The sequence below is a fragment of the Kitasatospora misakiensis genome, from assembly GCF_042656005.1.
GTDB lineage: Bacteria > Actinomycetota > Actinomycetes > Streptomycetales > Streptomycetaceae > Kitasatospora > Kitasatospora misakiensis.
In genome coordinates this window covers 1-54,676 of record NZ_JBHSOF010000046.1, presented here as the reverse complement: position 1 = coordinate 54,676, position 54,676 = coordinate 1, and the positions used below count along the sequence as shown (strand labels likewise).

General features: G+C 74.8%; 53 protein-coding genes and 1 riboswitch (1 of these 54 cut by a window edge). Of the genes, 29 read left to right on the top strand and 24 right to left on the bottom strand.

Annotated elements, in window-relative coordinates; translation table 11 throughout:
• Together ACFP3U_RS28255 and ACFP3U_RS28250 are read left to right on the top strand one after the other, a co-directional pair.
• On the top strand, positions 1-481 hold the 3' portion of the coding sequence (locus ACFP3U_RS28255; RefSeq protein WP_380228539.1) for an ABC transporter ATP-binding protein. 233 nt of this gene lie to the left of the window's left edge; only the last 481 of its 714 coding nucleotides appear in the window; the start codon falls outside the window, past its left edge; it ends in the stop codon at positions 479-481.
• A complete protein-coding gene (locus ACFP3U_RS28250) occupies positions 478-2,706 on the top strand; it encodes an FtsX-like permease family protein (RefSeq protein WP_380228538.1) in 2,229 nt (742 codons plus the stop codon). The genes ACFP3U_RS28255 and ACFP3U_RS28250 overlap by 4 nt, the downstream gene beginning before the upstream one ends.
• 30 nt (positions 2,707-2,736) lie before the next feature.
• Here the strand turns inward: ACFP3U_RS28250 and ACFP3U_RS28245 are convergent, their stop codons facing one another.
• Both ACFP3U_RS28245 and ACFP3U_RS28240 read right to left on the bottom strand, forming a co-directional pair.
• The gene (locus ACFP3U_RS28245) at positions 2,737-3,192 is read right to left on the bottom strand and encodes a nucleotide triphosphate diphosphatase NUDT15 (RefSeq protein ID WP_380228537.1); all 456 of its coding nucleotides are present in this window, start codon (positions 3,190-3,192) and stop codon (positions 2,737-2,739) included.
• Between the two features lie 63 nt (positions 3,193-3,255).
• On the bottom strand, positions 3,256-4,800 hold the full coding sequence (locus ACFP3U_RS28240; protein WP_380228536.1) for an SDR family NAD(P)-dependent oxidoreductase: 1,545 nt from the start codon (positions 4,798-4,800) through the stop codon (positions 3,256-3,258).
• Between the two features lie 297 nt (positions 4,801-5,097).
• Between ACFP3U_RS28240 and ACFP3U_RS28235 the strand changes: the two genes are divergently transcribed.
• Positions 5,098-6,537: a GuaB1 family IMP dehydrogenase-related protein gene (locus ACFP3U_RS28235; protein WP_380228535.1), complete on the top strand. Its 1,440-nt coding sequence runs from the start codon at positions 5,098-5,100 to the stop codon at positions 6,535-6,537.
• Here the strand turns inward: ACFP3U_RS28235 and ACFP3U_RS28230 are convergent.
• Together ACFP3U_RS28230 and ACFP3U_RS28225 are read right to left on the bottom strand one after the other, a co-directional pair.
• Complete coding sequence (locus tag ACFP3U_RS28230; RefSeq protein WP_380228534.1) at positions 6,498-7,328, bottom strand: DUF5995 family protein; 831 nt, start codon at positions 7,326-7,328, stop codon at positions 6,498-6,500. The genes ACFP3U_RS28235 and ACFP3U_RS28230 overlap by 40 nt on opposite strands.
• Positions 7,329-7,440: 112 nt before the next feature.
• Positions 7,441-8,553, bottom strand: a complete 1,113-nt coding sequence (locus tag ACFP3U_RS28225) for a PP2C family protein-serine/threonine phosphatase (protein WP_380228533.1) — start codon at positions 8,551-8,553, stop codon at positions 7,441-7,443.
• A 234-nt stretch (positions 8,554-8,787) separates the two neighbouring features.
• Here ACFP3U_RS28225 and ACFP3U_RS28220 point away from each other — a divergent pair, with 234 nt between their 5' ends.
• The gene (locus ACFP3U_RS28220) at positions 8,788-9,729 is read left to right on the top strand and encodes a pseudouridine synthase (RefSeq protein ID WP_380228532.1); all 942 of its coding nucleotides are present in this window, start codon (positions 8,788-8,790) and stop codon (positions 9,727-9,729) included.
• A gap of 84 nt (positions 9,730-9,813) precedes the next feature.
• Here the strand turns inward: ACFP3U_RS28220 and ACFP3U_RS28215 are convergent, their stop codons facing one another.
• The 5 genes from ACFP3U_RS28215 to ACFP3U_RS28195 all read right to left on the bottom strand — a co-directional run bounded on the left by ACFP3U_RS28215 (position 9,814) and on the right by ACFP3U_RS28195 (position 15,833).
• Positions 9,814-13,599, bottom strand: coding sequence for a SpoIIE family protein phosphatase (locus ACFP3U_RS28215; protein ID WP_380228531.1), 3,786 nt, complete (start codon positions 13,597-13,599; stop codon positions 9,814-9,816).
• 119 nt (positions 13,600-13,718) lie between these two features.
• Positions 13,719-14,819 carry a serine hydrolase domain-containing protein gene (locus ACFP3U_RS28210; RefSeq protein ID WP_380228530.1) on the bottom strand — a complete coding sequence of 367 codons (1,101 nt, stop codon included), beginning with the start codon at positions 14,817-14,819 and terminating at the stop codon, positions 13,719-13,721.
• Positions 14,820-15,022: 203 nt separating this feature from the next.
• On the bottom strand, positions 15,023-15,334 hold the full coding sequence (locus ACFP3U_RS28205) for a hypothetical protein (protein ID WP_380228529.1): 312 nt from the start codon (positions 15,332-15,334) through the stop codon (positions 15,023-15,025).
• A complete protein-coding gene (locus ACFP3U_RS28200; RefSeq protein WP_380228528.1) occupies positions 15,331-15,585 on the bottom strand; it encodes an MvdC/MvdD family ATP grasp protein in 255 nt (84 codons plus the stop codon). Before ACFP3U_RS28200 ends, ACFP3U_RS28205 begins: the two co-directional genes overlap by 4 nt.
• A 110-nt stretch (positions 15,586-15,695) precedes the next feature.
• Positions 15,696-15,833, bottom strand: a complete 138-nt coding sequence (locus tag ACFP3U_RS28195) for a hypothetical protein (RefSeq protein ID WP_380228527.1) — start codon at positions 15,831-15,833, stop codon at positions 15,696-15,698.
• A gap of 26 nt (positions 15,834-15,859) precedes the next feature.
• Between ACFP3U_RS28195 and ACFP3U_RS28190 the strand changes: the two genes are divergently transcribed.
• Positions 15,860-16,111 carry a hypothetical protein gene (locus tag ACFP3U_RS28190; RefSeq protein WP_380228526.1) on the top strand — a complete coding sequence of 84 codons (252 nt, stop codon included), beginning with the start codon at positions 15,860-15,862 and terminating at the stop codon, positions 16,109-16,111.
• A gap of 13 nt (positions 16,112-16,124) precedes the next feature.
• On the opposite strand, the gene ACFP3U_RS28185 is transcribed toward ACFP3U_RS28190, so the two are convergent.
• Complete coding sequence (locus ACFP3U_RS28185; protein ID WP_380228525.1) at positions 16,125-16,547, bottom strand: HIT family protein; 423 nt, start codon at positions 16,545-16,547, stop codon at positions 16,125-16,127.
• 95 nt (positions 16,548-16,642) lie between these two features.
• On the bottom strand, positions 16,643-17,338 hold the full coding sequence (locus ACFP3U_RS28180) for an MSMEG_1061 family FMN-dependent PPOX-type flavoprotein (RefSeq protein ID WP_380228524.1): 696 nt from the start codon (positions 17,336-17,338) through the stop codon (positions 16,643-16,645).
• A 128-nt stretch (positions 17,339-17,466) separates the two neighbouring features.
• Between ACFP3U_RS28180 and ACFP3U_RS28175 the strand changes: the two genes are divergently transcribed.
• Positions 17,467-17,772: an antibiotic biosynthesis monooxygenase family protein gene (locus ACFP3U_RS28175; protein WP_380228523.1), complete on the top strand. Its 306-nt coding sequence runs from the start codon at positions 17,467-17,469 to the stop codon at positions 17,770-17,772.
• Between the two features lie 24 nt (positions 17,773-17,796).
• On the opposite strand, the gene ACFP3U_RS28170 is transcribed toward ACFP3U_RS28175, so the two are convergent.
• A complete protein-coding gene (locus ACFP3U_RS28170; RefSeq protein WP_380228522.1) occupies positions 17,797-18,045 on the bottom strand; it encodes an SCO4226 family nickel-binding protein in 249 nt (82 codons plus the stop codon).
• A 222-nt stretch (positions 18,046-18,267) separates the two neighbouring features.
• Positions 18,268-18,395: riboswitch (FMN riboswitch) on the top strand.
• Between the two features lie 226 nt (positions 18,396-18,621).
• Here ACFP3U_RS28170 and ACFP3U_RS28165 point away from each other — a divergent pair.
• From ACFP3U_RS28165 to ACFP3U_RS28120, 10 genes are all read left to right on the top strand, one after another.
• Positions 18,622-19,308: a riboflavin synthase gene (locus tag ACFP3U_RS28165; protein WP_380228521.1), complete on the top strand. Its 687-nt coding sequence runs from the start codon at positions 18,622-18,624 to the stop codon at positions 19,306-19,308.
• Positions 19,305-19,949: a nicotinamide mononucleotide transporter family protein gene (locus ACFP3U_RS28160; RefSeq protein ID WP_380228520.1), complete on the top strand. Its 645-nt coding sequence runs from the start codon at positions 19,305-19,307 to the stop codon at positions 19,947-19,949. The genes ACFP3U_RS28165 and ACFP3U_RS28160 overlap by 4 nt, the downstream gene beginning before the upstream one ends.
• On the top strand, positions 19,946-21,223 hold the full coding sequence (locus ACFP3U_RS28155; RefSeq protein ID WP_380228519.1) for a bifunctional 3,4-dihydroxy-2-butanone-4-phosphate synthase/GTP cyclohydrolase II: 1,278 nt from the start codon (positions 19,946-19,948) through the stop codon (positions 21,221-21,223). The genes ACFP3U_RS28160 and ACFP3U_RS28155 overlap by 4 nt, the downstream gene beginning before the upstream one ends.
• A 60-nt stretch (positions 21,224-21,283) precedes the next feature.
• Complete coding sequence (gene ribH, locus ACFP3U_RS28150) at positions 21,284-21,754, top strand: 6,7-dimethyl-8-ribityllumazine synthase (protein ID WP_380228518.1); 471 nt, start codon at positions 21,284-21,286, stop codon at positions 21,752-21,754.
• 129 nt (positions 21,755-21,883) lie between these two features.
• A complete protein-coding gene (locus ACFP3U_RS28145; RefSeq protein WP_030306151.1) occupies positions 21,884-22,156 on the top strand; it encodes a phosphoribosyl-ATP diphosphatase in 273 nt (90 codons plus the stop codon).
• Positions 22,157-22,237: 81 nt separating this feature from the next.
• Positions 22,238-23,086: an ATP phosphoribosyltransferase gene (gene hisG / locus ACFP3U_RS28140; RefSeq protein ID WP_380228517.1), complete on the top strand. Its 849-nt coding sequence runs from the start codon at positions 22,238-22,240 to the stop codon at positions 23,084-23,086.
• Between the two features lie 116 nt (positions 23,087-23,202).
• Entirely contained in the window at positions 23,203-23,637 is a 435-nt protein-coding gene (locus tag ACFP3U_RS28135) for a PH domain-containing protein (RefSeq protein WP_380228516.1), read from the top strand.
• A 217-nt stretch (positions 23,638-23,854) separates the two neighbouring features.
• Complete coding sequence (locus tag ACFP3U_RS28130) at positions 23,855-25,207, top strand: hemolysin family protein (protein ID WP_380228515.1); 1,353 nt, start codon at positions 23,855-23,857, stop codon at positions 25,205-25,207.
• Positions 25,204-26,250: a hemolysin family protein gene (locus ACFP3U_RS28125; protein ID WP_380228514.1), complete on the top strand. Its 1,047-nt coding sequence runs from the start codon at positions 25,204-25,206 to the stop codon at positions 26,248-26,250. The genes ACFP3U_RS28130 and ACFP3U_RS28125 overlap by 4 nt, the downstream gene beginning before the upstream one ends.
• Positions 26,251-26,353: 103 nt before the next feature.
• Positions 26,354-27,337 carry an NAD-dependent epimerase/dehydratase family protein gene (locus ACFP3U_RS28120; protein WP_380228513.1) on the top strand — a complete coding sequence of 328 codons (984 nt, stop codon included), beginning with the start codon at positions 26,354-26,356 and terminating at the stop codon, positions 27,335-27,337.
• A 56-nt stretch (positions 27,338-27,393) separates the two neighbouring features.
• Here the strand turns inward: ACFP3U_RS28120 and ACFP3U_RS28115 are convergent, their stop codons facing one another.
• Positions 27,394-29,544 (bottom strand): AAA family ATPase, encoded by a 2,151-nt coding sequence (locus tag ACFP3U_RS28115; RefSeq protein WP_380228552.1) that lies wholly within the window; start codon positions 29,542-29,544, stop codon positions 27,394-27,396.
• 363 nt (positions 29,545-29,907) lie between these two features.
• Positions 29,908-30,561, bottom strand: coding sequence for a uridine kinase family protein (locus ACFP3U_RS28110; protein WP_380228551.1), 654 nt, complete (start codon positions 30,559-30,561; stop codon positions 29,908-29,910).
• Positions 30,562-30,809: 248 nt separating this feature from the next.
• Here ACFP3U_RS28110 and ACFP3U_RS28105 point away from each other — a divergent pair, with 248 nt between their 5' ends.
• Positions 30,810-31,973, top strand: a complete 1,164-nt coding sequence (locus tag ACFP3U_RS28105) for an acyl-CoA dehydrogenase family protein (RefSeq protein ID WP_380228512.1) — start codon at positions 30,810-30,812, stop codon at positions 31,971-31,973.
• A gap of 141 nt (positions 31,974-32,114) precedes the next feature.
• Here ACFP3U_RS28105 and ACFP3U_RS28100 read toward each other — a convergent pair whose 3' ends face one another.
• Positions 32,115-32,567, bottom strand: coding sequence for a hypothetical protein (locus tag ACFP3U_RS28100; RefSeq protein ID WP_380228511.1), 453 nt, complete (start codon positions 32,565-32,567; stop codon positions 32,115-32,117).
• A gap of 289 nt (positions 32,568-32,856) precedes the next feature.
• Here ACFP3U_RS28100 and ACFP3U_RS28095 point away from each other — a divergent pair, with 289 nt between their 5' ends.
• The 4 genes from ACFP3U_RS28095 to fxsA all read left to right on the top strand — a co-directional run bounded on the left by ACFP3U_RS28095 (position 32,857) and on the right by fxsA (position 37,465).
• Positions 32,857-33,297 (top strand): Lrp/AsnC family transcriptional regulator, encoded by a 441-nt coding sequence (locus tag ACFP3U_RS28095; RefSeq protein WP_380228510.1) that lies wholly within the window; start codon positions 32,857-32,859, stop codon positions 33,295-33,297.
• A gap of 31 nt (positions 33,298-33,328) precedes the next feature.
• Positions 33,329-34,954, top strand: a complete 1,626-nt coding sequence (locus ACFP3U_RS28090) for an amidohydrolase (RefSeq protein WP_380228509.1) — start codon at positions 33,329-33,331, stop codon at positions 34,952-34,954.
• A gap of 183 nt (positions 34,955-35,137) precedes the next feature.
• Positions 35,138-36,760, top strand: coding sequence for an apolipoprotein N-acyltransferase (lnt, locus tag ACFP3U_RS28085; protein ID WP_380228508.1), 1,623 nt, complete (start codon positions 35,138-35,140; stop codon positions 36,758-36,760).
• 123 nt (positions 36,761-36,883) lie between these two features.
• Positions 36,884-37,465, top strand: coding sequence for an FxsA family membrane protein (gene fxsA / locus ACFP3U_RS28080; RefSeq protein WP_380228507.1), 582 nt, complete (start codon positions 36,884-36,886; stop codon positions 37,463-37,465).
• Positions 37,466-37,567: 102 nt separating this feature from the next.
• On the opposite strand, the gene ACFP3U_RS28075 is transcribed toward fxsA, so the two are convergent.
• The 3 genes from ACFP3U_RS28075 to ACFP3U_RS28065 form a co-directional block, all read right to left on the bottom strand.
• Positions 37,568-37,942, bottom strand: coding sequence for an RNA polymerase-binding protein RbpA (locus ACFP3U_RS28075; RefSeq protein WP_380228506.1), 375 nt, complete (start codon positions 37,940-37,942; stop codon positions 37,568-37,570).
• A gap of 289 nt (positions 37,943-38,231) precedes the next feature.
• Positions 38,232-39,878, bottom strand: a complete 1,647-nt coding sequence (locus tag ACFP3U_RS28070; protein WP_380228505.1) for a hypothetical protein — start codon at positions 39,876-39,878, stop codon at positions 38,232-38,234.
• A gap of 169 nt (positions 39,879-40,047) precedes the next feature.
• Positions 40,048-40,242, bottom strand: a complete 195-nt coding sequence (locus ACFP3U_RS28065; RefSeq protein WP_030306123.1) for a hypothetical protein — start codon at positions 40,240-40,242, stop codon at positions 40,048-40,050.
• Between the two features lie 381 nt (positions 40,243-40,623).
• Between ACFP3U_RS28065 and ACFP3U_RS28060 the strand changes: the two genes are divergently transcribed.
• The 3 genes from ACFP3U_RS28060 (at position 40,624) to ACFP3U_RS28050 (ending at position 42,838) form a co-directional block, all read left to right on the top strand.
• A complete protein-coding gene (locus tag ACFP3U_RS28060) occupies positions 40,624-41,028 on the top strand; it encodes an ankyrin repeat domain-containing protein (RefSeq protein WP_380228504.1) in 405 nt (134 codons plus the stop codon).
• 24 nt (positions 41,029-41,052) lie between these two features.
• Positions 41,053-41,601: a GNAT family N-acetyltransferase gene (locus ACFP3U_RS28055; protein WP_380228503.1), complete on the top strand. Its 549-nt coding sequence runs from the start codon at positions 41,053-41,055 to the stop codon at positions 41,599-41,601.
• A gap of 97 nt (positions 41,602-41,698) precedes the next feature.
• Positions 41,699-42,838: a serine hydrolase domain-containing protein gene (locus tag ACFP3U_RS28050; protein WP_380228502.1), complete on the top strand. Its 1,140-nt coding sequence runs from the start codon at positions 41,699-41,701 to the stop codon at positions 42,836-42,838.
• 60 nt (positions 42,839-42,898) lie between these two features.
• Here the strand turns inward: ACFP3U_RS28050 and ACFP3U_RS28045 are convergent, their stop codons facing one another.
• From ACFP3U_RS28045 to ACFP3U_RS28035, 3 genes are all read right to left on the bottom strand, one after another.
• On the bottom strand, positions 42,899-43,561 hold the full coding sequence (locus ACFP3U_RS28045; RefSeq protein ID WP_380228501.1) for a vitamin K epoxide reductase family protein: 663 nt from the start codon (positions 43,559-43,561) through the stop codon (positions 42,899-42,901).
• 65 nt (positions 43,562-43,626) lie between these two features.
• Positions 43,627-44,448: a DsbA family protein gene (locus ACFP3U_RS28040; RefSeq protein WP_380228500.1), complete on the bottom strand. Its 822-nt coding sequence runs from the start codon at positions 44,446-44,448 to the stop codon at positions 43,627-43,629.
• 202 nt (positions 44,449-44,650) lie between these two features.
• Complete coding sequence (locus tag ACFP3U_RS28035; RefSeq protein ID WP_380228499.1) at positions 44,651-45,328, bottom strand: hypothetical protein; 678 nt, start codon at positions 45,326-45,328, stop codon at positions 44,651-44,653.
• A gap of 845 nt (positions 45,329-46,173) precedes the next feature.
• Between ACFP3U_RS28035 and ACFP3U_RS28030 the strand changes: the two genes are divergently transcribed.
• Positions 46,174-46,560: a hypothetical protein gene (locus ACFP3U_RS28030; protein WP_380228498.1), complete on the top strand. Its 387-nt coding sequence runs from the start codon at positions 46,174-46,176 to the stop codon at positions 46,558-46,560.
• Positions 46,561-46,683: 123 nt separating this feature from the next.
• Entirely contained in the window at positions 46,684-47,559 is an 876-nt protein-coding gene (locus ACFP3U_RS28025) for a CHAD domain-containing protein (RefSeq protein ID WP_380228497.1), read from the top strand.
• A gap of 42 nt (positions 47,560-47,601) precedes the next feature.
• On the opposite strand, the gene ACFP3U_RS28020 is transcribed toward ACFP3U_RS28025, so the two are convergent.
• On the bottom strand, positions 47,602-48,381 hold the full coding sequence (locus tag ACFP3U_RS28020; RefSeq protein WP_380228496.1) for a uracil-DNA glycosylase: 780 nt from the start codon (positions 48,379-48,381) through the stop codon (positions 47,602-47,604).
• A 184-nt stretch (positions 48,382-48,565) separates the two neighbouring features.
• Between ACFP3U_RS28020 and ACFP3U_RS28015 the strand changes: the two genes are divergently transcribed.
• From ACFP3U_RS28015 to ACFP3U_RS28005, 3 genes are all read left to right on the top strand, one after another.
• The gene (locus tag ACFP3U_RS28015) at positions 48,566-49,555 is read left to right on the top strand and encodes a slipin family protein (protein WP_380228495.1); all 990 of its coding nucleotides are present in this window, start codon (positions 48,566-48,568) and stop codon (positions 49,553-49,555) included.
• Between the two features lie 76 nt (positions 49,556-49,631).
• A complete protein-coding gene (locus ACFP3U_RS28010) occupies positions 49,632-50,099 on the top strand; it encodes a CBS domain-containing protein (protein ID WP_380228494.1) in 468 nt (155 codons plus the stop codon).
• 113 nt (positions 50,100-50,212) lie between these two features.
• Positions 50,213-50,767: an MBL fold metallo-hydrolase gene (locus tag ACFP3U_RS28005; protein WP_380228493.1), complete on the top strand. Its 555-nt coding sequence runs from the start codon at positions 50,213-50,215 to the stop codon at positions 50,765-50,767.
• 181 nt (positions 50,768-50,948) lie between these two features.
• Here the strand turns inward: ACFP3U_RS28005 and ACFP3U_RS28000 are convergent, their stop codons facing one another.
• Together ACFP3U_RS28000 and ACFP3U_RS27995 are read right to left on the bottom strand one after the other, a co-directional pair.
• On the bottom strand, positions 50,949-51,359 hold the full coding sequence (locus tag ACFP3U_RS28000) for a PaaI family thioesterase (protein ID WP_380228492.1): 411 nt from the start codon (positions 51,357-51,359) through the stop codon (positions 50,949-50,951).
• A 79-nt stretch (positions 51,360-51,438) separates the two neighbouring features.
• Positions 51,439-54,399, bottom strand: coding sequence for an FAD-binding and (Fe-S)-binding domain-containing protein (locus ACFP3U_RS27995; protein WP_380228491.1), 2,961 nt, complete (start codon positions 54,397-54,399; stop codon positions 51,439-51,441).
• Positions 54,400-54,676: the final 277 nt, after the last annotated feature.

Genomic DNA, 54,676 nt, shown 5'->3' with positions numbered 1-54,676 from the left:
CGCCTTGAGGCGGGACCGCTTCGGCTTCGTCTTCCAGTTCGGCCAGCTGGTCCCCGAACTGACCGCCGAGGAGAACGTCGCCCTGCCGCTGCTGCTCAACGGCGTCCGCCGGTCCGCCGCGCTCGCCGAGGCCCGCCCGTGGTTCGCCCGGCTCGGCCTGGACGGCCTGGGGGGCCGCCGCTCCGGCGAGCTGTCCGGCGGTCAGGCCCAGCGGGTCGCGCTGGCCCGCGGCCTGGTCGCCCGGCCGCGGGTGCTGTTCGCCGACGAGCCGACCGGCGCGCTGGACTCGCTCACCGGCGAGCAGGTCATGGAGCTGATGGTCGGCGCCGCCCGCGAGCAGGGCACCACCGTCGTGCTGGTCACCCACGAGCCCCGGGTCGCCGCCTACGCCGACCGCGAGGCCGTGGTCCGCGACGGCAAGGCCAAGATCCTCTCGATGGGCTACGCGCCGGGCGGCGCGGCGGAGCGGGTCGCCTCGTGATCGCCTTCGCCCTGCGCCTCGCCGTGAGCGGGGGCCGCGAGGCCCTCGCCCGGCTGGCCGTCATCACCGCCGCCGTCGCGATCGGCGTCGGCCTGCTGCTCTCCACCCTGGCCAGCATCAACGCCGTCGGCAAGGCCAACGACCGGGTGCTGTGGACCAACACCGGCGCGGCGAGCCGGACCGACACGGCGCCGGTGGACCCGCTCTGGTGGTGGGCCCACGGCGACTTCCACGACGGCAAGGAGATCTTCCGGGTCGACGTCGCCGCCACCGGGCCGACCTCGCCCGTCCCGCCCGGCCTCGCCGAGCTGCCCGCGCCCGGCGAGTACTACGCCTCGCCCGCGCTGACCGCGCTGCTGCGCGAGACCCCGGCCGTCGAGCTGGGCGACCGCTTCCCCGGCCGGCAGGCCGGTGTCCTCGGCGAGGAGGCGCTGCCCTCCCCGGACTCGCTGTACGTGATCGTGGGCCGCACCCCGGCGGAGATCGAGCACCTGCCAGGGGCGAGCAAGGTCACCACCATCGCGACCGCCCTGCCGTCCAGTTGTGACCACAGCTGCCCCGGGCTGGGCGTGCGCGGTGACGCCATGACCCTGATCCTCTCCGTCGTGGCCGGCGCGCTGATCTTCCCCGTGGTCGTCTTCATCGGCACCGCGACCAGGCTCTCCGCCGCCACCCGCGAGCAGCGCTACGCCGCGATGCGGCTGGTCGGCGCCACCCCGCGACAGGTCTCGGTGATCTCGACCGTGGAGTCCACCGTGGCCGCGGTGGCCGGCGCGGTGCTCGGCTTCGCGCTCCACCTGCTGCTGCGCCCGCTGGTGGCGACCGTCCCGTTCACCGGCGACCGGTTCTTCCTGGAGGACCTGACGCTCACTCCGCTCCAGCTGGTGGGCACCGCGCTCGGCGTCCCGGTGGCGGCGGCGGTCGCGGCCCGGCTGGCGCTGCGACGGGTCACCATCTCGCCGCTGGGCGTCAGCCGCCGGGTCACCCCGAAGCCGCCGACCTTCTGGCGGGCGCTCCCGCTGCTGGCCGGCCTGGTCGAGCTCGGGTACTTCGTCAACCGGCGCCCGCAGACCACCGACGGGCAGACGGCGGCCTATCTGACCGGCTTCCTGGTGATCATGTTCGGCCTGGTGATCGCCGGCCCCTGGCTGACCATGGTGGCCGCCCGGGCGGTGGCCCTGCGCACCAGCCGGCCGGCCACGCTGATCGCCGTCCGCAGGCTCGCGGACGACCCGAAGGCGGGCTTCCGCTCGGTCGCCGGCCTCGTCCTCGCCCTGTTCGTCACCACGGCGACGGTCTGCGTCATCGGCACCATCAACGAGAACCGGGGCGCGCTGGCCGGCGACCCCGAGACCCGGGTCGCGGTGGAGCAGAGCGCCGACTTCGACGGGCCGCCGATGACGGACGCGGTGCCGGAGCAGGTCCTCGCGGGCCTCCGCGCGGTGCCCGGGGTCCGGGGCACGGCGGTGGTCCACACCAACCCGGACGGGATCGCGCGGGACCCGAACGAGCGGCCCGGCTTCTACCCCAGCCTGGTGCGCTGCTCCGAGCTCGCCCAGGTCCCGGTGGCCGGCCACTGCCCGGCGGGGGCCGAGGTCGCGGCCGTCCCGGGGTGGATCTTCAACGACCTGCACTCGAACGCGGCCCACGAGTGGCCGGCCGCGCCGATCTCCGCGGCGGAGGCCGCCAAACTGCCGGTGCAGACCGTCTACGTGACCACCGACGGGTCGACGGCGGCCATGGAGCAGACCCGGACGCTGCTCACCCAGGCCTACCCGCAGTACCAGGCCCGGACGGTCGACGACCGGGGCACCGCCCAGCAGCGGCAGTGGGTCGGCTGGCAGCAGCTGGCCAACGTGGTGCTGCTGACCACCCTGCCGATCGCCGGCTGCAGCCTCGCGGTGAGCGTGGTAGCGGGCCTGTCCGACCGCAGGCGGCCGTTCGCCATGCTGCGGCTCACCGGTGCGCCGCTGCGCCTGCTGCGGCGGGTGATCGGCCTGGAGAGCGCGCTGCCGCTGCTGGTGGTGGCGGCGATCGCGACCGGGACCGGCTTCGCGGCGTCGGCGATGTTCCTCAAGTCGCAGATGCACTACGACCTGGTGTCGCCGGGGGCGGTGTTCTTCGGGCTGGTGCTGCTCGGGCTGGCGGCCTCGCTCGGGATCATCGCCTCGACGCTGCCGCTGCTGAAGCGGCTCACCGGCCCGGAGGCGGCCCGCAACGGCTGACGGCGTCCGCGCCGCGTACCCCGTCCCCGGCTACCGGTGGGTGACGGGGTACCGGTGCGTCCCGGTCCGGGGCGCGAAGCCCAGCTCGGCCCGCCAGGCGCCCAGCACCAGTCCGGACGGGTAGAACATCGGCTCCGGCAGCGCGTCCAGCGGCACCCGCTCCCAGCCGCCGCAGGTGTGCGGCTCGGTGACCACGGCCGGTGCCAGGCTCGGCGGGGCGAGTACGGCGGCGGTGAGCCGGGGGCGGCCCAGCTCGTGGTCGAGCAGCACGGCGAGCACCCGCATCTCCTCGGCGGGCAGCGTGATCCCGGTCTCCTCGGCGAGTTCGCGCGCGGCGGTGCGCTCGAAGGACTCGCCGGGGTCGACCTTGCCGCCCGGCAGGCTCCAGGTCGGCGGTTCGCCGGCGGTGGTGCGGCGGCCGACCAGCACCCGGCCGTCCCCGGTGGGCACGATCACGCCGGCGCCGAGCAGCGGGGCGGTGGTCACGTCGGTTCCTCCGAAGGGGTGGCGGGGCGGTACCGGGCGGGGGCGGACTACCAGGGGAGCGGCTTACCAGGCGGAGCGCTCGAAGTCCTTGAGGAAGCAGCCGTAGAGGTCCTCGCCGTGCTCGCCGCGGACGATCGGGTCGTAGACCCGGGCCGCGCCGTCGACCAGGTCGAGCGGGGCGTGGAAGCCCTCGTCGGCGAGGCGCATCTTGTCCGGGTGCGGGCGCTCGTCGGTGATCCAGCCGGTGTCGACGGCGGTCATCAGGATGCCGTCGGTCTGGAACATCTCCATCGCGCTGGTGCGGGTGAGCATGTTCAGCGCGGCCTTGGCCATGTTGGTGTGCGGGTGGCCGGCGCCCTTGTAGCCGCGGGAGAAGACGCCCTCCATGGCCGAGACGTTGACCACGTACTTGCGGCGGGACGCCGAGGCGGCCATCGCCGGGCGGAGCCGGCTGATCAGGATGAACGGCGCGGTGGAGTTGCAGAGCTGGACCTCCAGCAGCTCCACCGGGCCGACCTCGTTGACGGTCTGCACCCAGCTGTTGGTGTCCGCGAGGTCCGGGACGAGTCCGCCGGCGTCGATCGCCGTCCCGGCCAGGATCCGCTCGGGCGTCGCCGAACCGGTGACCAGGGCGAGCGAGGTGACGTCCTCGGCGGAGATCCGCTCGGCGTCGCCGGAGGCCTGGTGCGGCAGGGCGGGCAGGTCGACGCTGCCGCTGTTGAACCGGCCGATGGTGGTGGACTGCGGCAGCTCGCCGGCCGGCAGCGGCGCGGACTCGGCGGCGACCAGCTCGCGGTAGGACTCCGGCGGGCGGCGCACGGTCTGCGCGGCGTTGTTGATCAGGATGTCCAGCGGGCCGTCCGCCGCGACCTCGTCGGCCAGCGCCATCACCTGGGCGGGGTCGCGCAGGTCGATGCCGATGATCTTCAGCCGGTGCAGCCACTCGGCGCTGTCCGGCATCGCGGTGAAGCGGCGGATCGCGTCGTTGGGGAAGCGGGTGGTGATGGTGGTGTGCGCGCCGTCGCGCAGCAGCATCAGCGCGATGTACATGCCGATCTTGGCCCGGCCGCCGGTCAGCAGCGCGCGCTTGCCGGTGAGGTCCGCGCGGGCGTCGCGACGGGCCCGGTTCTTGCTCGCGCAGTCCTGGCAGAGGTTGTGGTAGAAGGCGTCGACCTCGACGTAGCGCTGCTTGCAGATGTAGCAGGAGCGGGGGCGCTCCAGGATCCCGGCGATCTCCGCGGTGGTGACGGTGGTCAGGCCGAACGCGCCCGCCGTCTCGTCGTCGATCCGGGTCGGGGCGCCGGTCGCGGTGCGCGCGGTGACCTCGCGGTCGTTGGCGGTCTTGCGGGCTCGCATCTCCTGGCGGCGGCGCTGCTTGAGCGTGCGGAATATCCCGCCGACGGCCTTGCGGACGGTGATCGCGTCCGGGTGGTCGACGTGCAGCTCGTCCAGCTCGGCCAGCACCTCCAGGCAGAGCCGGAGCCGCTCGGGGTCGAGGCCGGGGCCGAAGTCGATCTCCTCGCCCGCGCCGGTCGGGTCGGCCGCCCAGGCCACCTCGACGTCCTCGTCGCTCCGCTGCTGCCCCGTGTCCACGCCCGCCGCCGTCATGCCTCTGCCGTTTCCCGCTCGCCTCGCCGATCACGGCGTTCGCCGCGTCGTACCGCGTGAATGCTACGGGAGCGGCCCCGGCCGGGGCGAAAAGCCGGAGCTTGGACGATCCTCCACATCTACGCGCGGAGCATTGATCATGACTTGTGCGCAGTGCCAGCAATTGCGGCCGAACTGGCTTTTGTCCGATCCGTGCCGCAGAATCGAACGTTGGGTGCAGGGGCGCCCGAGTGCGCCCTGCGGCCGTGCCGCACCCGCGCCCAGGTGTAATTTCTCCCAGCCAGAGAGCCCCGTTTCATGCGCTTCCTGAACGACCTCATGCCCTCGTACGACCTTACGTACGACGACGTCTTCATGGTCCCCAGCCGATCCGCCGTGGGCTCCCGCCAGGGTGTCGACCTCTCCTCCAACGACGGCACCGGCACCACCATCCCGCTGGTGGTCGCCAACATGACCGCCATCTCGGGCCGCCGGATGGCCGAGACCGTCGCCCGCCGCGGCGGCCTGGTCGCCATCCCGCAGGACATCCCGACCGAGGTCATCGCCGAGGTCATCGGCTGGGTCAAGCAGCGCCACCTGGTGCACGACACCGCCATCACGCTCGCCCCCGGCGCCACCGTCGCCGAGGCCCTCTCGCTGCTGCCCAAGCGCGCCCACGGCGCGCTGGTCGTGGTCGAGGACGGCCGGCCGGTCGGCGTGGTCACCGACTCCGACTGCCAGGGCGTCGACCGCTTCACCTCGCTCTCCGAGGTGATGTCCCGCGAGCTGCTGCTGCTCGACGAGGGCATCGACCCGCGCACCGCCTTCGACCGGCTCAGCGAGGCGCACCGCAAGCTCGCCCCGGTCGTCGACGGCGAGGGCCGCCTGGTCGGCATCCTGACCCGCAAGAACGCGCTGCGCGCCACCCTCTACACCCCGGCCGTGGACGCCGCCGGCAAGCTGCGGATCGCCGCCACCGTCGGCATCAACGGCGACGTCGCCGGCAAGGCCAAGGCCCTGCTGGAGGCCGGCGCCGACACGCTGGTCGTGGACACCGCGCACGGCCACCAGGAGTCGATGATCAGCGCGCTGCGCGCCGTCCGCGGCCTGGACCCGCAGGTCCCGATCGTCGCGGGCAACGTCGTCTCGGCGGCCGGTGTGCGCGACCTGGTCGAGGCCGGCGCGGACATCCTGAAGGTCGGTGTCGGCCCGGGCGCGATGTGCACCACCCGGATGATGACCGGCGTCGGCCGCCCGCAGTTCTCCGCCGTGCTGGAGTGCGCCGCCGAGGCCCGCCGCCTCGGCAAGCACGTCTGGGCCGACGGCGGGGTGCGCCACCCGCGCGACGTCGCCATGGCGCTGGCCGCCGGCGCGTCCAACGTGATGATCGGCTCCTGGTTCGCCGGCACCTACGAGTCGCCCGGCGACCTCCACACCGCCGCCGACGGCCGGCAGTACAAGGAGTCCTTCGGCATGGCCTCGAAGCGGGCCGTGAGCAACCGCACCGCCCAGGACTCGACGTACGACCGGGCCCGCAAGGCGCTGTTCGAGGAGGGCATCTCGCACTCCCGGATGTTCCTCGACCCGGCCCGCCCGGGCGTCGAGGACCTCATCGACTCGATCGTCGCCGGCGTGCGCAGCTCCTGCACCTACGCGGGCGCGGCCAGCCTGGAGGAGTTCCGCGAGAAGGCCGTGGTCGGCATCCAGAGCGCGGCCGGCTACGCCGAGGGCAAGCCGCTGCACTCCAGCTGGGCCTGATCACCGCCCGGCCCGCGCCGTACGGTGGCCGGCCGGCTCCTCGCCACGGGGAGCCGGTCGGCCGTTTGTACGTCCTGGTGTCCCGGCGCGGGAGGCACGCCCAGGCCCAGGGGCAGCAGCAGGGCGCGGCCGAGCAGCCCGACCGCGCCGTCCAGCGCCGTCGTGAACGCCTCGGCCGTCGCCGGCCGCCCGCGCAGCTCCCAGAGCACCCGCACCGAGCCCCAGGCGGCCTCCCGGGCGGAGTCGACCGACCACGCCCCGATCCGGTGGGTCAGCGGCTCGAACCGCTCCAGCACGTCCGGCCCGGGCAGCAGCTGCTCCCGGACGGTCGTCTCGACCTCCGCCAGCAGGCGGTTGATCCGGTGGTAGTCGCCCGCCAGCCGCGCCGGCGACCGCCCGAGCCGACGGCAGGTGTCGACGACGGCGAGCGGCAGGTCGTGCTGGATGTGGGCGTTCATCCCGGCCAGCGCGAACTGGACCGGGTGCACCCCCGGGTCCGCGCGCAGCTCGAACAGCGGCCGCCAGCAGGCCGGCGGACGCCGCCCGGCCGCGACCGCGTCCACGGCCCGCAGGTAGCGCCCGGCGAACAGCACGTCCAGCTCGGCCACGGCGGGCGGATCCGCGAACTCGCCCAGCCGTGCCCGGACGGTCTCGGTGACCGTCAGGTACATCCGGTTGAACACCGCGACCCCGTCGGCGGGCGGCAGGACGGCCGCGATCGTCCGCAGCCGCCGGATGACGCCGTCGATCCCGTGCCCCGCTCCCGTGACCCGTGGGGGAACCTTGGCCATTCGTCACCCTCCGACGTCGATCGTGCACTGATCGCATCATCGTGACAGCCGCCGGCCGCCCTCCACCGACGCCGCGCCCGGCTTCTACCCCCGGCTGCGTGTGCCGGGTCGGTCAGCGGTCCCAGCGGACGGCGAGGGCGGCGGCGTCGTCGGCGAGGCCGGCGGGGGAGACCCAGGCGGCGAGGTCGGTGAGCAGGGCGTCCAGCAGGTCGTCCGGGGTGCCGGCGGGGAGTTCGGCGAGGCGGGCGGGGAGGGGGTAGAAGACCCGCGCCGCGTCGCGGGCCTCGGAGACGCCGTCGGTGTACAGGAGCAGCAGGTCGCCGGGGTGCGGGTCGATCGGTTCGGCGGTGTAGTGGCCGTCGCCGAGCAGGCCGAGCAGGCCCAGTGGCGGGGTGTGCCGCGTGGGGGCGAGCTCGGTGACCCGCCCGGCGCGGCGCAGCAGGGGGTGCGGATGCCCGCAGTTGACCAGCAGGGCGGCGCTGTCCCCCCGGTCCACCCCGAGCAGCACCGCGGTCACGAACCGCCCCTCGGCCGGGCGCCCGGCGAGCGCGGCGTCCAGGCGTTCGGCGAGCCGGGCGAGGTCCGGCTCGGTGCGCGCGGCCGTGCGGAAGGCGCCGAGCACGTCCGCCGCCGTCTCGACGGCCGGCAGGCCGTGGCCCTGGACGTCCCCGAGCAGGATCCGGATCCCGAACGGCGTGTCCACCACCTCGTACAGGTCGCCGCCGATCCGCGCCTCGGCCGCCGCCGCGACGTACCGGACGGCGATCCGCAGCGGCCCGATCCGGTCGGGCGGTGGGCGCAGCAGGGCCCGCTGGGCGGCCTCGGCGACGGTCCGCACCTGGAGCAGCTCGCGTTCGCGGGCCGCGATCAGCACCACGTTGGCGGTGCTGGCGAGGGTGGTGGCGGTGATGGTGATCAGCGAGGCGAGGTGGACGGTGGCCGGCAGCCCGGTGTTGACCTCCTCCAGCAGGCCGGCCACCACGGCGGCGGCCGCACCGGTGGCGAGCGGCACCCGGGCCCGCCGGGTGGTCGCCCCGACGAGGACGGGCGCCGCGGCGAGGACGGGGGAGAGGGTGGTGCCGGGGCCGGTCAGCAGGTCCGTCAGGACGGCCCCGACCAGCAGCACGAAGGCGCCGCCGAGCAGCAGCCTGGTCCGCCGGGGCAGCCGGGGCGGCGGCACCGCGTCCGCCGCGGCGCCCTCGGGGCCCTCGCCGCTCGCGCTCACGCACCCGCCTCCAGGCCACTGGACGACTCGGCGACCGGCGCGGTGGCCACCGCCCGGGAACCGCCCCCCTCGTCCACTCTCCACCGCCGCCCACCCCACCGGCATCCCGACGCCGGGCCCGGCGCCCGCCCCGCCCGCATCCCGCCACCCGCCCACCGCCCGCATCCCGGCGCCCACCCCCACCCGTATCCCGGCGCCCGCCCCGGGCCCGTGACGAACTAGGGTGGCGGCGAGATGAGACGTAGGAGCGCGGCGCCGACCTCCCCCCTTCCGCAGCGGCTGGGGGTCGATCCGGTGCACCTGCGGCTGCCGGTGACCGGCGGTCCGTGGGAGACGGTGCGGGCGTACCTGCGCGAGCGGCTGCCGGCGGTGGCGGCGGACCGGGTGGACGGCCTGCTGCGCGCCGGGGAGGTGGTCGGCGAGGACGGGCGGGCCGTCGGGATCGCGGAGCCGTTCCGGCCGGGCGCCCACCTGTGGTTCTACCGGGAGCTGCCCGAGGAGGTGCCGGTCCCGTTCGCGCTGGAGGTGCTGTACCGGGACGAGCACCTGGTGGTGGTCGACAAGCCGCACTTCCTGGCCACCACCCCGCGCGGGCGGCACGTCGTGGAGACGGCGCTCTGCCGGCTGCGGCACAGCCTCGCGCTGCCCGCGCTGAGTCCGGCGCACCGGCTGGACCGGTTGACGGCGGGGCTGGCGATGTTCGTGGTCCGGCCGGAGGACCGGGGCGCCTACCAGTCGCTGTTCCGGGACCGGCTGGTCCGCAAGGAGTATCGGGCGGTGGCCGCCTACGACCCGGCGGTGGAGCTGCCCCGCACCGTGCGCAGCCACATCGTCAAGGAGCGCGGGGTGATCGCCGCCCACGAGCTGGACGCGCCGCCGAACAGCGAGAGCCGGATCGAGCTCATCGAGCGGCGCGAAGGCCGGGGCCACTACCTGCTGCGGCCGTCGACCGGGCGGACGCACCAGCTGCGACTGCACATGAGCGGCCTTGGCCTGCCGATCCTGGGCGACCCGGTGTACCCGGTGCTGCTGCCCGAGCCGGCCCCGGACGACTTCCGCCGGCCGCTCCAACTGCTCTCCTCCGCCGTCGAGTTCACCGATCCGCTGACCGGCCGCCCGCGCCGCTTCGAGAGCCGCCGGACGCTGGCGGCCTGGACGGACGGCGAAGCCTGGTAGGCCGTCCACCACTACGCGTCCACTTCGCCCCTTCCCGCACGTTCCTGCACGGTCGCCCTCGACCGACACCCGGTCCGGTGGCGGTCAGCGCCCCGACAGCCCCGGCGGCAGCTCCAGGTCGAACCAGACCACCTTGCCGTCCGGCGTCCGCCGGGTGCCCCAGCGGTGGGCGAGCTCGTTGACCAGGTGGATGCCGCGCCCGCCCTCGTCCTCCTCGTGGGCGCGCCGCATCCGGGGCGAGGAGGTGTCCTGGTCGGCCACCTCGACGGTCAGCGTCCGGTTGCACAACAGCCGCAGCTGGGTGGGTGATCCGGCGTGCACCAGGGCGTTGGTGATCAGTTCGCTGGTGAGCAGCTCGGCCCAGTCGGCGAGCGGGGCCAGGCCCCACGCGGCGAGCGTCTCGCGGGTGAACCGGCGCGAGTGGGCGACCATCGCGCGGTCGCCGCCGAGCGGGAGGGTGGCGATCCGGTCCGAACCGACCGGCAGGGCCTGCGCCAGGATGACGGCGATGTCGTCCTCGCTGGTGCGGCCGGTGAGTTCGGAGAGCACCACGTCGCAGGTCTGCTCCAGCGAGCCGCGCCGGTCGGCGATCGTGCGGCAGAGCAGCCGCAGTCCCTCGTCGAGGTCCCGGCCGCGCCGCTCGACCAGGCCGTCGGTGTACAGCGCCAGCAGGCCCTCCTCGGGGAGGGTGAACTCCACGCTCTCGAAGGGCACTCCGCCGACCCCGAGCGGTGCCCCGGGCGGCAGGTCGAGCAGCCGGGCGTGGCCCTCGGTGTCGGCCACCACCGGCGGCAGGTGGCCCGCGCAGGCGGCGACGCAGCGCCGGTCGACGGGGTCGAACACCACGCAGACGCAGGTGGCGAACTGGCCCTCGCCGATCGCCGTGGTGGCCTCGTCCAGCCGGTGCATCACCCGGTCGGGCGCCAGCTCCAGGGTGGTCAACGTCCTTGCCACGGTGCGCAGCTGGCCCATCGTGGCGGCCGCCCGGATGCCGTGCCCCATGACGTCGCCGACGACCAGCGCGACCCGGCCGGAGGAGAGCGGCACCACGTCGAACCAGTCGCCGCCGACCTCGCTCACCACACTGCTCGGCAGGTAGCGGTAGGCGATCTCCAGGCCCAGCGTGCGGTGGATCTCCTGCGGCAGCAGGCTGCGCTGGAGGGTCAGCGCGGTCTCCCGCTCGCGCCGGTACAGCCGGCCGTTGTCGATGGCCAGCGCGGTGCGGCCGACCAGCTCCTCGGCCAGCGCGCGGTCCGCCGAGCCGAACGGCAGCGGGTTGCGGGTGCGGATGAACTCGGCGCCGCCGAGCACCAGTCCGCGTGCCATCAGCGGCACCATCAGGTACGAGTGCACGCCGGCGTCGAGGCCCGGCTCCACCCGGTCCGGCGAGGCCACGATCCGGCGCAGCGCCGTCTCGTCGACCTCCGACACCAGGATCGACCGGCCGGTGCGCAGGCTCTCCGCGTACACCTGGGCCGACTGCGAGGTCTCGCCGACGGAGTCGGCCGCGTCCGACATCAGGCCCTCGGCGTCCAACTCGCCGACCGCCACGGCCCGCATCAGCACCGCGCCGTCGGCCGGGACGGGCGCCGGGTCCTCGCCGCCGAGCACCGCCTCGCGCAGGTCGACGGTGACGAAGTCGGCGAACCGGGGGATCACCACCTCGATCAACTCGCGGGCGGTGCGGTAGAGATCGAGGGTGGTGCCGATCCGGTTGGAGGCCTCGTTGAGCAGGGACAGCCGCTGCTGCGCGGCCCAGGCCTCGTCGAGCGCGCGCTGCCGGGCGGCCGCCGCGTCCCGCTCCCGGGTGAACAGCAGCGCGTTGTCGATCGCGACGGCCGCCCGCACCGCCAACTCCCCGGCCAGCGCCAGGTCGTCGTCCTCGTAGGGGCGCTCCACCACCGTCCGGTAGAAGGCCGCGACGCCGACCGGGGAGCCGCGCGCGATCAGCGGCACCACCATGAAGGAGTGGACGTTCTGCTCGCGCACCGCCGTGGCGCGCACCGGGTCGTCCCGGAACCAGGCCATCCCGGCCTCGTCCATGTGCGGCACCAGCACCGGCTTGCGGTGGCCGAGCGCCCAGGCGTACGGGGAGGAGGGCGGGAAGCGGTGCACGCCGCCGCTGCGGTCGATCGGCCGCAGGGTGGAGCGGTGCGCGGAGTGGAAGGCCATCCGTCGCAGCAGCGCCGAACCGTCGCCGGACGGCCGGGCCTCGCGTTCGCCGCGCACCAGGTCGTCCAGCACCTCGACGACCACCGTGTCGGCCAGCCGGGGGGTCGCCACCTCGGCCAGCTCCTTGGCGGTCTGGGCGAGGTCGAGGGTGGTGCCGATCCGGGTGGAGGCCACGTTGACCAGCGCGAGCCGCTCCTGCGCGGCCTTCGCCTCGCGCAGCGCCTGCTGCCGGGCGAGCACCGTCTGGTGCTGGCGCAGGTACAGCCGGGCGTTGTCGATGGCCACGGCGGCCCGGGCGGCGAGTTCGTCGCCGAGCGTGATGTCGGCCTCGGCGAAGGACTCCCGCTCGCCGCGCCGGGAGTAGACGATCATGCCGAGGGTGGTGCCGCGGGCCACCAGCGGGGTGATCCGCACCGATCGCGGACGGTCGCCGAGGTACGCCTGCCGGCGGCTCTCGGTGATCGCGTCGCTCAGCGGCGGCAGCTCCCAGGACGGCACCACCACCGTCCGCCCGGTGGCCAGCGCCCGCGCGTAGGGGGAGTCCGGCGTCACCTCGTAGACGGTGTCCACCGGCAGCGCGTCCGCCGGGTAGAGCGGGTCGGCGGTGGCCAGCGCCAGCCGGCGCACGTGCTGGGGGAGGGCCGGGTCCAGCGGCTCGACGGTCCGCCCGGCGGCGAGCGCCTCCAGGGCGAAGACGCCGCTGATGTCGGCCACCCTGGGCACCATCGCGTCGGCCAGCTCCCGGGCGGTCTGCCGCAGGTCCAGGGTGGTGCCGATCGAGGCGGAGGCCTCGACCAGCAGGGCGAGCCGCTCCTGGGCGCGGGCGGCGCGGGCGTCGGCCCGGAACCGCTCGGTGACGTCGATGATGGTCGAACTCACCCCGAGCACCCGCCCGCCCGGGTCCTCCAGCCGGAAGTAGGAGGCCGACCAGGCGTGGTCGTGCGTCGGGTCGCCCGGGGTGCGGCCGTGCGAGCGGGCGTCCAGCACCGGCTCGCCGGTCTCCAGCACCCGGCGCATCACGGCCTCGTTCTCCGCGCCGTTGATCCCGGGCAGCAGCTCGGTCAGCCGGTGCCCGAGGTGCTCGGGTACCGTCAGCCCGTTGACCCGGGCCAGCGCCTCGTTGATCCGGACGAAGGCGAGGTGGGTGTCGTAGACGGCCATCCCGACGGGGGACTGCGTGAAGAAGCCGTCCAGCACGGCCAGGTCCGCCTGGATCCGGCGCAGCGTGGTCACGTCCGAGGCGACCGCGAGCACCAGCGGGCTGCCGCCTGGGCCGGCGATCGGGTGGGTGCGGAACTCCAGGTTGACGTGGTGCCCGTCGCGGTGGCGCACGGGGAAGACGCCGGACCAGCCGCGGCCGTCGAGGATCTCCTGGAACAGCTCCAGCACCTCCGGCCGCCGGTCGTCGGAGGCCAGCAGCTGGGCGGCCCGGGCGCCGATCGCCTCCTCCGCGGAGTAGCCGAGCAGCGCCTCGGCGTCGCTGCTCCAGTGCAGGATCCGGCCGTCGGCCTCGATCAGGGCGGTGGCGATCGGCACCATCAGCAGCGCCTCCGTGTCGTCGGCCTGCTCCGGGTGGTCGTCGGGCTCCGGGCCGACAGGCTGCGGGCGCGGCTGATCGCCGGGTGCGTCACCCGGCCGGTCGCCGTGCGGCACCCTCCCGGGCCCGCCGGCCTCGCGCTCACGCCGCTCGTTCACCATGCTCGGTCACCATGGCCAGGAACCGCCTGGAGATCGTCTCCACCAGCCCTGCCATCTTCCCACGCGCCCCGCCACCCCCGCGCGGCGCTCCCGGCCGCCCCGGGGCCCGGGGCGCGGGCCTACCGGCGCGGGAAGGTGGCGCGGGTGGTCTGCAGCGTGCGCAGCAGCTGGACGCCGGGCGTGTCGACGGAGCGGCGGGTGTTGGCCAGTACGACCACCCCGACCTGCTTCTCCGGGTCGAAGGCGACGAACGAGCGGTAGCCGCCGGTACCGCCGTTGTGCCAGATCTGCAGGTGGCCGCCCTGGCGGGCGTGCAGGCGGTGGCCGAGCCAGCCGAGGTGCATCCAGGCGAACGGGTTGACCCGGTGCCGCACCTCCCGGGTGAGCGCGATCGCGGGCCCCAGCGGAGCGTCCCCCTCGCCGTCCTCCTCGGCCTGCCCCTCGGGCCCCACCGCCAGCTGGGCCTGCACGAGGACCGCCAGATCGGCCGCCGTGGACCGCAACCCGCCCGCCCCGGCGAGGTCGGCGAGGTGCCAGGCCGGCACCGGCCGCCCGCCGGAGCTGTGCCCGGGGGCGAGCCGCGCCGTCTGCTCGGCGTCGGGCTCCAGCACGGTGTCCGTCAGCCCGAGCGGTTCGCAGACCTCCCGCCGGACGAGCTCCCCGTACCCGACGCCGGCCCGGTGCGCGAGGGCGAGGCCGAGCAGCCCGGCGCCGAGGTTGGAGTAGCGGAAGCTGCGCCCGGGGGCGGCCCGCAGCCTGGTCCGGCCGAGGCCGCCGAGCAGCGTCGCGGCGGTGCAGTGCGCGTAGGGGTCGGGCTTGTTGGGGGTGAGCAGGGCGGGCAGCAGCATCCCGGCGGGCAGCCGCGGCAGGCCGGAGGTGTGGGTCGCGAGGTGCCGCAGCGCGAGCGGCTCCGACCCCTTGGCCGGGACGGCGACCTCGGCCGGGAGCGCGCCGGCGAGGACGTCGGCGAGCGGCTCGTCCAGGGTGACGGTGCCCGCCAGCGTCAGCCGGGCGAGCGCGAGCGAGGTGAACACCTTGGTCACCGACCCGATCTCGAACAGCGTGTCCGGCCCGGGCGGCCCGCCGGCGGCGCCGGGCCCGGTCCGCCCGGCGCCGCGGATCTCCACCGTGCCGCGGGCGAGCCCGGCGACCACCGCACCGACCTGTTGGCCGGCAAGGCGGTCGGCGGTCTGCTGGACGAGGCTGCCAAGATCGTTCATGCCCCCGAGCCTAGGAGCGGCCGGACGACGACGGCGTCCACCGTGGCGACGATTTCGACACCCGCCGCTCGTCCCCCGGAGGTACGGCGCCCCCGCCCGCCGGTCCGTCGGCCTGCCACTGCTGGTCCAGCCAGGTGCGGATCGCTTGATCGTGCCGCCGTCCCGGTCGGGACGGCGGCACGATGCTCCGCCGAGCGGATCCGTCAGTGCTTCCGGTCCCTGCCGCTCGGCGATTGCTCCCCGGTCAGCTGCCGAAGACCGTCGGGCGTGCCATCGGTGAGCTGGGTGGTCAGGGCCAGGTTGCTGTAGACGGCGTCCAGGTAAGCCGGGTCCGCGGCCTGGACGGTGCGCCACCGGCCAGTCGGGTCCTGGGTGTGGAACTCCGGGACGAACAGGTGGCGTGGTACCGCGCGCACCGCTTCCACCCACCTCCGGCCGTGACCGGCATCGGCGAGCCGGTCCGCGAGGGCGTTCCGGCGGCCCCGGGCCTCTTCGGTGTCGATGGCGACGGTCACGTGATGGCTCCTTGAAGCAGGGAGGCATGTGCCTCGGCGATGGGGAGTTTCGTGGCAGCGGCGACGAACTGCCACTGTCCGGCCGGATTGCACTCGAAGAACACCCAGTCGCCGGCCGGGGTAACGGCGAAGTCGAAGGCACCGTAGTTCAGTTGGTATCGGGCCATGAACCGGCGGACAGCGGCGGCCACGTCGTCGGGGATGGAGACGGGCTCGTACTCCAGCGCGTCGTAGTCGCTTCGCCAGTCCACGTGTGCGGCGGTGCTGCCCGCGTGGATGGCGACGGGGAACATACGGTCGCCTACGACGGTCAGCCTCACCTCGAAGGCTTTCGGGATCCACTCCTGGAGGAGGTGCGCGGTCAGCTCCAGGGACTCGTCCAGCTCTGGGGCAGGTGTACGCCCGGAAGGTCGCCCAGCGGGTGGATGGCACGTCGCAGGTTGGCCACGCTCTCGTCGTGCCGCCCGTCGTCGCTGTGCAGCGTCTCCCGCTGCCCCATCCACCCTGGTCAGCCCCGAGTACCCGGTGGCCGGCCGCGGCAGCGTCCCGGTCGCCTTCACCACCTTCTACCGGCCGGACGGCGTCCAGACCGCCCGGGTGCTCGCCGTCTGGGACGGCGGCACGCCCGTCGAGGTGAAGAGCTACACCGCCGACACCAACGGCCGCCAGCGGCTCGACCTGGCCGTCCCGGCGGGGGCGAGCCGGCTGCGGCTGCGCTTCCGGTACACCGGCGGCAACAACTGGTACTGGGTGGTCGACGACGTCCGCGTCGGCTGAGTCCTGAGGGGATCTACCCCTCCGCCGGGGCGAGCGCGGCGCGCAGCCGCTCGGCGATCCGCGCCGCGTCCGCCTCGTCCGGGTACGTCCCGCGCGGCCAGAAGAAGCCGCGCAGCCCGTCCTTCGGGTTGCGCGGCACCACGTGGACGTGCAGGTGCGGCACCGACTGGCTGATCCGGTTGTTCGCCGCGACGAAGCTGCCCGCCGCCCCCAGCCCCCGCTCCACCGCCGCCGACACCCGCTGCACCCGCAGGAAGAACGGGCCCACCACCGCCGGGGGCAGGTCCGCGAGGGTGCGGTGGTGGTCGCGCGGCACCACCAGCACATGGCCGGGGAAGAGCGGCCGCCGGTCCAGGAAGGCCACCGCCGCCTCGTCGTCCAGCACCCGGTGCGCGGGCTCCGCGCCCGCCACCACCGCACAGAAGACGCAGTCCATCCGTCCATTCAACCGGCCCGCCGCGGCCCCGGCACCCGCTCCCGCCCGGGGCACCCGTCCGAACCCCGAACGGGTGCGGGCACTCGTCCGCGCCGCTACTCGTAGCGGTAGAGCAGCGCCTCCCGCTCGGTCTGCTCGATCGCCTCGACGGTCAGCGCGGGGTCCGCCAGGTGGGAGAGCGTGACCTCCGCCGAGCTCGGCTGGGCGTCCTTGGCGAGCCAGTTCTCCGGCTTCCAGGCCGAGGAGCGCAGGAAGGCCTTGGGGCAGTGCGCGAAGACCTCCTCGACCGCGACCACGATCGCGCTGCGCGGCGGCTTGCCGACCGCCGTCAGCTGCTCCAGCAGCCGCGGGTCGGTGGAGACGCAGGCCCGCCCGTTGACCCGCAGGGTGGAGTCCCGGCCCGGGACCACGAAGAGCAGGCCGATCCGGCCGGTCTCGACGATGTTGTGCAGGCTGTCCAGCCGCTTGTTGCCGGTCGCGTCGGGGATCGCCAGGGTGAACTCGTCCAGCACCGACACGAGTCCGGCCGGGCCGCCGCGCGGCGACACGTCGCAGCGCCCGGAGGCGTCCGCGCTGGCCAGGAAGACCAGCGAGGAGCAGGCGATCAGCTGCCGGGCGACGTCGTGGATGCGGTCCACCTGCTTGCGGCGGGCGTGGTCGCCCGGGTGCTCGTAGACCTCGCGCAGCTGGGCCGCGTCGTGGACGGCGGTGGTGGCGAGCGCCTCGAAGAGGCCGGACGGCGCGTGCGGCTCGGGCGTTGACGGAACGACAGTCTCCGGTGTGCTGGTCATACCGGTCAACGTAGCGGAGCCCCCGCACGGGCGGACGGGGGCCGTCCGGAAAATCTGCCGCAACCCCTCCCCACCAGCGGCTTTGCGCCGATAATGGGGCCAGGACGCTTCCGAGGCAGGTGGTCGCCGTGATCATCAGAATCTGGGCCGGGCAGGTCATGGCCGGGCACGTCGAGGAGTTCTGCGAGGTGCTGACCAGCAAGGTGCTCCCGCAGCTCGGACGGACGGACGGCTGCCTGGGCGGCGAACTGCTGCGCTCCGTGACCGAGGACGGCCACCGCGTGCTCGTGGTCAGCCGCTGGCGCGACGAGGAGGCGCTGCGCGGCTACGCGGGGCCGATGTGGCGGATCCGGCCGGTCTGGTCGGAGGGCGAACTGCGCTACCTGGCCCACCCGCCGGAGGTCACCCACTTCACACCGGTCCCCGCGCTCTGACCTGCCTCGGAGAAGAAATCCGCCTCAGACGCTCAGCGGAACCGGGTGCACCTCGTCCGCCGGATGCCCGGCGCGCTCGTGGACCCGCCGCACGGCCTCCTTCGACGGCGCCTCGGAGAGGCAGTAGACGACGCCGGCATCCGGGTCGGCCCACGCATGCTCGAATTGCACGTTCTCGTCGGACTGGATCGCCAGGTCGGCCTGGTGCGCCATCCGCAACTGGTCCTCGGTGATGCCGGCCATCCCGTGGTGGACATCCATGAACTTGGCCATAGCTCCCGCACCTCCTGCGGTTCCCGGTGGCGGCGCGTTCCGCCGCCCCGATACCACCAGCCTGCGCCCGACGCACCCCGGGCCGCCACCTGGCCGCCTGCGGGTCCCCGCCCCGGGCCGCCGTCCATTCCCCGCCGCCGCGTGAAAGAGACCACAGTGGACACCTCTCCCTGGCCCCGCGCGGACCATGGCAGAATGGCGGCAGCAGTAGCAGTGACGTTCAGCGCACTCCGGGGTCGGTGAAAATCCGAACCGGCGGTTACAGTCCGCGACCCGTCCGCAGCCAGCGGCCGGTTGACCAGGTGAAATTCCTGGACCGACGGTGAAAGTCCGGATGGGAGGCGTGCGCGGCGGACGAGTGAGCAGGGCCCGTGGTCCCCCGGTGGACCGTGGGAGGCGGTGTGCGGCGACGGACGAGGGTTCCCTCCTCCGGCGTCCGGTTCGGTGACAGCCCGGCGACGGGTCCCGTCGCCGTCCGGCGGCCTACGCACCCCCGTACCCGGCCTACCCCACGTCCGTGCTCATCTCCCGTGCCACACCCCGGAGTCCGCGCCCCTAAGTGCGAGGAGAACCCGGGTGTTCACCGGCATCATCGAAGAGCTCGGCGAGGTCGTGTCGATCGAGGAGATCGGCGACTCCTCGCGAATCCGCCTGCGCGGCCCGGTGGTCTGTGAGGGCGCGCGGCACGGCGATTCCATCGCGGTCAACGGCGTCTGCCTGACCGTCGTCGACACCCCCGAGGAACTGGCCGCCGGCACCGGCGAGTTCAGCGCCGACGTGATGGCCGAGACGCTCCACCGGTCCAGCCTGGGCGAGTTGAAGCCCGGCGCCCGGGTCAACCTGGAGCGCGCCATGGCCCTCGGCGCCCGGCTCGGCGGACACCTCGTGCAGGGCCATGTCGACGCCACCGGGCGGCTGTTGAGCCGCGAACCGGGCGAGCGCGACGCGGCCGGCGAGCTCCGCTGGGAGGTGCTGCGCTTCTCACTGCCCGGCTCCGTCTCGCGCTACCTCGTCGAGAAGGGCTCGATCACCGTCGACGGCGTCAGCCTCACCGTGGTCGAGGCCGCCCTGGACAGCTTCACCGTCAGCCTCATCCCGGCCACCCTCGCGCTGACCACGCTCGGCGCCAAGACCGTCGGCGAGAGCGTCAACCTGGAGGTCGACGTCCTCGCCAAGTACGTCGAGCGGCTGCTCGAAGCCCGCACCCTCCCCTCGATCCCCACGGCTCTCTCGGCCGGCGACGCCCCGGGGGAGGAACGGTGAGCTGGCTCAACGGCACCGTCCACCTGCTCGGCCAGGACGTCTACCGCTCCGACATCATCGGCAACCTGCTCGGCCTCGCCGCGCTCGCCCTCGGCTGGCGGCGGTCCCGGCTCACCTGGCCGGTCCAGCTGCTCTCCGGCCTCGTCCTGGTCGGCGCGTACGCGAGCGCCCACCTCGGCGGCGGCGTCGGCAAGCAGCTTGTGGTGATCCTGGCCGCCGGGTGGGGCTGGACCCGGTGGCACCGCGGCGCCCGCGGCGAGGGCGACGTCGCCGTGCGCTTCGCCACCGGCCGTGAGCGAGCCCTGCTGACCGGCGGCACCGCGCTCGGCACCCTGGCGGTCGGCGCCCTCTTCACCGCCTACCCCCAACTGTCCTGGGACGCCTGGCCGGACGCCTACATCTTCGTCGGCACGCTGGCCGCGATGGTCGCCCAGGCCCGCGGCTGGGTCGAGTTCTGGTTCGCCTGGGTCGCCGTCGACCTGGTCGGCGTCCCGCTGGCCTTCAACAACGGCCTGGTCTTCTCCGGCTTCACCTACTCCGTCTACTTCGTTCTGGTCCTGCTCGGCCTGCGCGCCTGGTGGCAGCGCGGCCGCACCGCACGCCCCGTGACCGACCCCGCCCTCCAGGGAGCCTCCGCATGACCGAGAACCCCACCGCGCGTCCGACCGGGGACCCGACCGACGAGCTCGTCCTCGACCCGGTGGAGCGGGCCGTCGCCGACATCGCGCTCGGCCGCGCCGTGATCGTCGTCGACGACGAGGACCGCGAGAACGAGGGCGACATCGTCTTCGCCGCCTCCGCCGCCACCCCCGAGCTGATGGCCTTCACCATCCGCTACAGCTCCGGCGTGATCTGCGCCCCGATGACCGGCGAGGAGCTGGACCGCCTCAAGCTCCCGCCGATGACCCAGGTCAACGAGGACCGCAAGGGCACCGCCTACGCCGTCTCGGTGGACGCCCGCGAAGGCGTCGACACCGGCATCTCGGCCGCCGACCGGGCCCGCACCGTACGGCTGCTCTCCTCGACCGGCACCGAGCCCGGCGACCTCGCCCGGCCCGGGCACGTCTTCCCGCTGCGCGCCGTCGAGGGCGGCGTGCTGGTCCGCCCCGGCCACACCGAGGCCGCCGTCGACCTGGCCCGGCTCGCCGGCCTGCCGCCGGCCGGCGCGATCGCCGAGGTGGTCAACGACGACGGCACCATGGCGCGGTTGCCCGAGCTGGTCGCCTTCGCCCGCGAGCACAACCTGGCGATCATCTCGATCGAGGACCTCATCGCCTACCGGCGCCGCACCGAGCTGCACGTCGACCGGGCCGCCGTCACCGCCCTGCCGACCGAGTACGGCGAGTTCACCGCCGTCGGCTACCGCGGCACCCTGGACGGCGTCGAGCACATCGCGCTGGTCGCCGGCGGCCTGACGGCGGACGGCCGGCTCCCCGACGGCGAGGACGTCCTGGTCCGGGTCCACTCCGAGTGCCTGACCGGCGACGTGCTCGGCTCGCTGCGCTGCGACTGCGGCCCGCAGCTCCAGGCCTCGCTGCGGAGGGTCGCCGAGGCCGGCCGCGGCGTCGTGCTCTACCTGCGCGGCCACGAGGGCCGGGGCATCGGCCTGGCCCACAAGCTGCGCGCCTACGAGCTCCAGGAGCGGGGCCGGGACACCGTCGACGCCAACCTCGACCTCGGCCTGCCCGCCGACGCCCGCGACTACAGCATCGGCGCCCAGATGCTGTCCGACCTCGGCGTCCGCTCGCTGACCCTGCTGACCAACAACCCGGAGAAGCTCACCGCGCTCACCGAGCACGGGCTCAAGGTCAAGGGCCGTGAGCCGGTGGAGATCCCGGCCGGCGAGCACAACGCGCAGTACCTGCGGACCAAGCGCGACCGGATGGGCCACGAACTGCCCGGCCTCGACGCCTGAGCCCGCCCGCCCCGTCCTCTTGCCCTTCCGAACCACCCGAACCACCGAAAGGCACCGCACATGAGCGGCCACGGAGCCCCCGAGCTGACCATCGACAACGCCGCCGACCTCAAGGTCGCCGTGATCGCCGCCCAGTGGCACGAGCAGGTGATGAACGGCCTGCTCGACGGCGCGAACCGCGCCCTCAAGGAGCTGGGCGTCGCCGAGCCGACCGTCCTGCGCGTCCCCGGCACCTTCGAGCTGCCGGTCGCCGCCAAGCGCCTCGCCGACCGCGGCTACGACGCCGTGATCGCCCTCGGCGTGGTGATCCGCGGCGGCACCCCGCACTTCGACTACGTCTGCCAGGCCGCCACCGCCGGCCTCACCCAGGTCTCCGTGGACACCGGCGTCCCGGTCGGCTTCGGCGTGCTGACCTGCGACAACGAGCAGCAGGCGGTGGACCGCGCCGGCCTGCCCGGCTCCGCCGAGGACAAGGGCCACGAGGCGGTCACCGCGGCCGTCGCCACCGCCCTCACGCTGCGCGCGCTCTGACCCGACCGGCCGGCGCACCACCCCCGGACCCCGGAGCACCACCCCCGGACCGTGGACGTCCAGTGGACTGTCCACGGTCCGGGATCGTTTACCGCCCGTCTGCCCGCACGCCGTATGGTGAGTCCCATCATGGCTTCGAAGACATTTGAGGAGCTCTTCACCGAGCTCCAGCAGAAGGCCGCCACCGGCGACCCCTCGTCCTCCCGTACCGCGCAGCTCGTCCAGCAGGGCGTCCATGCGATCGGCAAGAAGGTCGTCGAGGAGGCCGCCGAGGTCTGGATGGCCGCCGAGTTCCAGTCCGACGAGCAGACCGCCGAGGAGATCTCCCAGCTCCTCTACCACCTTCAGGTGATGATGGTCGCCCGCGGGCTGACGCTCGACGACGTCTACAAGTACCTCTAGACCAGGTACTGCCGGACCAAGCTCCCCGGACCGGCCCGGAACACCCCACACCCACACCGAACAGGTAAGGAACCGACCTCCATGCTGCGCATCGCCGTCCCCAACAAGGGTTCGCTCTCGGGTCCTGCGGCGGAGATGCTCCATGAGGCCGGCTACCGGCAGCGCAAGGACGCCAAGGAGCTGGTCCTGGTCGACCCGGGCAACCAGGTCGAGTTCTTCTTCCTGCGCCCGCGCGACATCGCCGTCTACGTCGGCTCCGGCCGCCTCGACGTCGGCATCACCGGCCGGGACCTGCTGCTGGACTCGCACTCCAACGCCGAGGAGGTGCTCGCGCTCGGCTTCGCCGGCTCGACCTTCCGCTTCGCCCGCCCGGTCGGCGTGGACGTCGAGGACGTCAAGGACCTGGAGGGCCTGCGGATCGCCACCTCCTACACGGGCCTGGTCGAGCAGCACCTGGTCGACCACGGGGTGAAGGCCACCGTCACCAAGCTGGACGGCGCGGTGGAGACCGCGGTGCAGCTGGGCGTCGCCGACGTGATCGCCGACGTGGTGGAGACCGGCACCAGCCTGCGCAACGCCGGGCTGGAGGTGTTCGGCGACCCGATCCTGATCTCCGACGCCGTCGTGATCCGCCCCAAGGGCGCCGGCGAGGACCCGGCCGTCGACCAGTTCCTGCGCCGTCTGCAGGGCGTGCTGGTGGCCCGCCGCTACGTGCTCATGGACTACGACATCCGCGCCGAGCAGGTCGGCGCCGCCGTCGCCCTGACCCCGGGCCTGGAGTCGCCGACCGTCTCCCCGCTGCACACCGAGGGCTGGGTGGCCGTCCGCTCCATGGTGCTCCGCAAGGAGGCCCAGCGGATCATGGACGACCTGTGGAGCATCGGTGCCCGGGCGATCCTGGTCACCAACATCCACGCCTGCCGCCTCTGAGCTCGGGCATAAGCACCTGTTGAATGGGGTGGGGCCGCCGTCGGCGTCCCCACCCCTTCCGCTGTCCGAGCATCAGACCGTCCGAACGTCCGACCGAACCACCCCGGAGCCCTCCCGTGTCGACCCCCGCCGAGTTCCCCGTCACCTGGGCCCCGCGCCGCACCCGCGCCGTACTGCTGCCGGTCTGCGCGCTGCTGGTCGTGATGTTCGCCGTGATCGCGGTCGCCCTCCCGGCGAACTGGCAGTTCAACGACCGCGTCCTGATGGTGCTCAGCGGCGTGCTGTTCGCCGCCGCCGGCCTGATGCTGGCCCGGCCGCGGATCAGCGCCGACGCCGAGGGCGTGACCGTGGTCAACTTCGTCCGCAGCCGCCGGCTGGCCTGGGCGGAGATCGTCGGCGTGAACTTCCGCCAGGGCGACCCGTGGGCCAGCCTCGACCTCGCCGACGGCACCTCGCTGGCCGTCGTCGGCATCCAGTCCGGCGTGGGCAAGGCCCAGGCGATCGCCGACGCCCGCGCCCTGCGCGACCTGGTCCACCGGCACGGCCACTGACCCGGTCCGCTCCTGGCGTGGCCGATCCGCGCCCCTGCCGGGCGGGTCCGAACGCGGATCCGACCGTCGTACGGATATGGTCTACGCTGGTAAAAGTGGGGCAAAGGCATTGCCCTGCCCGAAATCGACCTGAGGAGTGACACCCCCCGTCCATGGACGATCCGTCCGGTAGTACCTGCGCCGCCCTCCTTCCCAACACCGGAAGGCAGGCGGCACTGTGATCACCGCCTGGCTGCTGCTTCTCGCGGCCCTCCTGCTCATCCTCGCCAACGGCCTGTTCGTGGCCGCCGAGTTCGCCTTCGTGACCGTGGAGCGCGGCGCCGTCGAGCGCGCCGCCGAGGCCGGGGACGCCAAGTCCGGCCGGGTCTCCCGGGCCCTGCGACACCTCTCCTTCGAGCTCTCCGGCGCCCAGCTGGGCATCACCGTCACCTCGCTGGTGGTCGGCATGCTCGCCGAACCGGCGCTGTCCACCCTGCTGAAGCCCGTGTTCAGCGCCGTCGGCCTGCCCGACGGCGCCGCCCGCGGCGTCGCCGTGGTCCTCGGCATGCTGCTCGCCACCGTCGTCCAGATGGTCATCGGCGAGCTGGTCCCGAAGAACTGGGCGATCTCCCGCCCGCTCCAGGTGGCCCGCGCGGTCGCCGCCCCGCACATGGCGTTCTCCCGGGCCTGCCGCCCGCTGATCCGGGTCCTGAACGGCTCGGCCGACCGCACCGTGCGCGCCTTCGGGATCGAACCGCAGGAGGAGCTGGGCCACGCCCGCACCCCCGCCGAGCTGGTCTCGCTCGCCCGGCACTCCGCCAGGGCGGGCGCCATAGACGAGGAGTCGGCCACCCTGTTCGTGCGGACCCTCGGACTCGGCGACCTCACCGCCGAGTCCGTGATGACCCCGCGGGTGGACGTCTCCGCGCTCCAGCGCGACGCCAGCGCCGCCGACGTCCTCAACCTCACCCGGGCCACCGGCCTGTCCCGCTTCCCGGTCTACGCCGACAGCCTGGACGAGGTCACCGGCACCGTGACGCTCAAGGACGCGCTCGCCGTCCCCGCCGCGCGCCGCGGCTCCGTCCGGGTTGCCGACCTCGCCGTCCCGCCGCTGCTGGTGCCCGAGACCCTCCCCGCCGAGCGCCTGCTCGACCAGCTGCGCCGCCTCCAGCCGATGGCCATCGTGGTCGACGAGTACGGCGGCACCGCCGGCGTGGTCACCGTCGAGGACATCGTCGAGGAGATCGTCGGCGAGGTGCAGGACGAGCACGACCCGGCCGACAGCCCCGAGCTGCTGACCCTGCCGCCGGTCGACGGCCTGCCCGTCTGGGCGGCCGACGGCCGGGCCCGGCTCGACCAGCTGGAGGCCATCGGCCTGCACGCCCCGGAGGGCCCGTACGAGACGCTGGCCGGCCTGGTCACCGACCTGCTCGGCAAGCTGCCCGTCCCCGGCGAGTGGGCCGAAGTGCCCGGCTGGCGGTTCACCGTCGAGGCCGTGGACCGCCACCGGACCAGCCGGGTCCGGGTGGAGCGCACCACCGGCCCGCACCACCCGCACGGCGGCACCGAGCACGAGGACGGCACCCGATGACCGCGCTCCAACTGGCCGTCGCCGTCCTGCTGCTGCTCGGCAACGCGTTCTTCGTCGGCGCAGAGTTCGCCGTCGTCTCGGTCCGGCGCAGCCAGATCGAGCCGCTCGCCGAGGCCGGCAACAAGCGCGCCCGCACCGTGCTACACGCGCTGTCCAACGTCTCCGCGATGCTCGCCGCCGCCCAACTCGGCATCACCGTCTGCTCGCTGGGCCTGGGCGCGCTCGCCGAGCCGACCATCGCCCACCTGCTGGAGGGGCCGTTCCACGCGATCGGCATCCCCGCCGGCCTGATGCACCCGCTGTCGTACGGCATCTCGCTGGCCGTCGTGGTCTACCTGCACATGGTGATGGGCGAGATGGTGCCCAAGAACATGGCGCTGGCCGGCCCCGAGAAGGCCGCGCTCTGGCTCGGCCCGCCGCTGGACCGGCTGGCCCGCTGGCTGGCCCCGGTGATCGCCTTCCTCAACTCCTTCGCCAACGGCGTGCTGCGGCTGTTCAAGGTGGAGGGCAAGGACGAGGTCGAGTCGGTCTTCACCACCGAGCAGCTGATGTACCTGCTCGCCGACTCCCGGGACGCCGGCCTGCTGGAGAAGGACCGCCAGGAGCGTCTGGAGGACGCCCTGGAGCTGGGCGGCCGCCCGCTGACCGACGTGCTGCTCACCCCCGAGCAGCTGGTCACCGTGGACACCAAGGTGACGGCCGCCCAGGTCGAGGAGCTGGCGCTGCGCACCGGCTTCTCGCGCTTCCCGGTCACTGACGGCGACCCGGCCGGCCACGGCTACCTGGGGTACCTGCACCTCAAGGACATCCTGGACGTCGACGACCCGACGATCCCGGTCCCGGCCCGGCTCTGGCGGCCGATCACCGTGCTGCGGGGCACGCTGCCGCTGGACGACGCGCTCGGTGCGATGCGCCGGGCCGCCTGCCACCTCGCGGCCGTCCTCGACCAGGACGGGCGGACGCTCGGCGTGGTGATGCTGGAGGACGTGCTGGAGGAGCTGGTCGGCGAGGTGCACGACCCGGACCACCGTTCGGTCGTCTAGGTCTCGGGGTCCGGGCGGTTCCCGATGCCGCTTCGCTCTCGGCGATTCCGCTCTGAGCGTGGGACCGTTCCCATGCCGACCGCCCCGGGGCAGGGTGGTCGGCATGAGACTTCTCCTGCTGGGTGGTACGGAGTTCGTGGGGCGCGCCGTCGCTGAGGCGGCGCTGGAGCGGGGTTGGGAGGTGACGGTCTTCCACCGGGGCACGCACGCCGCGCCGTCCGGGGCGCGGGTGCTGCACGGGGACCGTACGGCCGAGGGCGGGCTCGCCGCCCTGGCCGAGGGGGAGTGGGACGCGGTGGTGGACACCTGGTCCGCCGCCCCGTCGGTGGTGCGCGACAGCGCCCGCCTGCTGGCCGACCGGGTCGGCCGCTACGCGTACGTGTCCAGCCGTTCGGTGTACGCGTACCCCTCACCGGCCGGCGCCGACGAGAGCGCGCCGCTGGTGGAGGGCTCGCCGGACGACGGCGAGCGGCCCTACCCGGAGTCCAAGCGCGGCGGTGAGCTGGCGGTGCTGGACGCCTTCGGCGACCGGGCGCTGCTGATCCGGGCCGGGCTGATCGTCGGACGGTACGAGAACATCGGCCGGCTGCCCTGGTGGCTGAACCGGATCGCCCGCGGCGGCCCGGTGCTCGCCCCCGGCCCGCGCGAGCTCGGCGTGCAGTTCATCGACGTCCGCGACCTCGCCGAGTGGACCCTGGACGCCGTGGCGGCCGGTCTCGGCGGCCCGTACGACCTGGTCGGCCCGCGCGGGCACAGCACCATGGGCGAGCTGCTGGAGGCCTGCGCGGCGGTCACCGGCTCCGACGCCGAGCTGCGCTGGACCGCGCCGGAGGCGATCGCCGCCGCCGGGATCGAGCCCTGGATCCCGCTGCCGTTCTGGGTCCCGCCGGGCGAGCTGTACGACACCGTGCACGGCGCGGACGTGAGCAAGGCGCTGGCGGCCGGACTGCGCTGCCGGCCGGCCGCCGAGACGGTCGCCGACACCTGGGCGTGGCTGCGCTCGATCGGCGGCGTCGCGCCGCACCGGGGGGACCGGCCGACCGTCGGCCTGGACCCGGAGCTGGAGGCCAAGGCGCTGGCCGGCTGACGCCCGCGCCGGACGCCCGCGCCGGACGTACGGACGGGCTGAGGACGGGCCTCGCCTCAGCCCCGGCCGTCGATCAGCTCGCCGTAGGCCTGCAGCAGGTCCGGCAGCCGCAGGGTGGCGAGGTCCTCCCGGCCGGGCGGCTCGCGCAGCAGCGTGAGCCGCAGGTCCCGGTAGGCGCAGGACTTCTCGTACAGGGTGCGGATGAACCGGCCGTTGCCGAGCTCGTCGATCCAGCCCTCGCGGACCACATGGGTGCAGATCGAGGCCAGCTCCTCGGCGGCGTCCTCGTCCCAGCCGTCGCCGTCCTGCCCGGCGAGCGCCGCGCCGATCGCGGTGAGCTCGCCGGGGCGGTAGCTCGGGAAGTCGACCCGGGTGGTGAAGCGGGAGTTGAGACCGGGGTTGGTGGCCAGCAGCCGGTTCATGCCCTCGGGGTAGCCGGCCAGGATCACCACCAGCCGGTCCCGGTTGTCCTCGGCGCGCTTGAGCAGCACCTGGAGCGCCTCGTCCCCGTACGCGTCGCCCTTGCTGTAGCCGGAGTTGGAGAGGCTGTAGGCCTCGTCGATGAAGAGCACGCCGTCCAGCGCGGAGTCGATCAGCTCGTTCGCCTTGACCGCCGTCTGGCCGAGGAACTCGCCGACCAGGTCCGCTCGTTGGGCCTCCACCAGATGGTCGCCGGAGAGCAGGCCGAGGGCGTGGAAGACCCGGCCGAGGATCCGGGCGACGGTGGTCTTGCCGGTGCCGGAGGGTCCGGAGAAGACGAAGTGGCGCTTGGGCGGCTGGACGGGCAGGCCCTGTTCGGCGCGCAGCCGGGCCATCCGCAGCTGCGCCGAGAGCGCCCGGACCTGTCGCTTGACCGGCTCCAGGCCGACCATCCGGGAGAGTTCGGCCAGCGCGGCGTCCAACTCGGCCCGGTCGCCCTCGCGTTCGGACGCCGGGCTGGTGCTCGCCACCCGCAGCAGGGCGGCCTCGCCGCGGGCCGCCGCGGGGGCCGCGGGGGAGGCCGCGGCGGGCTGCGGGGCGGTGGAGCCGGGGCGTCCGCCGGTGACCAGCGGGGGCGGTGCGCCCGCCTCGCCGCCGGGGCGGTTGCCGGTGCCGCTGCCCGGGCCGCTCCCGGCCCCGGCGCCCGGTCCGGTGACGCCCGGTCCGGCGGCGGTCGGCACGGTCGGGAAGCGCTCGCCGTCCGGTTCGGCACCGGCCGCCTCGGCCGGGGCGCCGAAGGGGTCCGCAGCCCCAGCTCCGCCGTCCGTACCGGCCCCCGCGAACGCCGCCGGCTCCGCCCCCGCCGGGTCGGCCCCCAGCGGGTCCGCGCCTATCAGCTCCGTGCCCGCCGGCTCCGGGCCGAGCGTGTCGAACCCCGCCTGCTCCAGCCCGGCGGCGTCCAGGACAGCGGCGTCCAGCCCGGCCGCGTCCAGGACGGCCGCGTCCAGCGCGTCGTCCTCCGCCCCGCGCCCCGCGTCCCGGCCGCCGAGCCCGGCCCCGTCCAGCAGGGCGTCCGCCAGGTCGTCCTCCGCCGATATCGCCGCCAGCCGGGCCGCCGTGTCCATGAACGCCGGATCGGCCCGGTGCACGGCCCGGTAGAGCGGCAGCGCGGCCGCGCTGCGCCCGGCGCCCTCGTAGGAGCGGGCCAGCCAGTAGCGCAGCTCCTTGCGCTGCGGCTGCTCGGAGCGGCAGCGGGCGAGCGAGGCGGCGAGCGGCGCCTGGGCCTGCGCGCACATGTCCAGCCGGACCCGGGCCATACCGGCGAACAGCCCGGCCTCGATGCCGAGCAGCTGGTCGTCCAGCAGCCGGTCGGTGTCCCGGATCAGCTGCTCCCAGTCCTTCAGCAGGTAGGAGCGGCAGGCGTGCAGGAAGCGCGCGGACGGGTCGTCCCCGGGGGCCGGGCACTGCTCCAGCGCCTGGTCCAGCTCGGTGAGGTGCCGCCCGTCCAGCCAGTGCGAGGCGTGCGCGAGGGCGAGGTCCCGGGCGGTCTCCAGCACCGGCTGCACCCACCAGCCCAGCCAGTACCAGGAACTGAGCGGCCGTCCGTGCCGCCGGCGCTGCTCGCCGAACCGCTGCTGGTGGCGGTACATCGCGAGCAGCGCGCCGGAGGTGTCGCTGCGCAGCGCGTGCAGGCCGAGCCAGGCGTCGGCCATGCCGGGGTCGAGCCGGACGGCCACGCGGAACTCCTCCTCGGCGCGGGTGTACGCCCCGGCCGTGTAGGCGTCCATGGCACGCAGCCAGGCGCGGTCGGCGAGCCGGTTCGGAGCCGGGCCGCCCGCGGTGTTGCTGTCGGAACTCTCCACTCAACGCCCCCCGCGATGTGGCTCGGGGCCCGGCCGGTGCGGCGGTGTGCGGACCCGCCGATGGTCGTCTGCCCCCGGGGCGCAACTGCGCCTGCCAGGAATCGTACCGGCGTGGCGCTGATCCGGAAGGGTGCCGCGCGATGTCAAAAGCGATCGTGCGGACGGCCGTTGAGGAGTGGCCGGGCTCGGGGCGGGGGAGTCGGACGACACCCCCGGCTCACGGGGGAACAAGCCGGGGATGCCGGGTCCGAGGTTGCGGAATCAACGACTCCGCCAACGAGGGAGAACCTAATTCCTGGCGATACCGCAGGTCAAGGGCATAGTTGAAGGTTCACCGACGGTGCCCGGCGCGATCCTCCCGGTCACCCCGTCGACCAGCGTCCCGGCGTGCGGGCGGCTCGGGTCGGCGGCGAAATGTGCCGATTCGGCGCGCGCCCAACCGGCCCAGAACTCCGCCAGTTCCGGACCGTCCCGCTCCTCGCCGCGCCGCCGGGCCGTCGCCGCCTCCAACTCCATCCAGACCAGCCGGGCGAGCCACGGCCGCACCGCGCGCCGCCCGGCGCCCACCCCCTCGACCAGGACCACCGGCGCGAGCGGCACCGCGGCCGTCCCGGCGAACCGGCGCAGCGTCCAGTCGTACACCCGGTACTCGGCGTCCCGGCCCGCCGCCAGCGGCTCCAGCACCTGGGCGCGCAGCCGCCCGGTCCAGCCGAACGGCTCGGCGTGCGTCGCCAGGTCGTCCAGGTGCACCACCGGGGCGCCGCCCAGCGCGGCCGCCAGCCGGCCGGCGAAGGTCGTCTTGCCCGAACCCGCGTGGCCGTCCACCGCGACCAGCCGCACCGGACCGCAGGAGGGCGGCAGCGCCCGCAGCTCGGCGGCCAACGCGGTGAGGTCTGGGGGGCCGGCGGGGTCGGCGGGGCCGTGCTGCGCGCGAGGCCCCATTACCGGGGCGGCGGAAGTCTCGGAAGAAGCCACAACGGCAACCCTACGGCGGCCTCCACGCCGGTCCGGACAGTGATCCGGCGCAGGTCGTGACGGCAGCGCCATGATCGGGCATACTCGCATCCGCCACGCCTGTGAACGGCCGTTCACCGCAATCCGGTGCCGGTCCGGCCGAGGCTGCCACACCCCGCGCCGGCCCCTCCACACCCCTGGGGCCCGGCGCACGACCGAGGAGGCGACCCGCCGCTATGACCCCCTCCCCCGCGAAAGCCGTGGACCGCCGGCTGCCCAGCGAGGAGGCCCGCGAGCTCCTGAGCCTCACCCGGGACCTCGTCCAGCGAGAGCTGCAGCCGCGCGCCGCGGAGGACGAGGCCGCCGGCCGGTTCCCGCGCGAGGTCTTCCGCACGCTCGGCGAGGCCGGCCTGCTCTCCCTCCCGTACGAGGAGAAGTACGGCGGCGGCGACCAGCCCTACGAGGTCTACCTCCAGGTCCTGGAGGAGCTGGCGGCCGGCTGGCTGGCCGTCGGCCTCGGCGTCAGCGTGCACACGCTGTCCTGCCACGCGCTCGCCACCTTCGGCACCGACGAGCAGCGCGACCGCTGGCTGCCCGGCATGCTCTCCGGCGAGCAGCTCGGCGCCTACTGCCTCTCCGAGCCGCAGTCCGGCTCCGACGCCGCCGCCCTGCGCACCCGCGCCGACCTGGACGGCGAGGAGTACGTGGTGAGCGGCACCAAGGCCTGGATCACCCACGGCGGCCAGGCCGACTTCTACAGCGCGCTGGTGCGCACCGGCGAGGAGGGCGCGCGCGGCATCAGCTGCCTGCTGGTGCCCGGCACCCAGCCCGGCCTCTCGGCCGCCCCGCCGGAGCACAAGATGGGCATGAAGTCCTCGCCGACCGCCCAGCTGCACTTCGACGGCGCCCGGGTCTCCCGCGAGCGGCTGATCGGCACCGAGGGGCAGGGCTTCCAGATCGCGCTCGCCGCGCTGGACTCCGGCCGGCTCGGCATCGCCGCCTGCGCGATCGGTGTCGCCCAGGCCGCGCTCGACCTCGCCGTCGACTACGCGCGCACCCGCCGCCAGTTCGGCCGGGCGATCGCCGACTTCCAGGGCCTGTCCTTCATGCTCGCCGACATGGCCACCCAGATCGAGGCCGGCCGCGCGCTCTACCTGTCGGCCGCCCGCCTCCGCGACGCCGGCCTGCCGTTCTCCAAGGAGGCGGCGATGGCCAAGCTGTTCTGCACCGACACCGTGATGCGGGTGACCATCGACGCCGTCCAGGTGCTCGGCGGCTACGGCTACACCCAGGACTTCCCGGCCGAGCGCTACATGCGCGAGGCCAAGGTGCTGCAGATCGTCGAGGGCACCAACCAGATCCAGCGCCTGGTGATCGGCCGCCACCTCACCAAGGACTGACCCCGCCTCCCGCCGTCATCCCTTCTGGGGCGACGGCACGGAAACGGCCCCCGGGCGTCACTCCGCCTCCTGGAGTGACGCCCGGGGGCTGTTTCCACCGATCGGGGCCGACGCGGCGATGCCCGGGCGCGCGGCGGGCGCTCAGCGCCGGGAGAACCGGCTGCGCTGCTCCGGGATGCCCGGCACGGCGCCGGCGCGGACCGGGCGGTGCACCATCGCGTGCGAGAACGGCTGGGTGCGCCAGTCGTGCTCGCCCGGCAGCGCGAGCAGCCCGGCCAGGCCGGCGGACTCCGCCTCCTCGGCGCTCTCCACCTCGGCCAGGTCGTCCGTCGGCGCGCCCGAACCCGGGCACAGCGTGGGGGAGAAGGGGTGCCAGGCCCTGGGCAGCACGGCGTGCTGCGGCAACCGCTCCTCGTCGCCCACCAGGGCGATCGGACGCCGGCACGACGGGCAGTGCACCCGGATGAGGTCCCAGCCGTCGGCCTCGCCCGGATCCACCCCCGGCGCGGCGTCGTGGGGGACCGCGAGGTCCTCGCGGTCGGTCGTATCGTGGGCGTCGTCCGCGCCCGTCGGGCGCTGGTCGGCAACGCGCATGGTGATCCCCCTCGGATCGGGCCCGGCGTGGTCGCCCGGGGCCACAACCAGCACTTCCCGCCGACGGGGACTCATAACCCTGCACTTGGTTGCACTGTGATGCACCGGGTGTGTCCTTGGCCACATTCGTCCGGCATGTGCCCGTACGGCACCCCGGGGCGCGCCCGGTGCCCCTTCGCGCCCCCTTTCTGCCCCGCGTGCGCCCCCGGTCAAGCGCCCCCCGCGCCCGCGCCCCCGCGCCCCCGGCCGCCGCGATCCGCGCGCCCCCGAGGGGGTAGGTTTGCGCCTTGTGGAGGATCTCGACCAACGCATCGTCCGACTGCTCCTCCAGGACGGCCGGATGAGCTACACGGACCTGGGCAAGGCCACCGGCCTGTCCACCTCGGCGGTGCACCAGCGGGTGCGCCGCCTGGAGCAGCGCGGAGTGATCCGCGGCTACACCGCGATCATCGACCCGGACGCCGTCGACCTGGCGCTCACCGCGTTCATCTCGGTCAAACCCTTCGACCCCAGCGCCCCGGACGACACCCCCGAACGACTGGCCGACCTGCCCGAGATCGAGGCCTGCCACAGCGTCGCCGGCGAGGAGAACTACATCCTCAAGGTCCGCGTCGGCGCCCCCGGCGACCTGGAGGACCTGCTGGCCCGCATCCGCAGCGCCGCCGGCGTCTCCACCCGCACCACCGTCGTCCTGTCCACCCCCTACGAGGCGCGCCCCCCGAAGCTCTGACCGGCCCCCCGGGGGGTGCAGACTAGGCCGCATGACCGAAACCTCCCGGACCGTCCTGCTGCGCGGCGGCGCCGTCTACAGCCCCGCCGACCCCTTCGCCACCGCCATGCTCGTCGAGGGCGGGCACGTCGCCTGGGTCGGCAGCGACGGCGCCGCCGAGACGTACGCGCAGACCGCCGACGAGATCGTCGAGCTGGACGGCGCCCTGGTCACCCCCGCCTTCGTCGACGCCCACGTGCACGCCACCGCCACCGGCCTCGCGCTCACCGGCCTCGACCTCACCGGCACCCCCTCGCTGGCCGCCGCCCTCGCCGCGCTCACCGCCTTCGCCGCCGACCGCGCCGAGCCCGGCGGCGTCCTCATCGGCCACGGCTGGGACGAGACCGGCTGGCCCGAGGGCCGCCCGCCGACCCTCGCCGAACTCGACGCCGCCGCCGGCGGCGCCGCCGTCTACCTCTCCCGCACCGACGTGCACTCCGCGCTCGCCACCACCGCGCTGCGCGCCCTCACCGAAGGCCTCACCGAAGGCCTCGCCGACCTGCCCGGCTTCCACCCCGAGGGCCCGCTCACCCGCGACGCCCACCACGCCGTCCGACGGACCGCGCTCGCCCGCCTCACCCCCGAGCAGCGCCGCCGCGCCCAGAGCGCCACCCTGGCCCGCGCCGCCGAACTCGGCATCGGCGCCCTGCACGAGTGCGCCGGCCCCGAGATCTCCTCCGAGCAGGACCTCACCGCCCTGCTGGAGCTGGCCGCCGAGGGCACCGGCCCCGAGGTGTTCGCCTACTGGGGCGAGAGCAGCGGGCGCGGCGGCGTCGAGACCGCCCGCCGCCTCGGCGCGATCGGCGCCGGCGGCGACCTCTTCGTCGACGGCGCGCTCGGCTCGCACACCGCCTGCCTGCACGACGACTACGCGGACGCCGCGCACACCGGCACCTCCTACCTGAGCGCCGAGCAGATCGCCGACCACGTCGCCGCCTGCACCGAGGCCGGCCTCCAGGCCGGCTTCCACGCCATCGGCGACGCCGCGGTCACCGCCGTGCTGGAGGGCGTCCGGGCGGCCGGCGACCGGGTCGGCGCCGACCGCGTCCGGGCGCTGCGCCACCGCGTCGAGCACGCCGAGGCCCTGGACGACAAGGCCGTCGCCGCGTTCGCCGAGCTCGGCCTCACCGCCTCGGTGCAGCCCGCCTTCGACGCCGCCTGGGGCGGCCCGGACGGCATGTACGCCCAGCGCCTGGGCGCCGAGCGGGCCGCCGGGCTCAACCCGTTCGCCGCGCTGCTGCGCACCGGCGTCCCGCTGGCCTTCGGCTCGGACGCCCCGGTCACCCCGCTCGACCCCTGGGGCACCGTCCGGGCCGCCGCCTTCCACCGGACCGCGGAGCACCGGATCTCGGTACGGGCCGCGTTCACCGCCCACACCCGGGGCGGCTGGCGGGCGATCGGCCGCGACCAGGACGGCGTGCTCGTCCCCGGCGCGGTCGCCAGCTACGCGATCTGGGCCGCCGGCGAGCTGGTCGTCCAGGCCCCGGACGACCGGGTGGCCGGCTGGTCCACCGACCCGCGCTCCGGCACCCCGGGCCTGCCCGACCTCACCCCGGGCGGTCCGCTGCCCACCTGCCTGCGCACCGTCGTCCGCGGCCGCACCGTCCACCAGGCCTGACGGCCGGAGGGCGCCGCTCCCGGGCCGGCGGGGGAGCCCGGGAAGGCCGGGCCGGGGGCGGCGCAAAACGACCCTCACCTCACGGTTCGGTGTCCGGACGGGGTACCTTCTTCGGACAGCGTCCGAACAGCAGTCCCCGTACCCCGGTGGGCCGGCGTCGAGAGAGATGGTGCGACGGTGGCCATGCCCGTCACCCAGGAGCGGTCCGGAACCGCGCCCGAGACCCCCGACGGGGCGGCGGGCCCGGGCCGCGGCGCCCGCGCCCTCGCCAGGATCCGGGCCGGCCTGCCCCGCACCGGCCTGGCCGCGCTCGCCGGACTGCTGCTCGCCCTGGCCTTCCCGCCCTTCGACCTGTGGCCGCTCTCGCTGCTCGGCGTCGGCGCCCTCGCCCTGCTCACCCGGGGCCGCACCGCCCGCCAGGCCGCCTGGACCGGCTTCGCCTTCGGCCTGCCGTTCTTCCTGATGCTGCTCAGCTGGCTGCGGGTGGTCGGCTGGGACGCCACCGTCGGCCTGTCGGTCATCGAGGCGCTCTTCCTGGCCGCCCTCGGCTCCGGCCTCGCCGTCACCTCCCGGCTGCCCGGCTGGCCGCTCTGGGGCGCCTGCCTGTGGATCACCCAGGAGTGGGCCCGCGACCGGCTGCCGCTCGGCGGCTTCCCCTGGGGCCGGCTGGCCTTCGCCAACACCGCCACCCCGTACACCCCGCTGGCCGCGCTCGGCGGCGCCCCGCTGGTGACCTTCGCCGTCGCGCTGTCCGGCTCCCTGCTGGCCTGGGCCGCCCTGCGGGTGGCCGGCCGCGGCGCCGCCCGCCGCCCGGTCGCCGCCGCCCTCGCCGCGCTCGGCGCCGTCGCCGTGATGCTCGCCGGCTTCCTGGTGCCGGTGCCCACCGCGCCCGCCGACACCGTCAAGGTCGCCATCGTCCAGGGCAACGTGCCCAACCCCGGCATGGACTTCCTCGGCCGCCCGATGATGGTGCTCAACAACCACGCCGCCGCCACCGAGCGGCTCGCCGAGTCCATCAAGGCCGGCCGGACCGAGAAGCCCGACATCGTCATCTGGCCGGAGAACTCCTCCGACCTCGACCCGTTCTCCGATCCGCTGGCCTACCAGCGGATCGACGAGGCCGTCCGGGCGATCGGCGTGCCCACCCTGGTCGGCACCCTGGTGGACGGCCCCGACCAGCAGCACGTCCAGAACGAGGGCATCGTCTGGGACCCGAAGACCGGCCCCGGCGCCTCCTACACCAAGCAGCACCCGGTGCCGTTCGGCGAGTACGTGCCCTTCCGCGACCAGCTGTCCAAGATCATCACCCGGCTCCAGCGGGTCGCCCGCGACTTCTACCCCGGCGACCACAACGGCGTCATGCAGCTCGGCCCGGCCCGGATCGGCGACGTCATCTGCTTCGAGGTCGCCTACGACGAGATCGTCCGCGACACCGTCGACAAGGGCGCCCGGGTACTCGTCGTCCAGACCAACAACGCCACCTACGCCAAGACCGGGCAGCCCGAGCAGCAGCTCGCGATGAGCCGGCTGCGCGCCGTCGAGCACGGTCGCGCGGTGCTGATCGCCGCCACCAGCGGCATCAGCGCGGTGATCGCCCCGGACGGCACCGTCGTCCAGCGCACCGCGGAGCTGACCGCCGCCGAACTGTCCGCGACCGTCCCGCTGCGCGACGGCACGACCGTCGCCGACCGGGTCGGCGCCGCCCCCGAGTGGACGCTCGCCGTGGCCGGCCTGCTGGCCTGCGCCGGGGGAGTCCTGCTCGCCCGCCGCCGCCGCCCGGCGACCGGCGCGGCCGACACGGCCTAGCTCCCCGGCCGCCGGCGGTCGGTGGAACACCCGCCGCCGGCCGACCGTTGGACCAGGTGGTGCCGTAGCCGGCCCGGACCTCCCGTGCGGCGCGCAGAGCACCGCTTGGAGTGGATTCGTACCGTGACCCAGCAAGCTACCCCCGCCCGTCCGGCACCGCGCTCGAAGCTGCGGCGGGTGCTGCCGCTGCTGCTGACCGCCTGGCTGGTGCTGGAGATCTGGCTGCTGGTCCAGGTGGGCTCGTGGCTGGGCGGCCTGACCGTGGTGCTGCTGCTGATCGCCGGCGCGCTGATCGGCGGCTCGCTGATCAAGCGGGCCGGGCGGCGCGCCCTGGCGGCGGCCCTCGAGCAGACCCGTGACCCGCGGTCGCAGCAGCCGCAGACCGGCACCAGCCTGACCGTGCTGGCCGGCCTGCTGCTGATCCTGCCGGGATTCCTCTCGGACGCCCTGGCGCTGACCCTGCTGTTCCCGCCGACCCGGGCGCTCTGGCGGGCCGGCGGGCGCCGGGCCGCGGACAAGGTGCTGCGCTCCACGGCGGCGGCCGGCACCGACCCGCTCGCGGACGCGATTCGGCTGCAGGAGCAGCTGCGCATCCACCGCCCGGACGGCAAGGTGGTCCAGGGCGAGGTGGTCGAGCCGGGCGCCGGCCCGGCCGCCGGTCCGCAGGGCCCGGACACCACCTACCGCCCGCCGCTCAAGGGCTGACCCCGCCCGGCCTCCCAGCTCCTGGGAGGCCGGGCAACGCGAAAGGGACCCTGGTGACCAGGGTCCCTTTTCGCGTGCCCCCGCCCTGCGGCGGGAGCGGGGTCAGGCGCTCTTGCGGGTGTCTCGCGGGTGCACCGCGAGGTTCATCCCACCGGAGCGGAGCACGGCCAGCCGTTCGGCCAGCACCTCCTCCAGCTCCTCGCGCGTCCGGCGCTCCATCAGCATGTCCCAATGGGTGCGCGTCGGCTTCACCTTCTTCTCCTCCGGCTCGTCGCCGTCGAGAAGTGCCGCCTCCTGTCCGCAGAAGCGGCATTCCCAGGCCGAGGGGATCTCCGCCTCGACCGAGAAAGGCACCTCGAATCGGTGTCCGTTCTGACATGCGTACTCGACGGTCTGGCGCGGAGCCAGATCGATACCGCGGTCGGTCTCGTAGCTAGTGGCCCCGAGTCGCGTGCCGCGGAGAGCTCGCTCGCTCATGAATCGTGCCTCCCGGGCTAATAGCCCACAGGACTAGTGGTCGCTGTTCTTCGTCGTTCGGTCAACGCTCGGCTTCCGACGAAGATTCCCGTCCCGGGACATGCGTCGTCTGTTGTGCCGTCCCTGTTTGTACCCACCGGCGCCCGATTTGTCACATCTGGCCGGTGATATCACCCCGGGTGTCACCTGTTTCACACCTGGTGATCGGTCGGCCTTTCCTTCGACGAGCGTACCGGGACGGGATTCGACGGCCCGCGCCGCCCCTCCCGCTGGGGCCCGTCCGGCCGGGTCAGGCGAGTGGGCGGAAGCGTAGCGCGGCCGGGCCCTTGGCGAGGTCGACCCCGGCGCGTGCCTCGGGGTCGAGCTCCACCCGGACGGCCGGCGGGCCGTCCGGGCGCGGCGGGAGCGGCTGAACGGGCTGCACCGGCTGGACGGGCGCGGCGGCCTCGGTGCGGGTGTCGCGGTGCGGCAGCAGGGCGATCACCGCGTCCCGCAGCGCGGCCGGCGCGTCCTCGTCCAGCGGGTCGACGGTGGCCGGCAGCTGGAGGCGGACCGGGGCGCCGGAGCCGATCCGGGCGTAGCCGCGCCCGGCGGGGGCGTGCGCGGCGGGCGCGATGTCCAGCGGCACCCCGAGGGCGGCGTGGCTCTCCTCGGGGCCGGTCGGGCCGAGCACCACCCGGGCCCGGGTGGTGGCCCGCACGCTCGGGGAGATCCGGTCCCGGGCCTCGATGTCGTCGGCGACCACCACGGTCACCCGGGCGGCCCGGCCGTGCCGCAGCGGCAGCTCCAGCAGGTCCTGCGGGTCCGGCCGGCCCTCGGCGTGGGCCAGCTCGGTCAGCTCGGTCGGGTGGTCGAGCAGCAGCCACAGTGGCCGGGTGACGTCCTCGGGCGGGGCGGTGCCGGCGTGCCGGGCGGCGTTCAGCGCGGTGAGCCGGCGCTCGGTCTCCTGGGCCGCCCAGTGCAGCGCGGCCAGCGCGCCGTGCAGGCTGGTCTCCACCGTGTGCACGCCGGGCCGGTTGACCAGGCAGGCGTGCTCGCCGGTGCCGGCGCCGTCGATCACCACCAGGTCCGCGTACGGCAGGGCCTGGAGCGCGACCGAGCGGATCAGGCTGGAGGTGCCGTAGCCGCTGACGCCGAGCGCCAGCAGGTGCGGCTCGGCCGAGCGCGGACCGGTGCGCCAGACCACCGGCGGCTGCTGGGCGAGCGCGCCGCCCTGGTGCACCGGGATGGTCCGGGCGCTGCCGTCCTCGTCGGTGAAGCCGAGCACGATCTCGCCGGGCGCGGCGACGAAGCGCTGGGCGGCGATGTCGGTGGGCAGCGGGGACAGCGCGGCGATCCGCAGCTTGTTGGACTCCTCGTCCCAGTCGAAGCGGTACTCGCGGGCCCGGCCGGCCTTGCCCTGGACGACCTGCTCGATCCGGGCCCGGGCGGTCGGCTCGGTGTCGGTGAAGTACGCCGGGTAGGCGATCTCCAGCCGGGAGAGCCGGCCCTCGGGGTCGAACTCCCACCCGGTGAAGACGCTCTTCCAGTTGCCCTCGGGGTGGTAGAGCGGGCTCAGCTCCTCCGGTGCGGCCAGGTACGGGGTGAGCGCGGCGTACAGGGCGGTGAGCTTGAGGTCGGCGACGTCCGGTTCGGGCGCGGTCGCCGGGGCCTTGGGCGCGCGGCCCGCCCAGGCGGCGCTGGCCATCAGGGCGATCAGCGCGAACAGCAGGCCGTGCGGCAGCAGGAAGATCCCGAGCAGCATCGCGGCGACCAGGAAGACCGTCGGCCCGCGCCGCTCCTTCGGGGTGGCCTGCCAGCGGGCCTTGGCCCAGCCGACGTGGTGGCGCAGTCCGCGGCCCAGGACGGTGAGCGGCGCGAACATGTCGGAGGCGTGGTCGCCGGCCGTACGGGCGAGGTCACGGCTCTTGCTGAAGTGGAGGCGGTTGAGCGGCATTCCTGGCTCCCCGGGCGAGTGGGACGGTCGGGTGGGACGACGGGGCTTGCTGCCACGGCCGGTCCGGTGGCGGCACCGGCGGGACTGGCGGGACCGGCGGGACCGGCGGGAATGGCCGGGCCCGGGGCGGTGGGATCCGCGCCCGGGCCCGTCAGGGGGAGTGCCGGCGCTAGAACTTGATGCCGCCGAGCAGGCTGGCGAGGGTGGCACCGCCCGCGGTGATGCTCGGCGCGATCGAGGAGCCGGCGATGTAGAAGCCGAGGAGCGCGCAGACGATCGCATGGGAGACCTTGAGTCCGTCCCTGCGGAAGAAGAGGAATGTGATGGTGCCGAACAGGACGATGCCGGAAATCGAGAGGATCACGTTCTGCTCCTCGGAAGAGGGGGACGGGGACGGTGTCACGGAAAGTGCCACAATCGTGACAAAAAGTAATAGATGATGGAACGGCGCAAATGGGTGGATCTCCGGAGCGGAGCCGCCGCCCACCCCGGACGGCGGTGTGCGAACCGCCCCTCCGGGGCCGTGTGATGCCGCATTTCCGGCGCGCCGAGTCGTTCCCGTCCACCGGGCGGGAAGTTTCCGGGGGCCGCGGGAAGTTCCCCCGAACGGACGCGCAACCTTCCCGCCCGCGTGTCGTGCGTGCGTCACCCGCGTGTCGTGCGTGCGCTACCGTGCGACCGGCGCGACCACCGACAACGCCGGACGGGCCCCGAACGGGGCCGGTCCCCGGAGAAAGGCCGAGACATGACCGACACCCCCGACGCCGACGTGATCGCCCTGGCCGGCAAGCTCTTCGACGCCGCCCGGGCCGGCGACTCCGCCACCCTCACCGCCTACGTCGACGCCGGTGCCCCGGCCGACCTCACCAACGACCGCGGCGACACCCTGCTGATGCTCGCCGCCTACCACGGCCACGCCACCGCCGTCACCGCCCTGCTGGAGCGCGGCGCCGACCCGAACCTCGCCAACGACCGCGGCCAGACCCCGCTCGCCGGCGCCGTCTTCAAGGGCAGCGACGACGTCCTGGAGGCCCTGCTCGCCGGCGGCGCCGACCCCGCCACCGGCACCCCGTCCGCCGTCGACACCGCCCGGATGTTCGGCAAGGAGGCCCTGATCGCCCGGTTCGAGGGCCGACCGGAGGCCGGCTGAGCGCGCGCCGTAGGCTTGACGACCATGGAGAGCACCACCACCACAACCGGCGGAACCTTCGCGCACGACCGCACGAGTGGGCGCGTCGAGATGCGCGTCACCGGCTACGGCCACCCCGACGCCCAGCTCCTCGCGGCCGAGGTGCAGCAGGAGTACGTCCACCGCTACGGCGAGGGCGACCTCACCGAACTGCACCCCGACCACTTCGAGCCGCCGTCCGGCCTCTTCCTGATCGCCTACCTGGACGGCGAGCCGGTCGCCTGCGGCGGCTGGCGCGCCAAGACGGCGGGGCCGTTCGGCCTGCGCGACGGCGACGCCGAGCTGAAGCGGATGTTCGTCCGCCCCGCGGCGCGCGGACGCGGCCTGGCCCGCGCCGTGCTGCGTCACCTGGAGCAGGTCGCCGCCGAGGCCGGACGGACCAGGTTCATCCTGGAGACCGGCACCGAACAGCCCGAGGCCATCGCGCTGTACGCCTCCGAGGGCTACGCGGCGATCGAGAAGTTCGGCATCTACCGCGAGTACGAGCAGTGCATCTGCCTGGGCAAGGAGTTCGACGGCGGGTCCGCCGTCTGACCCGCGCCCGGGCCGGGTAGCCTCCCCGAGGGGGTCCGACGGGCCCCCTCGGGAGCGGCGCCGGCCGACGGCCGGCGAAGGCGGGGGAGAACCGCGGATGACCGGACCTGAACCACCCGCCCACCTCGCGCCCCTCGACGAACTCGCCGCCCCCGACGGGCCGTTGGCCCGCCTGGCCGTCGCCGGCCTGCGTACCGCCGGGACCGGCGGCGTCTGGTCGATCGGCGACGCCGGCGGCGTCCGGGGCCGCGGCCGGGCCGGCCGACTAGGCCAGGGCCCCTACGCCGCACGGGAGATGGACCACGACACGGTCTTCGACCTGGCCAGCATCACCAAGATCGTCGCCCTCTGGCCGTGCGCCGGAGCCCTCTGGCAGGTCGGCCGGCTCCCGCTCGACCGCCCCCTCGCCACCCACTGGCCCCCCGCCGCCGGACACCCCGTCGGCGCCGTGACGGCCCGTCAACTCCTCACTCACACCGCCGGAATGCCGCTGCGCACCCGATTCGCCGAACTGTACGGCAGCGACCCGGCGGCGATCCGGGCCGGCGTGCTCGCCGCCCCGCTGCACCGGCCGCCCGGCGCCGCCGTCGAATACACCGACCGGGCCGCCGTCCTGCTCGGCCACCTCGTCGAGGACCTGGCCGGCGCACCCCTCGACGAACTCGCCGCCCGGCAGGTCTGGCGACCGCTCGGCATGACCGACACCCACTACGGACCGCTCGGACCGCTCGGACCGCTCGGACCGCTCGGCGCGCTTGGTCCACTCGGCCCGCTTGGTCCCGGGGCCGCCCACCGCACCGCCCCCACCGAGTACGAGCGCGCGGCCGGCGGCGTCCTCTGCGGCACCGTGCACGACCCCTCCGCCCGGCTGCTCGGCGGCGTCTCCGGCAACGCCGGCGCCTTCTCCACCGCCCGCGACCTGGAGCGCTTCCTCACCGCGCTGCTCGCCCCACCCGCCGGCGCCGAACTCCCCTGGGGCGAAGCCTGGATCACCGAATCCCTGCGCGTGCAGACCGGCGGACTCGCCCCCGCCCGCGGCCTGTCCTGGCTCTGCGCCGCCGGCACCGACCCGGCCGAGGGCACCTTCGTCCACTACGGCTTCACCGGCACCGCCGTCTGGGTCTCCCGCCGCCGCGGCCGCTGGGCCCTGCTGCTCACCAACAAGGTCCACTACGACCGCGACTTCCAGCCGCTCACCGACCTGCGCAACGCCTTCCGCCGGACCGTCCTCGGCTGAGGCTGAGGCTGCGGCTGACGGCCCGGCCGAGCGGTCGTCGACGGTGGCGGCGCCGGCGGGTCAGAGCAGCGTCGACCAGTACGACCAGAAGCGGTTGAGGATCAGCAGCGCGATCACCGCCGCCCACAGCACCGGCGGCGCCCAGTGGTAGCGGGCCGCCTCCCGGACCACCGGCCGCAGCTGCGGTCCCACCGGTATGACCCCGGACCGCAGGTTGTGCAGCGTCGTGTACCAGAACAGCGGCACCACCGTCGCCCAGACCACCATGCAGTACGGGCAGAGCGCGCCGATCTCGTACAGTGCCTGGTCGATCAGCCAGTGCACGAAACCCAGCCCGAACAGCGTCCCGGCCTGGAGGCCCAGCCAGAACCACCGCCGGTACGCGCCCCCCGCCAGCAGCCCCGCGCCGACCGCCGCCAGCGCGCCGAACGCGGCCAGCCCGAGCAGCGGATTCGGGAAGCCGAACACCTCGGCCTGCTCAGTGCGCATCACCGAACCGCAACTGATCACCGGATTGATGTTGCAGCTCGGGACGTAGGAGGGGTCCTCCAGGATGCGGAGCTTGTCGAAGGTCAGCACGGCCGAGGCGGCCAGCCCGATCAGGGCCGCCAGCAGGACGAAGAGCGAGAACGCGCGGCCCGCGCCGATCGGCCCCCGCGCGGGCACGGCCGGATCGGCGGGGACGGGGCGGGAGGAGGCGGACAGAGCGGTCGATGCGGTCATGGCAGAGCACTCCGTGGAAGAGGAGAAGGGGCCGGCCCGGCCGGAATCGGCCGGGCCGGTGGTGCTCACTGCAAGCCCGCGGCCTGCTTCACCTGCGCGGTGAACTGCTCCGGCGTCAACGGCTTGTTGCCGGGGAACAGCGCCAGCGGCTTGCCGTCCACCTTCACCGTCGGCGTCCCGGTCACCCCGCTGTCGTTGAAGGCGTCCGCCACCTTCTTCGCCCACGGCGCGTACGTCCGGTCGGTGACCGCCTTCACGAAGGCGTCCGACTTCAGACCCGGCACCTTGTCGGCCAGCTCCAGCAGGTGGTTGACGTCGCCGAAGCCGTCCTCGCGCTCGTCCGGCTGGTTGGCGTACAGCACGTCGTGGTACGCCTTGAACTTGTCCGCGCCCTCGTTCACCGCGGCGCCGATCGCCGCCAGCGCGGTGCGCGACCCCTTGCCGCCGAGGTTCTTGTCCAGGAACGCGGCCAGGTGGTACTCGACCTTCACCGTGCCGTCCTCCACCAGCTTCCGGACGGCCTCGCCGTTGGTCGCCTCGAAGCTCCGGCAGACCGGGCAGCGGAAGTCCTCGAACACCTGCATGGTGTGCGCGGCGTCCGCCTTCCCGTAGGTGATCACCGTACCGTCCGTACCGGAGGTGTTCGCCGGGACGACCAGCGCGGTCGGCTCGGCCGCCTCCGAGGAGGACTTGTCGTCGCCGGCCGTGCTGATCGCCAGCGCGGTGCCGCCGACCAGGGCCAGACCGACGACGAGCGAGACGGCGAGGACGATCCGCTGACGGCGCTTGGCCGCGACCTTCTCCTGGCGCTGCGCCTCCTGGATGCGCTCACGGGCGCTGATCTTCTGGGCCTGCTTGCGCGAGGGCTTCTGGGTGGGGTGAGCCATGCTCGGTCAACTCCGTAAGGGGGGCGCGCCACCGGGCGCGCGGGGGTGTCCCGCTCCGGCGCACGGCGCTCTCGCGCGGGGCGCGGGCGCGTACGGGCGGAGGGGGATCCTGGACAGGACGCGGAGTTGTGCGCCGCCCGCCCGACACCCGGGAGCCCGACGTCGGATCGTCGGCTGGTCTTCAGCTCGTCCTCGGGTGTCGTCAGCAGGAAGGCGCGAGCAGCGGCGGGCCACGGCGCGGCGCCGGGCTCAGCACCACGTCCTCGCGGCGCGGGCGGCGGCGGTCCGAGACCGGCAGCGGCACCCGCAGCACCGGCCGCGCCGGCGCCGGCACCAGCAGCACGACCAGCGCCCGCAGCGGCGCCGCGACGGCCTGGCGCAACGCGCGCAGGGCGCGTGCCAGACCCGACAGGGCGGCGTCACCCAGCCGCAGCCACGCGGCGGCGGCCAGCGCGATCACCAGGTGCACCAGCAGGAGCAGCAGTTGGGTGGCCGCGGGCGCCAACCGCCCGGAGTGCCCCAACTGGCCGTAGAGCAGCGAGGACCCGTCCACCGAACCGCCGCCGCAGACCAGCAGGTTCATGCCGCGGGCGGGGAGGTCGCCGCCGAGGGCCGGACCACAGCTGGTCTGGCCCAGATTGAACGTCGTGTTGAGCAGCAGCTCGACCGGGACCATCACGGCCGCTATCTGCGACAGCCGGCGCTCGCCGCCGGCCAGCGCGGCCGCGGCCAGGAAGACGACGGCGGTCGCGGCCACCACCAGGATGAGCGGCAGCGGGCGACCGGTGATCACCACCTGGCCCAACGCGGACAGCGGCACGGCGAGCGCGGTGAACACCGCGGCCCGCAGGGCCCTCGTCGCGTGGGTGGAGGTCGTCACGCTCGGGAGTATGTCACGAGGCTCGCGCCGGGCACGAGGGTGCGTCGGGGTGGACGGCCGGATCGGGGCACAGATTGTCCCGCATCGGTCGTCCGTTCGCGGTGCGGGGGCGGGGAGTTCACCGGAGGGGTGGGTTTGACGGGGGACGGGCGGGTGACGGGGCGTCAGGAGCTGACGGGGGTGGTGGGGTCGTCCGACAATCGGGCGATGGATTATGCCCGTGGCCCGGGGCCGGGGGTGCCCGACGTGCCGTGGCCGCCGTGGCCGCCTTGGCCGTCGTTCCCGCCGCACCCGTCGTCCCCGCCGCACCCGGTGACGCCGTGCCCGTCGCCGTCGGTGCCGCCGTCGGCCTCGGCCTCGCCCACTGCTGCGCCCTCACCCGCGGCCACCCCCGCGCCGACCGCCGTCCCCGCCCCACCGCCGCCACCACCCTCGTCCGTTTCCGCTCCCGCTCCGGCTCCGGCTCCCGCTCCCCTCCCCGAACCGGCCGCGGCGTCGGCCACGCGGACCTCCCCGGCGGCCACCCCGCACCTCGCGAAGCCGCCACCGGCCCCGCCCCGCGCCCCGCTCACCGTCCGACCGGCGCCCGAACCGTCCCCCTCGCCCACGCCCACGCCCGAACAGGCCTCCCCGAGCTGGACTTCACCGCCCCCGCCCCGGCCTCCGCCGCCGGCCCCGACCGCCACCCTCACCGCCGTCGCCGCGCCCGGCCCGCCCGCCGCCGCACCCCCGGCCGCGCGCCTCGACCCCACCACCTGGACCGCCGTCCTCGTCCTCACCGTGCTCGTCCCCGCCGCGCTCGCCGCCGCCCTCGGTCACCACCACACGAGCTCCCGGAGCCGCCGATGAACCCCGTCCCGCTGCTGAGCGCCGCCGCCTGCGTGACCCTCGCCGTCGGCGCCCTGGCCGTCGCCCACCGGCTGCGCCCGGCCGTCCCCGAAGGCGAACTCCCACCCGAGCCGCACACCGTCCTCTCCAGCATCGGCTCCGGCCTCCTCTCCGGCTTCATCCTGCTCACCGGCTTCCTCGTCGCCACCGGCTGGGCCGCCCGCACCACCGGCGTCCTCCCACCCCGCGGCCTCTACATCGCCGACCTCGCCGCCGGCACCGCCGTCCTCCTCTACCCCGCCCTCGCCGGCCTGCCCTTCACCCCCCGCTACACCACCGCCGTCACCTTCTTCGCCGCCCTGGTCGGCTACACGATGGCCCTCGCCGTCCAGCTGCGCCCCTGACGGCGCCGCCGCGCAGGAAGTCGACCCGGCCGACCTCCCACTCCGCAGAGCCCGGGGGTGGGGAGGGGGCGGGCGGGCTAGCCTGGAGGCGTTCCGGAGGCCCCAGGAGAGGGGTGCAGGCGGATGGCCGCTGACATCGTCACCGTGGGTGATGTGGTGCTTGGGCGGATCCGGGCGCAGGCCGAGGAGCTGGCCGGGCTGGACGCCGCCGTACGGGCGGACGAGCCGGACGCGGTGCACCGGATGCGGGTCGCCTGCCGGCGGCTGCGCAGCGCCTTCCGGACGTACCGGCGACTGCTGGCACCGGGGGCCACCGACGAGCTGGTGGCCGAGCTGCGGTGGCTGGCGGCGGTGTTGGGGCGGGCCCGCGACCAGGAGGTGCTCGACGAGCGACTGGCGGCGCGGGCGCGGGCCCTGCCCGAGGAGTGCGCGCCCGAGCGGGTCGCGGCCGAACTGGAGCGCCGGGGGCAGGCCGAGTACCGGCGGATCCGGCCGGAGGTGGTCGCCGCGCTGGACAGTCCGCGCCGCAGAGCCCTGGCCGACGGCCTGGCCGCGCTGCTGGCCGAACCGCCGCTGCGCGGCCGGGCGGCCCGGCCGGCCGGTCCGGAACTGGCCCGGGTGGCCGCGCGGGAGCAGCGCCGGACGGCCGACCGGGTGCGCTCCGCACTCGCGGACACCGAGGAGCGGGACCTCGCGCTGCACGAGGCCCGGAAGGCCGCCAAGCGCGCCCGGTACGCGGGCGAGACGGCGCGGCCGGTGGCGGGCCGGGCGGCGGAACGGTACGTCGCGCGGATGAAGGCCGTCCAGGAGGTGCTCGGCGAGCACCAGGACGCCGTGGTGGCGGCGGCCGCGCTGCGGGAGCGGGCGGGCGCCTCGCAGGAGCCGTTCGGCTACGGGGTGCTGTACGGGCAGCAGTTGGCGGAGGCGGAGCGGGCCCGGCTCGCGCTGCCGGAGGTGTGGGCACGGGCGGCCCGGCCGAAGCTGGCGCGGTTCGGCTGACGGCGGCGCCCGGGCCGGTCTGGCTTCACGCCTCGGTCGGGCTCACTCCCCGGCCGGATCGAGCCCGGCGGCGAGGGCGGCGGTGCGGAGCAGCTCACGCAGCATGGGGACGCTCAGCCGGCCGGTGTTCGTGTTGCGCGGACTCACGTGGTAGCAGCCGTACAGCTCCAGTGGCGGCCCGCCGTCACGGGCGGGCAGCGTGACGTGGGCGCCGTGCCCGAACAGCGGCCGGGGCTGCGGGACGCTCCAGCCGGCCGCGTCGAGGGCCGGGAGGACCGCCTGCCAGGCGAAGCCGCCGAGTGCGACGACGCTGCGCACGGTGGGCCGGAGGAGCTCGAACTCGCGGGCGATCCAGGGGCGGCAGGTGTCGCGTTCGGCGGTGGTCGGCTTGTTGTCGGGCGGGGCGCAGCGGACCGGGTCGGTGATGCGCACGCCGTGCAGCGCGAGGCCGTCGCCGTGCCGGACGGAGAGCGCGCGGTTGGCGAGGCCCAGGCGGTGCAGCGCGGCGTACAGCAGGTCGCCGGAGGGGTCGCCGGTGAAGATCCGGCCGGTCCGGTTGGCGCCGTGTGCGGCGGGGGCGAGGCCGACCAGGACGAGCGGCGCGTCGGGCGGGCCGAAGCCGGGGATGGGCCGGGCCCAGTAGTCCCAGTCCAGGTAGGCGCGGCGTTTGGTGCGGGCGGTCGCCTCGCGCCACTCGACCAGGCGGGGGCAGGCCCGGCAGCCGGTGACGACGCGGTCGAGGACGGTGAGGTCCGCGGCGCGGGCCGCGGCCGCGGCGGGGTGGCGCGGGTGGTCCGGGTCGTCGGCGGGGGACTGCGGCATGGCGACGATCCTAGGGCGTTTCCGGGGCCTCTCCAGGGCGTCTCCCGGGCCTCTCCCGGGTCCGGGGCGCGCGTTCGTTCCGGCGCCGCCCGGGCAGGCGTAGCGTGGAACCAGCTGTTCCGGCGGCCGTCGGCCCGGCTGGGGTGGCGACGGCCGGGGCTCGCTGCCGCGCGAGGAGGCCGTGATGGTCGTCGATGTGGTGATAGGGATCATCGTCGGGGTGCTGATTCTGGCGGCCGTGGTGGCGGGCCTGAGCGTCCGGGTCGTGCAGCAGTATCAACAGGGAGTGGTGTTCCGGTTCGGCAGGGTGCGCGACGAGGTGCGCGGGGCGGGACTGGTCGCCCTGGTGCCGGTCGCGGACAAGCTGCGCCGGGTGAACGTGCAGATCGTGACGCTGCCGATCCCGGCGCAGGAGGGCATCACCCGGGACAACGTGACCGTCCGGGTGGACGCCGTCGTCTACTTCCGGGTGCTGGACCCGGTGAAGGCGATCATCAACGTGCAGGACTACAACTTCGCGATCTCCCAGGTGGCGCAGACCTCGCTGCGGTCGATCATCGGCAAGAGCGAGCTGGACGACCTGCTGGCCAACCGCGAACCGATCAACCAGGGGCTGGAGTTGATGATCGACAGTCCGGCGCTCGGCTGGGGGATCGAGATCGACCGGGTGGAGATCAAGGACGTGGCCCTGCCGGAGTCGATGAAGCGCTCGATGTCCCGGCAGGCGGAGGCCGAGCGGGAGCGGCGTGCGCGGATCATCACGGCGGACGGCGAGTACCAGGCGTCCGCGCGGCTGTCGGAGGCGGCCGCGGTGATGAGCTCGACCCCGGCGGCGCTCCAACTGCGGCTGTTGCAGACGGTCGTGGAGGTCGCGGCGGAGAAGAACTCGACGCTGGTGCTGCCGTTCCCGGTGGAACTGCTGCGCTTCCTGGACAGCGCGGCGGAGACCCACCGGCGCGCCGCCGGGGAGGCGGTGGCGGCGCCGGGCAAGCGGGCGGAGCCGGAGGAGCCGGAGGAGCCGGTGGCGGGGGACGAAGCGCCGTCGGTGCGCGGTGTGGAACAGCTCGAACTTCCCCCGCTGGAGGAGCTGTTGGAGCATTCACCGCTGGAGCCGGAGGAGGGCTCAGCGGGCGGTCCGGAGGACGCGCCGGAGGGCGGGCGGGACGTCGCGTAGCGGGTCCGGTGGCGGGGCACCGGGTGCTGGACCACGATGGAGTGATGGGAGTGGCAGGCAGGTCAGGAGGCCGATCATGACCAGTGCGGGCGACATCATGCACCAGGGCGCGGAGTGCGTGCGCGAGCACGAGACGCTCGCGAGCGCGGCCCGGCTCATGAAGGAACGCGGCGTGGGAGCGCTGCCGATCTGCGGGGAGCGCCAGAAGCTCCTGGGGATCCTCACCGACCGGGACATCGTGCTGAAATGCGTCGCCGAGGGCCTCGACCCGGAGCGGGTGACCGCGGGAGAGGTGGCCCAGGGGCGGCCGATGACGGTGGAGGCGGACGAGGACGTCGAACAGGTGCTGCGAGTGATGGAACAGCACCGGGTGCGCCGGCTGCCGGTGATCAACCACCCGGAGCACGAGCTGGTCGGCATGATCAGCGAGGCGGACATCGCGCGCGGTATGCCGCAGGCGCGGCTGGCGGAGTTCGTGATGGCGGTCTGCGCCGAGGACTCGCCGCGTTCGAAGGAGGTGCTGGAGACACCGCAGGACGCATGACGGGCGAGCGGCCGGCGCGGACGGGATCCTCGGCGGCGACGGGAACGGCGACCAGGACGGGCGCGGGGAGATTTTCGCGGGGCCCGCGCGGTCCGGAACCCCGGGCCCGGCGCGTGGTGATCAACCGCCTGTTGCGGGCCTGGGGCGTCCCGGCGGCGCAGATGGTGGTGCGGGGCGGCGAGGTCCTGGACTTCGGGGACGGCCTGGTGGTGGAGGCGGTCGCGAGCCGGCACAGCCGCAACGCCCGGCACCAGTACTTCGCGCCCGGCACCGTGCCCGCCGTGTCCGCGCAGCCGCCCGCGACCATCGGGGACCTGGTGGAGGGCGACACGCTGGCTTTCCAGGTGGCCTTTTCCGGCGGGCCCACGGCGTTCCTGATGGGCGCGAGCGACTTCGCCGAGCGTGAGCTGGCCGGGCTGCGGCCGGACGTCGCGATGGTGGCGGTGCCCAGCAGTACCGCCACCCACCGGTACGTGCCCCGGCTGCTCGCGGCGCTGGGCCGCCCGCGTACGGTGGTGCCGGTGCACTGGGACCGGTTCGAGACGGAGCTGGTCAACCCCGTCCAGCCGGACGCGGACCTCGCCCCCTTCCTCGCCCAGGTGCGCCAGGCCGCACCGGGCACCCGGGTGGTCGTCCCGGACTACCTGACACCGCGCACCTTCCGCTAGGCGCCCGGAGCGACCTCCGGGCGCCGGGCTCCGACTCCTGCTTCCCCATCCTCTCCCTCTCCCTCACTTTGCAAAGTGCACTTTGCAAAGTGAGGGAGAGGGCAGAAACGCCCACGTGAGGCGGGTCTTGGACTTTGCAAAGTGCACTTTGCAAAGTCCGAGACCGGTCCGGGCGGCGGGCTCAGGCCAGGGCGTAGAGCGTGGTGGCGTGGGCGGCCGGCTCCTCCTCGCCCTCGGCGGTGAGGGTGATGTCCAGGAACGCGAGCCGCCGGCCCAGCTTGGTGACGCGGGCGTGCACCAGGACGTCCTGCCCGAGGACCGCGCGCTGGAAGCTGGTGGACTGCTGGACGGTGGTCATCGGGCCGAAGCCGCCCCGGGCCGCCGAGACCGCGATCACGCTCGCGGTGTCGGCGGCGGCCATCAGGGCCTGGCCCGACAGCGCGCCGCCCTCCCGGGCCAACTGGTCGGACCAGGGCAGGCGGAGTACGGCGTGGCGCTCGCCGGTGTCGGTCACCGACAGGCCGAGCGCCTGCACCCAGGGGGCGAAGTTGTCGGCCAGGATCTTGTCCGCCTCAGCGGTGGTGAGGGTCATGCCGCCATTGTGGCGGCCGGGCCGGGCGGTGTCAGGGAGTCGCGGTGGTGGCGGCGGAGCACGGCGACAGCGGCCCCCGCTACTCGCCCGCCCCCTCCGCCGCCTCCGCCCGCAGCGCCCGCCGCATCAGCTCCGCCAGGTGCAGGGCCCGCCGCCCGTCCGCCAGTTGGGCGATCTGGGTGCGGCAGCTGAAGCCGTCCGCGAGGATCACCGTGTCCGGCCCGGCGGCCCGGACCTCCGGCAGCAGCACCCGCTCGGCGATCGCCACCGAGATCTCGAAGTGCCCCCGCTCGAAGCCGAAGTTGCCCGCCAGCCCGCAGCACCCGGAGTCCAGGACCCGGTTGTCGACGCCCATCCGCCGCTCGACCCGGCGGTCCGCCGCGCTGCCGAGCACCGCGTGCTGGTGGCAGTGGGTCTGGGTGACGGCGTCCACCGGCAGCTGCGGCAGCGGCGCGTCCGGCGCGTACTCGTCGACGAACTCGGCGAAGGTGCGGGTCCGTTCGGCCAGCGGCCGGCCCTCGGCGCCGAGCAGGCGCGGCACCTCCTCGCGCAGGGTGGCGGTGCAGCTCGGGTCCATCCCGACGACCGGGGTGTCGGCGGGCAGGCCGGTGGCGGCGAGCGCGGCCAGGCTGCGCCGCATCACCCGCCGGGCGCCGCCGAGTTGGCCGGTGGAGTACCAGGTCAGGCCGCAGCAGACCGGCCCGGCCGGCAGCCGGGCGTCGAAGCCGAGGTGGTCGAGGACCTCGACGGCCGCGCGCAGCACCTCCGGTTGGAGGTGGTTGGCGAAGGTGTCCGGCCAGAGCAGGACGGGCCGCGCGCCCGCCGGTGCCGGGTGCTCGGCGCGGTGCCGCCGGTACCAGCGGGTGAAGGTCTCCGGCGGCAGGACCGGCAGCACCCGGCGCGGGTCGATGCCGCCGAGCCGCTTGAGCACCCCGGCGGCGGGCGAGCGGGCGAGCGTGTTCACCAGGCCGGGCGCGAGCGCGGCGCCCCGCAGCCAGAGCGGCAGCCGGCCCATCGCGTAGTGGGCGGCGGGCCGCGGCCGGTGCCGGTAGTGCTGGTGGAGGAACTCGCTCCGGTAGGTGGCCATGTCGACGTGGACCGGGCAGTCGCTCGCGCAGCCCTTGCAGCCGAGGCAGAGGTCCAGCGCCTCGCGGACCTCGGCCGACCGCCAGCCGTCCGTGATCGCCGCCCCGCCCGGGTGGCCGGGCGGGGCCGCCGCGCCGCGCAGCATCTCGGCGAGCAGCCGGGCCCGGCCGCGGGTGGAGTGCCGCTCCTCGCCCGTGACCATGTAGCTGGGGCACATCACGCCCGTGGTCGGGTCGACGCACTTGGCGACGCCGACGCAGCGGCGCACCGCCTTGGCGAGGCTGCCGTCGTCCTGCTCGTACGGCAGAGCGAGTGGCAGGGCGAGCGGCAGGGCGAGCGGCAGCTCGCGCACCGGGCCGGTGAAGCGCAGGTCGGCGTCGAGCGGGCGCGGATCGACCAGGGTGCCGGGGCTGAGCAGGTTCTCCGGGTCCCAGATCCGCTTGAACTCCCGGAACGCCGCGATGATCTCGGGCGGGTACATGCGCGGCAGCAGTTCGGCGCGGGCCTGCCCGTCGCCGTGCTCGCCGGAGAGCGAACCGCCGTACGAGACCACCAGATCGGCCGCCTGCTCCATGAACTCCCGGAACACCGGCACCCCGTGGGGCGCGGCGAGCGGGAAGTCGATCCGCAGGTGGACGCAGCCCTCGCCGAAGTGCCCGTACGGCACGCCGTGCAGGTCGTGCCGGCGCAGCAGGGCGCGCAGTGCGCGCAGGTAGTCGCCGAGCCGCTCCGGCGGGACGGCCGAGTCCTCCCAGCCGGGCCAGGCCTCGCCGCCGCCGGGCAGCCTCGTCACCGTCCCGGCGCCGGCCTCGCGCACGCCCCAGAGCTGGCGCTGCTCGGCCGGGTCGGTGACCACGGCGGCGGTGGCGACGCGTTCGCGCCGGACGGCCTCGGCGAGCCGGCGGGCGGCGTCCAGCGCTTCGGCGGGCGTCGCGCCGCCGGTCTCCAGGAAGAGCCAGCAGGCGCCGTCGGGCAGCCGGTCGAGGGCGGGCGGGCGCGGACCGGCGGCGAGCAGCGCGGCGATCAGGTCGGCGGCCATGCCCTCGACGGTGAGCGGGCCGAGCGGCAGCAGCGCGGGCACGGCGTCCGCGGCGGCGGTCTCGTCCGGGTAGCCGGCCACCACCAGGGCGCGCGCGGGCGGGTCCTCGACCAGCCGGACGGTGGCGCCGAGCAGCAGCGCGCAGGTGCCTTCGGTGCCGGTGAGCGCCCGGGCCAGGTGGTGGCCGCGTTCGGGCAGCAGGGCGTCCAGCGGGTAGCCGGAGACCCGGCGGGGCAGCTCGGGCATGCCCCGGCGGATGACGGCGAGGTTCTGTTCGGTGAACTCCTGGAGCCGGTGGTGGAGTTGGCCGACGCGCCCGGGCAGGGCGGCGAGCGTGGCGCGTTCGGCGGGGTCGAGCGGGCCGCCGACGGTCAGTTCGGTGCCGTCGGCGAGCAGCAGGTCCAGCGACTCGACGTTGTCGGCCGTCCGGCCCCAGGCCACCGAGTGCGCGCCGCAGGAGTCGTTGCCGATCATGCCGCCGAGGGTGCAGCGGCTGTGCGTGGACGGGTCGGGGCCGAACCGCAGCCCGTACGGGTGGGCGGCCCGCTGCAGGTCGTCCAGCACCGTGCCCGGCTCGACCCGCGCCGTCCGGCGCTCCGGGTCGACGGCGAGGACGGCGCCGAGGTGGCGGCGGAAGTCGAGGACCACGGCGCCGGGGCCGATCGCCTGCCCGCTGATGCTCGTCCCGGCGCCGCGCGCCACCACCGGCACGCCGTACTGGCGGCAGAGCGCGAGCGCGGTGCGGACGTCGTCCTGGTCGGCGGGTTTGACGACGCCGAGCGGCAGGTGGCGGTAGTTGGAGGCGTCCTGGCTGTAGACGGTCCGCTCGGCGGCGCCGAACCGGACCTCGCCGCGCAGCACGGCCGCCAGCTCGCGGGCCAGCACGGCTCCGGGCGCGGTGTCGGAGCGGCTCACGGGCGGTCCTCCCGGGCGGTGACGAACGGTCCCCCGCCGATCATCGCAGCCACCCCCGGCAGCCGGAACCACGACCGCGCCGCGTACCGCCGGCCGGGTGCGGGGACAAACCGCCGGCGGCCACCCCCGTACCTCTGGCACCGTCGGCCTCCGTGAGCCGGTCTTCCACCCCGCCGTGCGCCGGGGACGCACGGCGGGGCGGGCCCGGAGGCCCTAGGGCCTGTCTTCAAACCCCCGCCTGCGGGCCGACGCCGGGGCACGCACCTCGACGGCTTCT

Excerpts from the sequence above, each read along its gene's own strand:
- ACFP3U_RS28045 (WP_380228501.1), bottom strand. The coding sequence starts at position 43,561 with ATGACCGCATCGACCGCTCTGTCCGCCTCCTCCCGCCCCGTCCCCGCC.
- ACFP3U_RS28090 (WP_380228509.1), top strand. The coding sequence starts at position 33,329 with ATGACCGAAACCTCCCGGACCGTCCTGCTGCGCGGCGGCGCCGTCTAC.
- hisG (WP_380228517.1), top strand. The coding sequence starts at position 22,238 with ATGCTGCGCATCGCCGTCCCCAACAAGGGTTCGCTCTCGGGTCCTGCG.
- ACFP3U_RS28070 (WP_380228505.1), bottom strand. The coding sequence starts at position 39,878 with ATGCCGCTCAACCGCCTCCACTTCAGCAAGAGCCGTGACCTCGCCCGT.
- ACFP3U_RS28210 (WP_380228530.1), bottom strand. The coding sequence starts at position 14,819 with ATGAACGATCTTGGCAGCCTCGTCCAGCAGACCGCCGACCGCCTTGCC.
- lnt (WP_380228508.1), top strand. The coding sequence starts at position 35,138 with ATGCCCGTCACCCAGGAGCGGTCCGGAACCGCGCCCGAGACCCCCGAC.
- ACFP3U_RS28020 (WP_380228496.1), bottom strand. The coding sequence starts at position 48,381 with ATGCCGCAGTCCCCCGCCGACGACCCGGACCACCCGCGCCACCCCGCC.
- ACFP3U_RS28220 (WP_380228532.1), top strand. The coding sequence starts at position 8,788 with ATGAGACGTAGGAGCGCGGCGCCGACCTCCCCCCTTCCGCAGCGGCTG.
- ACFP3U_RS28100 (WP_380228511.1), bottom strand. The coding sequence starts at position 32,567 with ATGCGCGTTGCCGACCAGCGCCCGACGGGCGCGGACGACGCCCACGAT.
- ACFP3U_RS28000 (WP_380228492.1), bottom strand. The coding sequence starts at position 51,359 with ATGACCCTCACCACCGCTGAGGCGGACAAGATCCTGGCCGACAACTTC.
- ACFP3U_RS28195 (WP_380228527.1), bottom strand. The coding sequence starts at position 15,833 with ATGGGGCAGCGGGAGACGCTGCACAGCGACGACGGGCGGCACGACGAG.
- ACFP3U_RS28030 (WP_380228498.1), top strand. The coding sequence starts at position 46,174 with ATGAACCCCGTCCCGCTGCTGAGCGCCGCCGCCTGCGTGACCCTCGCC.
- ACFP3U_RS28115 (WP_380228552.1), bottom strand. The coding sequence starts at position 29,544 with ATGGACGCCTACACGGCCGGGGCGTACACCCGCGCCGAGGAGGAGTTC.
- ACFP3U_RS28170 (WP_380228522.1), bottom strand. The coding sequence starts at position 18,045 with ATGGCCAAGTTCATGGATGTCCACCACGGGATGGCCGGCATCACCGAG.
- ACFP3U_RS28060 (WP_380228504.1), top strand. The coding sequence starts at position 40,624 with ATGACCGACACCCCCGACGCCGACGTGATCGCCCTGGCCGGCAAGCTC.
- ACFP3U_RS28015 (WP_380228495.1), top strand. The coding sequence starts at position 48,566 with ATGGTCGTCGATGTGGTGATAGGGATCATCGTCGGGGTGCTGATTCTG.
- ACFP3U_RS28050 (WP_380228502.1), top strand. The coding sequence starts at position 41,699 with ATGACCGGACCTGAACCACCCGCCCACCTCGCGCCCCTCGACGAACTC.
- ACFP3U_RS28120 (WP_380228513.1), top strand. The coding sequence starts at position 26,354 with ATGAGACTTCTCCTGCTGGGTGGTACGGAGTTCGTGGGGCGCGCCGTC.
- ribH (WP_380228518.1), top strand. The coding sequence starts at position 21,284 with ATGAGCGGCCACGGAGCCCCCGAGCTGACCATCGACAACGCCGCCGAC.
- ACFP3U_RS28185 (WP_380228525.1), bottom strand. The coding sequence starts at position 16,547 with ATGGACTGCGTCTTCTGTGCGGTGGTGGCGGGCGCGGAGCCCGCGCAC.
- ACFP3U_RS28010 (WP_380228494.1), top strand. The coding sequence starts at position 49,632 with ATGACCAGTGCGGGCGACATCATGCACCAGGGCGCGGAGTGCGTGCGC.
- ACFP3U_RS28180 (WP_380228524.1), bottom strand. The coding sequence starts at position 17,338 with ATGACCAGCACACCGGAGACTGTCGTTCCGTCAACGCCCGAGCCGCAC.
- ACFP3U_RS28155 (WP_380228519.1), top strand. The coding sequence starts at position 19,946 with ATGACCGAGAACCCCACCGCGCGTCCGACCGGGGACCCGACCGACGAG.
- ACFP3U_RS28055 (WP_380228503.1), top strand. The coding sequence starts at position 41,053 with ATGGAGAGCACCACCACCACAACCGGCGGAACCTTCGCGCACGACCGC.
- ACFP3U_RS28040 (WP_380228500.1), bottom strand. The coding sequence starts at position 44,448 with ATGGCTCACCCCACCCAGAAGCCCTCGCGCAAGCAGGCCCAGAAGATC.
- ACFP3U_RS28145 (WP_030306151.1), top strand. The coding sequence starts at position 21,884 with ATGGCTTCGAAGACATTTGAGGAGCTCTTCACCGAGCTCCAGCAGAAG.
- ACFP3U_RS28025 (WP_380228497.1), top strand. The coding sequence starts at position 46,684 with ATGGCCGCTGACATCGTCACCGTGGGTGATGTGGTGCTTGGGCGGATC.
- ACFP3U_RS28075 (WP_380228506.1), bottom strand. The coding sequence starts at position 37,942 with ATGAGCGAGCGAGCTCTCCGCGGCACGCGACTCGGGGCCACTAGCTAC.
- ACFP3U_RS28110 (WP_380228551.1), bottom strand. The coding sequence starts at position 30,561 with ATGGGGCCTCGCGCGCAGCACGGCCCCGCCGACCCCGCCGGCCCCCCA.
- ACFP3U_RS28215 (WP_380228531.1), bottom strand. The coding sequence starts at position 13,599 with ATGGTGAACGAGCGGCGTGAGCGCGAGGCCGGCGGGCCCGGGAGGGTG.
- ACFP3U_RS28235 (WP_380228535.1), top strand. The coding sequence starts at position 5,098 with ATGCGCTTCCTGAACGACCTCATGCCCTCGTACGACCTTACGTACGAC.
- ACFP3U_RS28230 (WP_380228534.1), bottom strand. The coding sequence starts at position 7,328 with ATGGCCAAGGTTCCCCCACGGGTCACGGGAGCGGGGCACGGGATCGAC.
- ACFP3U_RS28105 (WP_380228512.1), top strand. The coding sequence starts at position 30,810 with ATGACCCCCTCCCCCGCGAAAGCCGTGGACCGCCGGCTGCCCAGCGAG.
- ACFP3U_RS28240 (WP_380228536.1), bottom strand. The coding sequence starts at position 4,800 with ATGACGGCGGCGGGCGTGGACACGGGGCAGCAGCGGAGCGACGAGGAC.
- ACFP3U_RS28125 (WP_380228514.1), top strand. The coding sequence starts at position 25,204 with ATGACCGCGCTCCAACTGGCCGTCGCCGTCCTGCTGCTGCTCGGCAAC.